The following is a 47,827-nucleotide window of genomic DNA, read 5'->3' as shown; positions in this document are numbered from 1 at the left end:
GCGCGTCCCGCATCGTCGTCACGCTAGGCTTCCGGCCATGACGACCATGTGGGGTGCACCGCTGCATCGCCGCTGGATTGGCTCTCGACTACGAGACCCACGCCAGGCAAAGTTCCTCACCCTGGCATCGCTGAAATGGGTGTTGGCCAATCGCGCCTACACCCCGTGGTACTTGGTGCGCTACTGGCGGCTGCTGAAATTCAAACTGGCCAATCCGCACATCATCACCCGCGGCATGGTGTTTTTGGGCAAGGGTGTGGAGATCCACGCGACACCTGAGCTGGCGCAGCTCGAGATCGGCCGCTGGGTGCATATTGGCGACAAGAACACCATCCGCGCCCATGAGGGCTCGCTGCGCTTCGGCGACAAGGTAGTGCTGGGACGCGACAACGTCATCAACACCTATCTCGACATCGAGATAGGTGACTCGGTGCTGATGGCGGATTGGTGCTATGTCTGCGACTTCGACCACCGGATGGATGACATCACGCTGCCGATCAAGGATCAAGGCATCGTCAAGTCGCCGGTGCGGATCGGGCCGGACACCTGGGTGGGCGTGAAGGTGACGGTGCTGCGGGGCACCTCTATCGGGCGAGGCTGCGTGCTGGGATCACACGCCGTGGTTAGGGGCGACATTCCGGACTATTCGATTGCCGTCGGTGCTCCGGCCAGGGTGGTCAAGAACCGGCAAGCGGCCTGGGATGCGTCGGCCGCCCAACGCGCGGAGCTGGCTGCCGCCCTGGCCGACATCGAGCGTAAGAAGGCAGCTCATTGACGACGCGACCCGGCGAGTCGTCCATGCTGAGCCCTTGCGCAGGGCCGTCCAGGCACCGATGGTCTTGAGCGCCCGGCACGGGTCTAACCCGACGCCGTCTGTTTCATCGCCGGACCGCCGCGGCACCGTGTTCACACCTGCTCCAAGAGTTCACGCACGGCGGTGTTGAACGTTTCGGGCTGGTCCATGTTGGCGGCATGCCCGGCGTCGTCGACGACGAGCTTGCGCGCGTTCGGGATGCGGCGGTGCAAGTAGTTCGCCGCGGCCAGGAAGTCGATGTCCTGGGCGCCGACAACCACCAGCGTGGGCACCGCGATGGTCGGAAGTGAATTGATCACCCGGGCATCGCTTTGGACCATTGAGCCGCGGGCGGCGCGGGGCAGCCCCTCGGGATGCAGATGCGCCGCCCGGGCGACTTCCGGCGACGGCTCGCGCGACGCGCCGGCTTCCAGCCGCGTCGCCGTGCGCTCCACCCACTGGTTCCACTTGGCACGAGCTTCGTCGTTGCGGTAGCCGGGCCCGGTGTCCACCAGCACCAGCGCGGCCACCCGCTCCGGATGAGCGAGGTGAAAGGCCAGCGATAGGTAGCCGCCCAGCGACATTCCGCACAGCACCGCCCGCCCGGCGCCTGCGGTGTCGAGGAGAGCCGCCATGTCCGCGACACTGATGTCTTGCCCGTAGCGGGATATATCGCCGGGCGCGTCACTGCTGCCGTGCCCGCGCTGGTCCCAGACGATGACCGGCCGGTCGACTGACAGGGCGCCGATGTTGGCGCCCCACATGTCCGCGCTGGCCGCAAAACCGTGAGTAAGCAACACCGGGACCCCAGCGGCCTGCGAATTGTGTACCCGAAACGCGAGTTCGACTCCATCGGGCCGTGGTAGCCGATTCACAGCACCCCCGATCCGGACTGGAATCTCAGGTCTCGCCCGGTCCACGTCCGGCAGATCAGATCATGCACTGGACACTCCTTTTCCGGGTAGTCAGTGTGGTGTTCGGTCAAGCGCCGCGCGAGCCTACACCCGAGAGGATCGCGCGCACGCTGCGCGTCAGTCGAGCAGTGAACTCGGTTGTCGGGATAGCGGCGGGGTTCTCGCCTTTGGCGCCGGAGGCGCAGTCGGTTAGCACGCCAGCGAGCTGGCTGATCGTGAGTCCCGAACGCGTCAGATCGATATCCCCAGCGGCCACAGCACGCCGCAGCGCAGCGGCGAAGATCTTGTCGGCGCGGCGGGTAGCTTCTTCGGTGATGTCGCCGCACGTTTTGTTGTGCACGTCGTACAGCTCGGCGGCGTTGTTCGAGCTGGCCATGAGTTCGACGAAACGTTGGAAACGCGCCTGCAGCAACCGAATCAGGCGGGTATGAATGTCGATGTCAGGGTCCTCAGCCGCGGCCCGCATGGCGGCCAGATGCTCGTCGTGCAAGGTGCTGACGACCGCGCAGAAGATGTCCTCTTTGCCTCGATAATGCAGGTAGACGGTGGCTCGGGAGACGTCGGCGCGGCGGGCGATGCTTTCGATGGAGGTGCGTCGATAGCCGAACGTGGCGAAGTCGGCCAGCGCGGCCGCCAGGATTGCCTCGCGGGTCGTCCTGCCGTTGGTCACCGTGACAGTATTACGGATATTGACGCTTTCAGCAAAATTCGTCTAACATGTACACCATGCCAGATGTGTCTAAGGCCATTATCGTGACCGGCTGCTCGACAGGTATCGGGCGCGCCACCGCGCAGCGGCTGGCGAAGGCGGGCCACGTGGTTTATGCGACCGCACGGCGCGAGGAGGCGGTCGCCGATCTACGTGACGTCGGTGCCCGCACGTTGGCGCTCGACGTCACCGACGAGGGGTCGATGCAGGCCGCGGTCGACCGCGTCGTCGCCGAGCATGGTGCGGTGGGCGCGCTGGTCAACAACGCCGGCTATTCGCAGTCGGGCGCGCTGGAGACGCTGCCGATGGCCGAGCTGCGCCGCCAATTCGAGACCAATGTCTTCGGCTTGGTGCGGATGTGTCAGCTGGTGCTGCCCGGGATGCGGCAGCAAGGGTGGGGCCGCATCGTCAACATCAGCTCCATGGGCGCCAATTTCACATTTCCCGGCGCCGGCGCTTACCACGCCACGAAGTATGCGGTCGAGGCGCTCAGCGATGCACTGCGTTTTGAGGTCAAGGGCTTCGGCGTGGACGTGGTGATTGTCCAGCCCGGGCTGATCCGAACCGAATTCGCCGCCACCGCAACACATGAACTCGGCGCGCCCAGCTCCGCGGATGGCCCCTACACGACATTCAACGCCGCCGTCGGCACGGCGACCGAAGAGGTGTACGAGAAGGGACCGCTGGCCAAGCTCGGCGGTGGACCTGACTCTGTCGCCAAAGCGGTCCAGAAAGCTATCACGACCAAGCACCCACCATTGCGCATTCGGGTCACCCCGTCAGCGCACCTGCTCGTCGGCACCCGGGGAATAATGACCGACCGGATGTGGGACCGCTTCTTGGCCACGCAGTTCCCGCGGCCCGGCGCCAAGTTCGGCGGGTGAGCCGTCCAACCCGGACATTGGCTAGCGACGGGTACGCCCGCAACATCTCCGCCAGCACGGCGCCGGCGGGGCCGGTCGGCCTCCCGTGAGAAAGGCCCCGTCACGCCGTCTGCGGCCGACCGCTGGACCCTGGGCGACGGCACCGAGCATCCCACCGGATTCTGGGCAGAGGAGCTGGTGGAGTAGCACCGCATCATCGCCGCCGCCGGGTGATGACATTACGGCCGCCACTCCCGGCGGTGTGGCCCCAGCTGTGGATCGCCTCAGCCTTGGGCTTGCCGGTGGGCTGTCGTTGCCACGGCCCGGCCGCCGCGCTGCTGGTGGCTTTGATCATCCCCGAACCGAGAGTCGAACTCTGACCATGACGCGCATGGCCGCCGCTGTGCTCTCCACGGCTGGGTATGCGGTGAGCCACCGCGTTCCTAGCTACGTTTCACCCGTGCCCATGCCGAAAACCGTTGCCTACGGCGGGTCCGACCGTGACGATGAACTGGTGTTCCTTAGCTGCGTACTCCATGGTATCGGACTGAGCGAGCAGGGAAGCAGCAACGCTTCGAGGTGGGCGGCGCCGACACCTCGGTAGCCTTCTTGAGGACCCGCGTCCCAGTCGAATCGCGTCGGCAAATCCTCTGGGACGCAATCGCATTGCACACCTCGCCGGGAAATCGCTGACCGCAGGGGGCCCGAAGTGGCGTTGACGTTCGCAGGGATCGCTGCTGACATTCTCGGGGCGCAGCGAGAGGTGTTGCCGCCGGGTTGCACGCACTGTACCCCGAAACAACCTCGGATACGCGTTGAGCGCGGATATCCCCGCCCTGGCGATAGCAAAGCCGCACAAGGCGATTCCAGTGACATTCGGCGGCGAGCTGTTGCGTCGGCAGCTGCCGGCTGGTGCGCTGCCGGACTGGTACGACCTGATCGCCTCGGCCGGCTGGGGAGATGCGCCGCTGACGATCCAGTTGCCGCCGGGCTGCCGGACCCGCCAGCTCTTCGCGGCCGCGCTGTTTGTCACGATTGTTGGACCATTCATGTGCCAATCGAACGCAGCGGCCAGGTCGGCTATGACTGCCTTCGAGAGTCTCAACAGTGAAAGTCCTAGGTGGTGCGTAGCATCCCAGTATGAGAAGGGGTTTCGTCGTGACATTCGCGGCCGGGTTGATCCTCGCGCTGTTCGGTCTGATCTGGGCGCTGCAGGGATTCGGCGTGCTTGACGGAAGCCCGATGAGCAACACCGTTACCTGGTCCGTCATTGGTCCTATTACTGCGCTGATCGGCATCGTGATCGCGGTATTCAGTTGGCGGAAACTCAAACAGCACTGAAATAGCGCCTCACGTCTTCGCCACGGTGAACTGCACAGTGTGCCAGCCGGTGGCGCCGTCTGGGACGGCGCCAACCCGATCTGCAGTTTGAACGGTTCCGGTGTTGTCGGTGGCGCGCACGGAGATCGTGTGCTTCCCGGGGCTCTTCGCCTCCCAGGGGAAACTCCACAACCGCCACGTCTGGTTGGAATAGCTCGCGCCCTGTTGCGCGGGCTGCCACCCGCCTTCGTCGATGCGGACCTCCACGGCCCGCACGCCACGATTCTGGGCCCACGCGACACCGCCGAACACGACGGGCCCTACCGGCACCTGCTGACCATTTCGTGGCACGTCGATCCGCGACTGGGTTTTGATGGGTGCACGCGCTGCCCAGCCTTGCCGCGTCCAGTACGCCTGGGCTCTATCGAAGCGGGTCAGCTCCATCTCGACGATCCACTTGGTGGCCGACACGTACCCGTAGAGCCCGGGGACTACCAGCCGGGCCGGGTACCCATGCTCGATCGGCAGCGGCTGACTGTTCAGGCCGACTGCCAGGAGCGCATCGCGGCCATCGGTGAGCGCCTCCACTGGCGTGCCGGTGGTGAACCCGTCGATCGAGGTCGAGAGCATCATATCGGCGTCGGCGTGTACGCCGGCCGCCGCCAGCAGATCTGCCACTCGGTAGCCCGTCCAGAGCCCCGTCGAAATCAATTTTCCGCCAACGGGATTCGATACGCATGTTAACGTCGTCACCGTTTCGACGGCGTCGAACTGGGTGAGGTCGTCGAAACTGTAGGTAGTCTCGCGGTCCACCATGCCGTGGATGCGCAGCCGCCAGTCGCCGTGGCTGAGTTGGGGAACAACCAGTGCGGTGTCCACCCGGTAGAAGTCGGTACTGGCGGTGATAAAGCTTGGCAGCACGACGCCGTTCGGTTGCACATCAGCAGGTATTGGTGGCGCCGGCATGCGAGGCCGGGGAACCGCGAAGCTGTTGCGCTCCCCGGCCACCGAATGCACCAACCGCGTAATGACCGCACCCGCAACGCCACTCACGACTCCGAATCCGAGCAATGCGAACATTACCAATCCGCGCCTGCCGGTGTCCGGCTCGTCGTGGTGAGCTCTGTTTTCGGGGTCTTCACCAAGCCGGAACCGACAGGTGAGCAAGCTTAGCGCCGTCACACCGCAAGCGGTGCCCGCGACGGTGGGGATCGTGTCGAGTGCTGTCGCCCCCTGCTGCGACAGCACTGCGATGCATCCGAGCCCGCCCGCCGCGGCAATTACGGCACTGCCGAGCGGGCGGCGTTGAGTCTCGAGGGTCCCGGCGATTGCCGCGATCGTCGCGATCACCACGAGCACGACGACGGCCAGGAAGAGTTTGTCCAAAGAGCCCAGGGTCTGAATTGCCGACTCTTTGATGGGCCCCGGTGTCAGGTCGATGACCACCGAGCCGATCGCGGTGCGCGGATCGGCACGCGCACCGAACGGGATAGCCACCAGCTGGGCCACCCCGAGCGAGACGGACGCGGCGGCGAGCCCGGCGATCATCCGCGGATTCGACGGGGCGGCAAACACCGCACCACTCTACTCCCACAATGAGCGCAAACTCTTTGCCGTGCAAAAAAACTGGAAGATCGGCTGACGGCCTGCACGGTATGCCAGGTGGGTGGCAACTGTGCCAGACGTGATTGAGGCTATTGATTCGACGCACATTGCCGCGGATGCAGTGTGCACCATCGGCAGCGCCCCCTGCGTAAGCAACCCGCCGTCTGCAGGTTTGACGTGCGAGCAGCCTTGTCGCGGAAGCCCGTGGGCTTGTCGCAAGTGGCTACTGCGGTAACGTGCGTAGCATGCCCGCGGACACCACAGACGATGCGGCGGCAGTGATCGACATGTGGGCACCCATCGTCCCCTCCGATGAGATCATCGCCGATCTTCAGTCCGGCTTCCCGAGCGAGCAGTTGCAGTATCTGGAGGTGTTTACCAAAACCCACGTCAGCGCGGCGCAATTCAGCAGCTACGCAGCAGCGCTGCGCCGAAGCGACGACCAGATAGTCGCCGAGCTCGCCGAGGCCGGCATCACCCACAGCCTCGTGACCGGATTCGACGAGCGCTCCACCTGCGGGGTGACGTTCGTGCACAACGAGTCGATCGCCGCCCTCGCCGAGCGCCACCCGGACAGGTTCATCCCATTCGCCGGAGCCGACATCATGCGCGGCAACGTGGCCATAGCTGAGTTGGAACACTGGGTGCGTGAACGCGGCTTCCGCGGGCTGAGTCTGCGCCCCTTCATGATTGGCAAACCGGCGACCGACCGCAGCTATTACCCCTTCTACGCCAAGTGCGTCGAACTGGGTATCCCGCTGAGCATCCATACCTCGGCCAACTGGACTCGGACCCGCCCCAGCGATCTCGGCGATCCTCGCCATATCGACCAAGTCGCCTGTGATTTCCCGGATCTGACCATCTTGATGAGCCACGCCGGCTATCCCTGGGTGCTGGAAGCGTGTTTGATCGTCTGGAAGCATCCCAACGTCTACCTGGAGCTGGGTGCGCACCGACCCAAGTACTTTGTCGCTCCCGGCGCCGGCTGGGACGCGCTGATCCGGTTCGGGCAGACGACCATCCGTGACAAGATTGTCTACGGCACTGGTGCCTTCCTGCTCAACCGGCCGTATCGCCAGCTCTGCGACGAGATGCGGGCATTGCCGCTGGCGCCCGGCGTTCTGCACGACTGGCTGTGGGGGAATGCCGCCAGGCTGCTGAAGCTTGCCGGCGCGGACCGCGCGTAGCGGGGACGCGGTTGGCGTTGTCAGGTCAGGTGACTCGTACCGAGAACGCGTCCAGCAACTCGTTGAAGTCCAACCGCGGCATAACCACGCACGGGAATCGCCGCCATTCATGGCGGGGAACACGTCAAACGCTCGGTGTGTCGATGTCCCCATCGCTAGACCGAGATGATGCTCGCACCCGATGGTGAGCGGAGAGCTTTCCCCGCTGCGCCGGCACCGATTCATCAGCGCCGAGGCGGCCGTGGCCGCGTTCAGGGGCGCTCCGCGGGTGAGGCTCGATCGGTTCCGAGCGGATCTCGATCGAGCCGCCCGCCAGGACACCGCGCCTCGTGGCTGAGACTCCGCGGCCGTCACAGCGGCTCGTTGACACCTCGGTCGTGATCGATCTGGATCACATCGACGCCCCTTTTCACCATCCGGCATTTTCGAGGTGCGGTTGGCACAGTCCGTCGCCAGCCGTCAACACTAGCGTGGGGTGCCGACTGAAGGCGCAGTGCTGCCATATTGATTGAGCGGTTGGTTAATTCACCGGCCACATATGAGTGCGTGGCGGTGTGGAAAGTCAGGGTCGGTGAGCCGGGTCGGTAGGACCACCGGTCGCGAGCGGCTGCTTGCGGCCGCCGAAGCCGTATTTCGGAAGCGTGGATACGCACCTGTCTCGAAGCCGACGTAATCTTCTGGCACGCAATAGAACAACGAATAGCCGGTCGTGGACTGCCCGCCGCAGGTGGGTTGCCGCGCGGGATCAAACGGGCGCACCGGTTGCAGCGGCTGCCACGGCTGGTCGGTCAGCTGCGGGTGCACCAAGGACCAGTATTCCTCGAGATCCTGCGGGACATAGGTGACCATGTCGTCGTAGGGCGCATTGCCACCACTGGCCAGGTCGGCCTCGTTGTTGAATGGGATCTCGGTGACCACCGGGTCGCCTTCCCGGTAGTCCGTGCAGGCGCCGGTGCCGCTGTCGAATCCGGTGCGAAACGAATTAACGCGGTCGAAGCCGCTGCCATGGGCACGGGGATCGGCTTTCGCGGTGCCGGGCTCATCACGCAGGAACAGAAATCCGGCCAGCGCGCGGTCCAGGTCGTTGGCGGTGGGTTTGAAGGCGTCCCCTTGGCGGCGCGCGCCGCCCACGCTCCGGCAAAACAATCGGCCTGGATCTCCTTGGTGACCGTCTGGTTGAAGTTGGCCCGGGCCTGGAACGCGTGTGCCCGTTCGTGCGCTAGTACGACGGGAATGACGAAGTCTCCGAAGCTCTTGCGCAGATCCGGCAGCAGCCGTTCGACATCCCAGGCGATGTCGTCGGCTTTGGCGCAGGAGAACGCGTTGCCCGCGATGTCGGCTTTCGACTCTGCGCACGGCGCCAACTTCCCCGATGACGGCGTGACCGCGCAGAACCTGCCTTTGACCGGCGTGTAGTCGCGACCATAGAGTTTAGGAAAACTCGCTGCTCCGAAATCCCTGAATGCCCGTGATCGCCTTGATGACAATCTGATTCACCGGATTCGAGGCGTCGCCATTGATCTGGACGCTCGGCGTTGGCGTAGAGCTGGGCGCCGATGCCTTCTTCGACGACTTGCCGATGCTGCCTCCGGAGCAGGCCAGCGTCACGACAACACCCACCGCGGCGAAGCGCGCAACCAATCGCATCAACGGCTCCTCAGGATCATCGCCAGCGCCTGGAAGGCGCTGGCGATAGGAAAACGAGCGGCAGGTTCACCGACGTCGCCTATTGTGGGTGATCGTCGACCTTGAAGTCGAAGTTGACATCTCCGGCGTCGACGCTGGTGACGGTCACGCTGATGCCGTACTTACTGCTGCCGTCGGTGAGCTGGCAGCGCAGGGTCGCGCCCTCCACACCCTTCAAATTGTCCGGGCAGGTCACTGAATCGGGCCGCTGTCCCACCTGCTGATACAGCTTGTTGCTAATAATGGAGGCAACCTGGTTCTTGTCGACGGTCTCCACCATGTCGAACTTGACGTCCTTACCCTCGACGCTGGTCACGGTGACGTTGACGTTGTACGTCGAGTCCTTGACTTTCATCTCGCAGTTGAGTTGAGCCCCGACTTTGGCCGGCAGGTCGCCTGGGCACGTGACCGATTCGGGCTTGTTACCGGCGGTGTCGGTCATCTTGGCTCTGATCTGGTCAGCGACATCGCTCTTGCTCACCGAGTGCGACGACGATCCGACCGAGCACGAGCAGGCTCCTGCGCTGGCCATCAGCCCCACGGCGGCACCGCCGACCAGCAACATCCGAACGATCGAGTGACCCATTTCGCCTCCCTGGCTTCCGACAACTGTCAACTGCGAATCGGCTGATAATGACACGCCAAACAGCTTCAGAAAAGCAAATCCGGGAAACACCCGCCGCGCGACGACGGTGACCTGGCAGGTTTGCCGCCTACACGGCTGGCTCAGCTGATGCTCTGATAGCGGCGCAGCGCTTCGGCGCGTTCGGTGCCGTGGTCGACGATCGGCTCCGGGTAGGCCGGCGGCCGCTGACCCGTGCGCAAGTGAATGTCTGCGGCGTCGCTCAGCTCGGGAACCCAGTGGCGGATGTAATCGCCTGAGGGATCAAACTTTTCGCCCTGGGTGGTGGGGTTGAACACCCGGAAGTAGGGCGCCGCGTCAGTACCGCAACCCGCGCACCACTGCCAGCCGTGCTGATTGTTGGCCATGTCGCCGTCGGTGAGTTGTTCCAGGAACCAGGCCGCTCCCCACTGCCAGGGCAGGTGCAAGTCTTTGACGAGAAACGATGCGGCGATCATCCGTACTCGGTTGTGCATGAACCCGGTCTCGCGCAGTTGTCGCATTCCCGCATCGACGATGGGGAACCCAGTTTCACCAACCTTCCACGATTCGAAGACTCGTTGGGCGTGGGCGTCGTCGTCGGTCTGCATGGAATCGAAGTCGCTGTTCCAATTGCGCCAGACGCTGGCCGGCCAGTAATACAGCACTGCGGCATAGAAGTCGCGAAAGGCTAACTCTCGCAGGTAACTCTGGGAGCCGGTGTCGCTCAGATCCAGGCCCGCGACCATGGATCGGGGATGAATGGTGCCGAACTTCAGGTGAGCCGACATGCGGCTGGTGCCCTTTCGGTCAGGTCGGTTGCGGTCCTCCCCGTAGCCGTCCAGCCTGTCCGCGACGAAGGCTTGCCACTGCAGTAGTGCTGCGGTCTCGCCGGCGGTGTGGTCAAGTGTCACACCGGGATCCGGACTTGCGCATTGGTCGACGGCCACCTGAGCCGGACCCAGCCAGCGCGCCGAATCGGCGCCCGAGCGCGCCGGCTCTCGCCAGCCCACTTGGCGCCACTTACGCAGGAACGGTGTAAACACTTGATAGGGCGTGCCATCGTCTTTGGTGACTCGCCCGGGTGAGACCAGATACGGAGAACCGGTCGACACCAACGGCACCGAATCCAAGGCGGCGCGAACCCGCTCGTCACGGCGCCGGCCGAACGGCGCGAAATCCTCGCTGATGTGCACGGAAGATGCGGCTATCTCTCTGGCAAGCAACGGTATTCGCTGCTCGGGCCGACCCCGCGTGACCAGTAGCCGACCACCTAGGTTGTCGTCCAGTTGCCGTAGCGAGTCACCCAGAAACTGCAGGCGACGACGTCCCGACGAAGCCTCCAGGCGCGGATCGATCACGAAGCAGGCGAGTACCTCCTCGCCGGTGGCGGCTGCGGCCGCTAGGGCCGGATGATCGCCCAACCGCAGATCGCGGCGAAACCACAGCAGTACCGCCATCATCGGCGCCTAGCGATTGAGTCGCCAGATGTGGGTGGCCAGCACCGTGGCGAAGGAGCACCACAATGCGTAGGGCAGCATCGCCCAGCCGGCGCGTCGATCAGCTTCGGCGGTGCGCCGCACCAGGTCGGCGCTGCTGGTAGCCAGGACCGCGGCGCCCAACGCGGAGGCGCCGAGTTTGTGGAATCGGAAGAACAGCCAACTCCATCCGGCGTTGAGCACCAGATTGACGCTCAGCGCGGCGATGTAGCGGCGGGCCTTGTCGTCTTGCCCGGTGGCGCGGAACCGGTCGATGGCCACCGCCGAGCTGGCGGCGATGTCGCCGTAGAGTGTGGTCCACACCACCGGGAAGGCGATGCTTGGTGGCTGGTACGGCGGCTTGCGCAGCCGCAGGTACCAGGGGGACGTGTTGGGCGGGCTGGCGATGCTGCCGGAAGCGGCTGCCGCTGTGACAGCGAGTCCGGTGGCGGCCAGTGTCGATTTGCTCATCCGATGCTCCGTTCGGCGGGTAATGGGCTATCAGGGAAAATGTCAACGGGTTTCGGATCGTTAGGCCACCAGATGCGGTCGCCGATCAGGGCGAATAAAGCGGGAATAACCAACGTGCGCACTATGAAAGTGTCCAGCAGAATGCCCAGGCCCACGATAATGCCGATCTGGGTGAGCGCGATCAGCGGCAAGACACCCAGTACGCAAAACACTGCGGCCAAAACGATTCCGGCGCTGGTGATGACGCCGCCGGTGGCCGACACCGCGCGGATCATGCCGGTACGGGCGCCGTAGTGCGCGGCCTCTTCGCGAGCGCGGGTGACCAAGAAGATGGTGTAGTCCACTCCTAGCGCCGCCAAGAACAGGAAGGCGAACAACGGAGTGCTGTTGTCCAGCGCGGGGAAGTCGAACAGATGCATGCTGGCCCAGCCACCCAGTCCGAGCGCTGCGAGCGCACCCAGTATGGTCGCCGCCAGCAGGGTCGGTGGGGCCAACAGGGCTCGCAAGAGGGCATACAGCACCAGCAGGATGACGGTCAGGATCGCCGGAATCAGCACCATGCGGTCGTGCGCCGCTGCGTTGCGGACGTCTAGCGCTTGCGCGTCAGGGCCGCCCACCAGCCCGGCGGAAGACGCTGTTCTTGTCGAATCACGCAGTGCGGTAACAATATCGAATGACCGCTTCGATGACGGTGGTGCGTCGATAACGACCAACCATTTCGTCAGCCCGCTGGTGGAGGTACCCGACTGGGTCGCCGAGACCACCCCTGGTGTGGTGCTGATGGCTTGCTGCACTTGCACCGCCTGCTGGCTGGGCGCGATGACCACCGTGGGGTTGGCCAGCCCGGCGGGGAAGTGTTGGGCCGCAACATTGAATCCCGTTACCGAGTCCGCCCGGACTCGGAATTGCTCGGTCTGCGACAGGCCGATTCGGGTGCTGAGCAGTCCGGTGGCCAGCAGTGCCAGTAGTGCGGTGGTAACCGTAGCGACCAGGGCGGGTCGCCGGGCTACCCGTTCGGCGACGCGGTGCCACAGGCCGGATTCCAGGGTTGTCCGGACGTCCGGCTCGGGAATAAAGGGCCAGAACAGGCGTCGGCCGCACAGCGCTAGCAGCGGCGGCAACGCCACTAATACCGATAGCGCCGCGACCACCAATCCACCTGCCGCCAGCCCGCCCAGGCTGCGCGTGCTTGGGGTCCGCGCGAAAATCAACGTGAGTAGCGCCAACACCACGGTGGCGTTGCTGGCGGCGATTGCCGGGCCGGCCGTGCGCACCGCGCGGCGCAGGGCAGCGCGGTGGTCGGTGTCTCGCCCAAGTTCTTGCCGGTAGCGCGAAATCAGCAGTAGCGCATAGTTGGTGCCGGCGCCGAAGACCAGCACACTGGTGATCCCCGAGGTCGCACCGTCAAAGCTCAGCCCGGTCACCGACGCGACTGCGGTGCCGGCCGAGGCCGCTAGTCGATCGGCGAACCCAATCACGAGCAGTGGTAGCAGCCACAACACCGGTGACCGGTAGGTGGCGATCAGCAGCAGCGCGACTACAGATCCCGTCACCGCCAAAAGCGTGATGTTGGCGCCGGAAAATGCGTTGGCGATGTCAGCGCCGAACGCGGGTCCGCCGGTAATATGGGCATCGAGGTTTGCCGGCAGGCCCTGGCGCGTGGCGGTGCGCAGTGCGGTGACGGCATCACTGAGTTCTAAACCGGATAGCTGGGCACTGATCGGCACCACCCCAATGGCCGCTTTGCTGTCGGTCGATACCGTCATCGGTAGCGGTGGTGGGCCCGGCTGCACGATGGCCTGCATTCGGTCACGAGCTTGCTCGGCGGCTCGGATGTCGGGTAGGTCCAGCGCCGCGCCGTCGCCGCGGGAGACCACCACCAGCACCGGAGCGCGATCGCCACCGGGGAACTGGCCGGACATCGCCTCCACCTTTGCCGAATCAGACTGCGTCGGCACCGATTGCGGTGCTTGACCCGCTGCGGTATTTCCACCAACCAACAGCATGAAACCGGTGGCCAGCAAAATGATGCCGAACGTGATTAGCCACGACCACCGGCCTGCCACCGCAGCCGCGAGACCTTTCCAGACCACCCCGACAGCATTTCAATTGTTTAAGTATTAATCAACGAATGGGCATGCTCGCTCTGGCCGAGCCGGGAGAAAGCCGACTGCGGAGTTGGCTCACGAGCTGGCGGGATCATGACCCCAATTCATCAACGAGTAACGCCAGGCGGTGTCGGTGATGTCGCCGCTGGGGCGCTGGGCCAGGTGTCGCCTCGCGTAGCCGACGACTTTGCGCATGTGCGCGTAGTCGTCGGCGTCAAGGTCCGCGGTCTTCGTCTGGAGAATCCCGACGATGCGACGACCGCTGGCGTGACCCGTTGACTCGTGGCCGTCCTGCTGCTGCCCCACGCTTTGCGATTCGTCTGTTTGAAGCCACTTTTCGAGTTCACGCGCGGTCATATTGACTGTCTCACGAAACCGGGCCCGTATTTCGATGTCTTCGGCCATGGGTGCTCCTCAACTGCGAAAGCCCTAAAGCGAGTTAGTCTGCGTGCCGCAGCGCGCTCGGCTTGTGTACCGCCTCTGCACCAGTTTTGCTGCTGCGTACCGTGTATTGCGGTTCTTCTGCAGAAGCGCGTACCATTCGCCCTGCCGCCTTGGTGTCGGAAGTGAGCACGTCCTCGACCGTTCCCGCTACGATGCTGCCGTGGCTCTTCCACTAGACGCGGTCGCCCTCGCGAAACGTGTTATCTGCCATTGCGGTGCGCCTTCCGGAAATCGTGGAGACGCGATGCGGCCGCCCCCAGCCAGTAATGGGCTCAGCCGGCTTGTCGACTGAGCCCATTCGTTGGCACGTTACTGGTTAGCCTTCTGCCGCTCTTTAGCCGCCTTAGCGCTGGCGCGAGCCGACTCGGCCGCCGCTTCCTTCTTGGCGGCATGGCGCTGGGCTTCGGCCTTGTCTTGCTGCGCCTTCGCCTCTTCGGTTAGCCGATTGTTGCCGGTCACCAATCCGATCACCTGCTTGATCGCACCCTTGACGCCTTCGACGACGCCGCTGACTGCTTCCAGTGGTCCACTTCGTGCCATGTCTGCCTCCCGCTAATGTTTCGATACGGCTGTTGCTCCGCCACTACAGGTGATTCCCGCTAGGCGCGCGCCAAAAACCCCTGAGCACGGACTAATTGGCACGCGCCCAGGTGATCGTCATCTCAGTTGGCGGGCACGACGAGGCTCCTCCTGCGGCGCCAGTTTGGCCCGCTGGGATCACGGGTATCCAATTCGCTGTGAATCTCACGGGAACGCCGCGACACGTGTGGCGCGCAAAGCAGAAGGCGCTGCGCTGGCAAAGGCGACTGTGGTTTGCGCAATTGGCTTTCTGGCCATCGGTGGTGGTGATGGCGTTTGCGATACCCGTTGCCGCATGGGCGGTGCGGCGACTGAGGTCTGCTAAATCTGCTCAGCGTCATTATCAACACGACGTCGCGCAGCCCACGAAGGGTGCTAGCAGTGGATCGCTTCAACCGATTGACTGAGCCGGCCCACGGGCGCCGGTCGGCGGCCGCTGCTATGCGATGCGCTTGAGGGCGGCGACTAGGCCTTCGACGTCCGCAACGGTGACGGTCAGGGCGGAGTGGTCGCGCAGGCCGAGCACGCGGTGAATACGCGGTTCGAAGTGAATGCACACTCCGGCTTGCGCGTTGGTTCCGAAGGTAAGCCCGTCATCGACCATCGATAACCGGGGGCCGACCGCGGTCCACCATCGGTACGGCCCGGTGATATGGGCGTCGCGCACCGTCGACAACGGCACATCGACACGAAAGGGCCCGTAGCGGGCTTGAAAACGGTCGTCGGCGGTCAGCATCACGCCCTGCCGCCCCGGCCACCGAAACGCTAGCCACATCGGCGCCAGCCGAGGGTCATAACGATAGGGGAAGTGCCGGTCGTGGTCCTTCGGTTGCATTCCACGGCTCCGATCAGTGCTGCCTACCTGCCTAGCGAGTCATACCGAGGCTACTGCCGAAGCGCCAAGCGCGGCGGCGAGGCCGGATACTCTTTGCCGGCAAAGGCATCGGCGATCTGGTGTGCGTTGCCGTTCGTGCGACCAGACGGTGCGGCTAGGTGCGCTCGGAGATAACGTGCGTCGGCGCGTAACGCTGCCGTGATCTGCGCTTGCTGGTCAAGTCAAGCTGACGGCGCGACCCGATGATGTCTTCGAGCAATTGAAGCGCCTCGGGAACCGAGTCGACCACGGTCAAACCATGGTTGACGACGATGCGCAGCAGGGGGCGCAGCGCGGCGCCGGCGACCACGCTGCAGTGCAGCCGCGCCTGCAGGTATTCGTGGTTAAGGACAAGCAGTGCCCGAAAACCATCGATAGCCAGGAAATCGAGATGGCTGAGGTCGAGTATCAACGGCGCCTTCAGCACGGTTAGACGGCGGATCGCGTCGACAACGCGGTCGGCGTTCGCGGCGTCAATCTCGCCGTCGACCCGCAGCACGGTGGCTAGGTTGCGGGCGTACACCTGTAGTCGCGCGCCAGCGCAGTCGGCGATGTGGAGGCCCTGGAAATATTCTGGTGAGCCGATGGCTCGTGCAGCAGTCATGTGAATCATCCATCTCATGTGATGGTGAGCGGAGATCGACGGTCATCCGACTCTCGGTCCCGCGACGTCTCGGCTGTGAATTCAACCCCTAGGCTAGAGCCTAGCGCCCACCGCCGCGGCGCGGCGGCCGGGCAGGACGCGGCAGCGCGCTGGCAAACGCAACCGCGACGATGAAGTTCAAGTCAAGCAGGCGATTTTGCTACCCGGTGACGCTGCGAGAAATGTGATGTTTTCGCTTTTTGGCTGCGGCGGTGGCCGACGCCTTCGCTTGTCGGCCGGCCAATGACCGACCCGGCCCGCAATCTCGGCACGCAATTTTTGGCGTTTGGCAGGGCAGTTGAACGGGTAGCACTTTGGGCAGTGTGGAGTCGCCATTATCGATAGGCGAGGGATGGTTGCGGCGAAATGGAACCGTGGGCGCGTAGCTCGTCGCTTAGCGGCCGCGATCGCGGAGCCACAACAAATAGGAAAGGGAACGCACGACCATGACAACCAACCATCGAGCCGGCCCGGCAGCTCACAACGCGACTGCTATCGGCCGTACTCCAGTGCAGCTGGCCGCATTAGCGATCGGGGCGGTGTTCTTAATTGTGGGCGTATGCGGCTTCATTCCCGGGATCACTACCCACTACGACATGCTGGAATGGGCCGGTCATGGCTCCGGAGCCCAACTGCTGGGACTGTTTAACGTCTCGGTCCTGCACAACATCGTGCACCTAGCCTTCGGCGTAGCGGGAGTAGCGCTGGCCCGGACGGTGAGCGGGGCCCGCTGGTTCCTCATCGGCGGCGGCATCATTTACATCGTCTTGTGGATCTACGGGTTGGCGCTGGGCGACTATCACACCGCAGCCAATTTCATTCCGGTGAACACCGCCGACAACTGGCTGCACTTTGGACTTGGCGTAGCGATGCTGGGGCTTGGTCTGGCGCTGGGACGTAGCCGCCGCGGTGAGCTAGGCCGGGCGTGAGGCCGGCCGCAGATCTCTACGCACATCCTGGTTTCCGCCCGCTGAGAACGGGAATCCGCCGCCGGTGAGTGTTTCTGACATCGCCGCTCGACCCTTTCAGTGGGGATCCGCCCTCCGAAACAGCCGGATATTCCATCCGGCTGGGGTGGTCGCAGCAGGCCGCATCGAACGCGTCGCGCCGGCAAGCAAGGGACTGCCGCTCCCGTCGTCGGAAGCCGTCGCCCGGCTCTCCAAAGCCGCGGGAACTCCGGGCGCAGTGCCTGACTTCATTGGAGTGGCCATCCGGGTCATGCTGCCGCAGGCGGAGGCGACACCGTGGGACATCCTGCTTGTCTCCGCGGGTTCTGGCGTCCTCGGGAGGGCGCTGGCGCTGCGGCCGGTCACCTCGTGGACAGGGCACAGCATGAGCACGCTGATGCCACTGCACTATCGAGGCGAGTACTGGTGGCTTCGGGCCCGAATCGTCACGGATATCACTGGATCTGGTCTGTCGCTCGAGCATGTGAGGGCGCAGCTCGACGACGGTGGCATCGAGGTCGACCTCGACCAGGCCCACGGCAGATCCAACTTTCAGCATTTGGCGCGGCTGACCCTCACCAACATCTTCGACGCGGGGTCCGGTGACGACATATCGTTCGATCCGGTCGTCAACACCGCACCTGGTGTACGGCTGGCTCCGCGATGGCTCGCCGATCTGCGAGGCCGTGCCTACGCTCGCAGCCGTCACGGCCGCGAGGCCGACCGGTGAGCAAGCGGATCGTCTTCGCCGGAGCGAGCACCTTTGCAAGAGCCGTCCGACGAGTTCGGCTCCGTGCTCAGCGGCTGCGCCCGAGCAGGTGCCGCAACGCCGAATCGAGGTCAGGTTGGCGAAATCGGTGCTGGGCTTGGTTGAGTCGGTGCGGCAGCACTCGCTGACTGGCGCATACTAGTTCGCGAGCACCCTGCTTGCCGAGCAGTAGTCGTGGAGCCAACGACGGAACCGGTAAGACTGCGGGCCGGCGTAACACCTGGGCTAGCACGCGGGTGTAGTCCGTATTGCGAACTGGTTGCGGTGCAACGGCATTGACTGCGCCAGACAGCGCACTGTCCCACAGTGCGCGATGGTAGACGTCGACCAGGTCGTCGATGCCGATCCAAGACAGCCACTGTCGGCCGTCGCCAAGCCGGCCACCCAGCCCGGCGCTGAACAGCGGACGCATCAACTGCAGGGTGCCGCCGCGCGGGGATTGCACGATGCCGGTGCGCACCTGCACGACTCGTGCCCCGGCCCGGCTGGCCGGGCCGGTCGCCTGCTCCCAGTCGGCCACCACGTCGGCGAGAAATCCGTCGCCACGATCGCTGTCTTCGGTGAGGGTCTGGTCGCCGCGGTCGTACCCGTAAAACCCGATCGCTGACGCCGAGATCAGTACCCGAGGTCCGTTGGCGGTGCGCGCGAAGAGTTCGGCCAGTCGGCGCGTCGGCCCTATGCGACTGTCGCGGATTGCCTCTCGATGGCGTGCGGTGAACCGGCCGGCGATCGATGCCCCGGCCAGGTGGATGACGGCCTCGACTCCGTCGAGCAGGCCCGGATTGGGGTCTACCGGGTCCCATTGTCGCTCGGCTGAGTTGCGGGGGGTGCCGCGGACCAGGCGAACGACGCGATGCCCGCCGGTGCTCAGAAATGCGGTCAGCGCTGAACCGACCAGTCCCGACGATCCCGTCACGGCCACCGTCGTCGGCTTGAGACGGTGTTCAGCTGCCACCTGGTGGGCGGCTAAGTCATCGGCGAGCTGGCGGTGGCGGTAGACGAACATCGGGCGCAACAGCGGGCCCGGCACCGGCGTGTCCACCCGGTCGGTCACCCGGGTCCGGCCCGCGCCGCAGTCGTCGAACTCGTGGGTGTGCCGCCACCGCACCACGACCTGTGCCGGCAGCGAGGCTAGCCCGTCGCTGCCGAGGACATCGACGAAACGCCTTGGGGGATCGTAGGAGTCCGGCTGGTGGGCGGCAACCCAGCGCAGGCCGCCGGGCAGGGCCAGGGTGGCGCGCCCATCCTTGAGCGAGGCCGCCGCGGTCACCAGCCGCATGGGCTGCCAGGGCGGCGACAATCGGGTAAACGCACCCGGCCTGGCATGCCACTCGAACACCTCGTCGCGTGGCGCGGTGACCACGCTCGAATACACCAACCCCATCACTCGACGTTACCGTCCCACGAGTGGGTGCACCGCCGTAAGTGCCCGGGATAAGGAATTATGGGCGGGTATGAGCGTTTTCGGCGGTATCCGCCCACTACTTGACACGGCCCTCGATCGTGCGGTTGTTCCGGGCTATACCCGCATCGGTTATCAGCTGCGTCGACCCGGCTGGGCGGACGATCCGCCGCCGGGTGCCTTGCGCGGCCGGACCGCGTTAGTCACCGGCGCCAATCGTGGGCTGGGCAAGGCCATTGCCGCCGGCCTGGCCGGGCTGGGCGCGACCGTCCTGCTGACCGTGCGCGACCGGGAAAGCGGCGAGCAAGCCCGCGACAAGATCGCTGCCGAATCAGGTACCGAGGTGCGGGTAGAAGTCTGCGACATGTCTAACTTGGGCGCCGTGCGTACCTTCGCCGCCGACCTGCGCACCCGGGTGTCGCGGCTGGACGTGCTGATCCACAATGCCGGGTTGCTGCCCACCAGCCGATACGAGAGTGACGAGGGCCATGAAATCACCTTGGCCACCCACGTTCTGGGGCCGATCCTGCTGACCGAACGGCTAGTTCCGATCCTGGCCGAATCGGACGACCCGCGGGTGATCCTGATGTCCTCGGGCGGGATGTACACCCAATCGCTGCCCATCGAAGATCCGGAGTATCGCACCGGTCGATACCGGGGTGCCGTCGCCTATGCCCGCACCAAACGGATGCAGGTGGCGTTCACCCCGATTCTGGCCCGCCGCTGGGCAACCCAGAGCATCGCGGTGTATTCCATGCACCCAGGCTGGGCCGACACACCCGGGGTGGCTTCGTCGCTTCCCGGTTTTCGCGCCGTCACGGGCCCGATCCTGCGCACACCCGGGGAGGGAGCCGACACCGCAGTGTGGCTTGCCGCGACCAGACCCACACCGCCGACCGGCACCTTCTGGCATGACCGGCGGATGCGTCCCGAGCACTACCTGCCGTGGACCCGATCCAGCGAAACTGATCGTGAGCTGCTGTGGCGATATTGCACTGAAGCAATCGGCATAGATTAGCGATCCGGCAACGCGTGCTCCGCGATCGGCAGCCGGGGCAGTGGCTGCCGTTCGCGGCGTTTGGCCGCTAAGTACACCTGTGCGGTCTCCTTGGCCACTGTGCGCCAATCGAAGTCAGATGTGAGCCGTTCCCGGGCGGCCCGGGCCCGCCCTTGCGCGGCGGTTGGATCGTCGAGCGCCGTGCACACCGCGGCGGCCAGCGCCGGCACGTCGCGGGGCGGGCACGATACTCCGGTCACCCCGTTGATCACCGCTTCGCCCAGGCCGCCGATGTTCGACGTCACCAACGGCGCGCCGGCTGCGGCGGCTTCGAGTGCAACCAGCCCGAAAGGCTCATAGTGGCTGGGAAATATCGCGACGTCCGCCCGATGCAACACCGCCAGCAGTTCGGCATGCTCGAGGTGTCCGACGAACGTGGTTGCCTTGAGCACCCGGTGTTTACGTGCTTGCTCGACGAGCCAATCGTGTTGGGTGCCGTCGCCGGCGACGGTCAGGGTGGTCCCTGGGTGACTGCGTCTGATCCGGGGCAGCGCGGCGATGGCGTCGTGCACGCCCTTCTCATACTCCAGCCGCCCGACGTAAAGCACCTCAGGCGGGCCGGTCCGCGCGCGGCGCAGCGCGAACGGCCAGCGCGCCGCGTCAATACCGTTGCATATCACCGTAATCTCGGCCAGCCCAGGACCGAAAAGCTCGGTGATCTCGTCCCTCATCGACGCCGAACACGTGATGAGCGAATCGGATTCGCGCACCAGCCACGACTCCACCGCGTGCACCTGGCGGCTCAGCGCACCGGTGACCCAGCCCGAATGGCGTCCGGCCTCAGTCGCGTGAATGGTGGAAACCATTGGCACGTCGTAATACTGGGCGAGCGCGATAGCCGGATGGGCAACCAGCCAGTCGTGGGCGTGCACGACGTCAGGACGCCAGGTTTGGTCGGTAGTGTGGGTGTTGATCGACAGGCCGGCACGGATCATGGCGTGTCCCATCGCCAAAGTCCAGGCCATCATGTCACCGGCGAAGCTGAATTCGTGCGGGTCATGTGCGGCCGCGATTACCCGCACCCCTTCGCGGACCTCATCGGCGGACGGGTGGGTGCTGGGATCAGTGCCCGAGGGCCGGCGGGACAGCACGACGACGTCGTGACCGGCCGCGGCCAAAGCGGTTGACAGGTGGTGCACGTGGCGACCGAGCCCGCCGATCACCACCGGCGGGTATTCCCACGACACCATCAGGATTTTCACCCTCTCGGCGCCCTTCGCGAGCGTTCCCATAACGCCGCGTGAAGCGGCGTGTCGTTGTACAGACACGCGCGCCCGCGGGGCAATGAGACGTTCACCGCGGCAGCCTACGGGCATCCAGGGCGCCGAACAGGCCGTCGGCGCGATTCCATCCGTCGGCCAGCCGCTGCGCCTGATCGCGCCGCCCTGACGCCAACGCCCCAGCGATTTCCCTGGTGGCATGAGCGTGCAGATGGGCGCGATACCGGGCGTAGTCGGCGGCGGAGTCCTTACTGACCATGAATGGCCAATCGCTGGACACGGTGAGCAGCGTCTCGCGCAGGATTTGGTCGGCGACCTGATCGCGTGGGGTGGGTCCGTCCAGGGAAGCCGTCTGGGCCAGCGCCTTATCGACCGTGCTCAAAGCGGCGTCGACCACCTCAGCGTTGAGCTGGACCAGGTCGGCCACCTTCGGGCCGTTCCACACCTGCCAGTCCTTGCCCGAACCCCAAGAGCTGGGCGGCAATTCGACCGGAGCGCCGACGAAACCGGCTGTCAGCGCCTCGCGCAAGGTGCCCACCCGAACCCCGGCGGCCGGCAAGGCTCGCAGCACCCGGGCCAGCCACGTCGGCCCTTCGTACCACCAGTGGCCAAACAACTCGGTGTCGAAGGCGGCGATCACATGGGCTGGTCGCGCGATGCGCTCGGACTCGGCGATCAGCCGAGTGCGTACCACGTCGACGAAGTCGGCGACGTGGACGTCGACCGCGCGGTCAGCGCGCTCGGGTTCGTAGGGCGCCTTGGCCTCCGACGACACATTGCGGCCGGTGACCCTCGCCGGCTTGAGGCCGGTGAGGTGGTCATAGGTGTGAAAATCGCGATACGCGGCGTTGCCGGGATAGCCCGATTTCGGCGACCACACTCGGTAGCTGACCTGCAGGTCACGCCCAAACGCGACCACGTCGGTGTCGCCGACCGGCCGGCCCAGCGCGGTGTCGCCGTGCAGCGACGGGCCGTCGACCATGAAGTGGCTGACCCCCGCGGCGGCATAGTCGTGCTCCAGGCCCGGGGCGTAGGCGCATTCGGGCGCCCAGATACCGGTCGGGAGCTGCGCCATCCGCAGCCAGGCGTCGGCCAGGCCCTCGCGCAGCGCGAACTCGCGCAGCCGCGGATTCAGCAGTGGTTGGAACGGGTGGGCTAAGGGGCCGCCGAGTAGCTCCACCGTGCCGGCGTCGATCAGGTCGCGCAGCAGTGGACTGCCGCCATGGCGCCATAGGGTGGCGAAGTCGTCGAGCGCCTGATCGGCTTCGGCGCACTCACGAATCCCGTATGCCCGCAATGCCTCCGGCGTGCAGGATTGGTAATGCGCGGATTTCGACCGGCCAGCGGACCGCACGCTGGCGGCCTCCGCGGCGCGCAGGCGCCAGTTGGCCAGCCAGTGATGCATTCCGTCCAGGCAATATGGGTCGTCGAGCTGGGCGTTGACGACCGGGGTCATGCCCAACGTGATGAGTCCCCGGCGATCTTCCTTGGCCAGGGTTCGCAGCACCCGGAACAACGGCAGGTAGGCCGCCGACCAGGATTGATACAGCCACTCCTCGCCGACCGGCCACCGGCCGTGGTGGGCCAGCCAGGGCAGGTGGGTGTGCAGCACCAAAGTGAACAAGCCGGGCACGCGACGTGCGGAAGCGGTGTTGTCCCAATTGCTCACGGCCGCACCGCGATTGCGATCAGATCAAGGCTTTCGTCGATGTCGCGCGCCGGGTCGAGGCCCGCCTCGACGATGTCGAAGTCGGCGGTAGTCACGGCCGCGACGTCGGCCGCCAGCTCTGGTGGCCACGGTGCGTCGGCTACCGCCCGCGCGATCTGGGCGTCGATGATCGAGCCGCCATGGCGCTGGTCCATCTCATGTAGCCGCTGCCCATGGAACAACCCGTAGCTGGCCACCTCAGCGAACCCCGCGTCGACTAGCAGTTGGGTGAGCTCGTCGGCGTTGAGCTCGCGAGTGTGAAACGGGTTGATCGGGGTGTCGCGGCCGGGGGAGAAGGTGATGCGGTTCGGGGTGGACACCATGATCAAGCCCGACGGGCGCAACACCCGAGCACACTCGCGAAGGAACTGAGCCTGGTCCCACAGATGTTCGATGACCTGGAAGTTGACCACGACGTCCATCGACGCGTCGGGCAGCGGCAGCTCAGCCAGGTTTGCCCGCAGCACGTCAACCCGGGGGTAGCGGCTGCGTACATGTGCCACCGCGGTCTGGTCGTAGTCGACCGCGACCACCCGGCGGGCCACGCCGGCGATCAGGTCGGCGCCGTAACCTTCACCGCAGCCGGCTTCCAGCACGTCGCGGCCCGCGCAGCGCGCTGCCAGTCGCTGGTAGACGACTTCGTGGCGGCGAAACCAGTAATTCTCGATGTCCAGATCGGGAATGGTGCGCTCACCGGTCAGGGTCAACACCGCTGGGACCGCGGCATTACCCGTCCCCGGGTGGTCGGCGTGGACGGGGTGGAGACCGTCGGGTACGAATGCGCTCATTGCTAAGGCAGGCTAACCCGAACCGTCGGATTCGCGAACCGGGTACCGGGCACAGGCGAATGAACCTGCACTACGACCCGCTATGGTGTGAGGGCAGATCGCACCAAGTTACCTGCTAGTAACATGCCAGTGTGGTCGCATAACGCGTGGCCAAGGTCTTGCAGTCGACCGCTGCGAGACGCCTTCGAGGAGGACGAACCAGACTCATGACGAACATCGTGGTCCTGATCAAGCAGGTCCCAGACACCTGGTCGGAGCGCAAACTGACCGACGGCGATTTCACGCTGGACCGCGAGGCCGCCGACGCGGTGCTGGACGAGATCAACGAGCGTGCCGTGGAAGAGGCGCTGCAGATCCGCGAGCGTGAGGCCACAGCGGGCACCGAGGGATCGGTCACCGTGTTGACCGCCGGCCCCGAGCGGGCCACCGAGGCGATTCGCAAGGCCCTGTCGATGGGTGCTGACAAGGCGGTTCATCTCAAGGACGACGCGATGCACGGCTCGTGCATCGTGCAGACGGCCTGGGCGCTGGCGCGTGCGCTGGGCACCATTGAGGGCACTGAGCTGGTGATCGCCGGCAACGAATCCACCGACGGGGCCGGTGGGGCGGTGCCGGCCATCATCGCCGAGTACCTGGGGCTACCGCAGCTCACCCACGTGCGCAAACTGTCGGTCGAGGCCGGCAAAGTTACCGGCGAGCGGGAGACCGACGAGGGCCTGTTCACCCTGGAGGCCACCTTGCCGGCGGTGGTCAGCGTCAACGAAAAGATCAACGAGCCGCGGTTTCCGTCTTTCAAGGGCATCATGGCTGCCAAGAAGAAAGAGGTCACCGTGCTGACCCTGGCCGAGATCGGCGTGGAGACTGACGAAGTGGGGCTGGCCAATGCCGGGTCGACGGTGGTGGCCTCAACACCCAAGCCGGCTAAGACCGCCGGTGAAAAGGTCACCGACGAGGGCGACGGCGGTAACCAGATCGTGCAGTACCTGGTTGCCCAAAAGATCATTTAAACGAGCGCGAATCAGAGACGAGAGCGACAAAACCCCATGGCTGAAGTACTGGTGCTCGTCGAGCACGCTGAAGGTGCGCTGAAGAAGGTCAGCGCGGAATTGATCACCGCCGCCCGGGCGCTGGGCGAGCCGGCGGCTGTCGTGGTCGGTGGCCCGGGCACCGCCGCGCCCTTGATCGACGGACTGAAGGGGGCCGGTGCCGCCAAGATTTACGTCGCCGAGTCCGACGTGGTCGACAAGTACCTGATCACTCCGTATGTCGACGTGCTGGCGGGGCTGGCCGAGTCCTCCACCCCGGCCGCCGTGCTGGTGGCCGCCACCGCCGACGGCAAGGAGATCGCCGGCCGGCTGGCCGCCCGGATCGGATCTGGCCTGCTCGTTGACGTGGTCGAGGTCAGAGCAGGTGCGGTGGGCGTGCATTCCATCTTTGGTGGCGCGTTCACGGTCGAGGCCAAGGTCAACGGCGATGCCCCGGTGATCTCGGTACGCGCTGGGGCTATCGAGGCCCAGCCGGCCGAGGGCGCGGGTGAGCAGGTCAGTGTCGAGGTGTCCGCCCCCGCCGAAAACGCCACCAAGATCACCGCGCGTGAGCCCGCGGCGGCCGGCGACCGCCCGGAGCTGACCGAGGCCACCGTGGTGGTATCCGGTGGTCGCGGAGTCGGCAGTGCTGAGAATTTCAGCGTGGTCGAGGCACTGGCCGACTCGCTGGGCGCCGCCGTCGGCGCTTCGCGTGCCGCCGTGGATTCCGGCTACTACCCGGGCCAGTTCCAGGTGGGGCAGACCGGCAAGACGGTGTCACCCCAGCTCTACATCGCGCTGGGGATCTCCGGCGCAATCCAGCACCGCGCCGGTATGCAGACGTCGAAAACGATTGTCGCGGTCAACAAGGACGAAGAGGCGCCGATCTTCGAGATCGCCGATTATGGCGTTGTCGGCGACTTGTTCAAGGTCGCTCCGCAGCTGACCGACGGCATCAAGGCTCGCAAGGGCTGATTTTCTGCTGATCAGTGTGCACGGCCCCGCAGGTCAACCTGCGCGGCCGTCGCTTAGCGCGCGCCACATCTTGTCACCTGACGTGCACCGACGCGACACAGCAGCGATGCCAAGTGGCCGACCGATTACGTCACCTTGTTGGCATGAGCATCGCTTCTGTTCTGATTACCAGCGAAAAACCGGTTAGCCCAACGACCGGGGCAGCTTCTGCTCCGCGCTATTCCTTGCTGTTGTCCACCGATGCCACGCTGATCGAGGCCGCTCAGCGCCTTCGCTACGACGTCTTCAGCACCACGACCGGCTTCACGTTGCCCCTAGCACGTGACGGCCGCGATGTCGATCGGTTCGACGAGTACTGCGACCACCTGCTGGTCCGCGACGACGACACCGGTGAACTGGTGGGGTGCTACCGGATGTTGCCCCCCGCCGGCGCCATCGCCGCAGGGGGTTTATACACCGCCACGGAATTCGACCTGCGCGAATTCGACTCGCTGCGGGCGTCGTTGGTGGAGATGGGCCGCGCCGTGGTGCGCGATGGTCACCGTAATGGTGGCGTAGTGCTGCTGATGTGGGCAGGGATCCTTGCCTACCTGGACCGCTGCGACTACGACTACGTGACCGGCTGTGTGTCGGTACCGATCGATGGTGACGGACAGCCTCCGGGCAGCCAGGTCCGCGGTGTGCGCGACTTCGTGCTGAAACGTCACGCGGCGCAGCACCGGGTTCACCCCTACCGGCCGGTGCGCATCAACGGCAAGGGCCTAGACGAGATCGCCCCGCCGCGGCGGTCGGCTATCCCGCCGCTGATGCGGGGCTACCTGCGGCTGGGCGCCCAGGCCTGCGGCGAGCCCGCTCACGACCCGGACTTCGGGGCGGGTGATTTCTGTGTGCTGCTGGATAAGCGCCGCGCCGATGGTCGCTACCTGAAGCGGTTGCGGTCAGTAGCGGCGGCCGCCGAGCTGAGCGCAGCGATGGCCGTCGGAGCGCCGTGATGAACGGTTCCGTCGGGCACCCGTGGCTGCCCCGCGCATCGTGTGATGTCAGTTGTGTGGATGTGGGCAACAGGGCTGCTACTCGGCCGCTGCTGGTGGCGTTGCGGGTGGGTCTGCGACTCACACTGGCACTGTTGCTGGCGCCGGGCCTACCGCTACTCGGCGTGCCGCTGCCAGGGCGGACACGCCTGCAACGCGCTTATTGCCGGTTGGTGCTGCATTGTATCGGTGTCCGAATTGTCCTGTCCGGCAATCCGATTCGTAATCTGCGTGGTGTTCTTGTGGTCAGCAACCACATGTCGTGGCTGGACGTTTTCGCCGTCGGCGCGGTGTTACCGGGATCGTTCGTTGCCCGTGCGGATATGTTCACCGGACCGGTAATCGGGATGGTGGCTCGCCTATTGAAAATCATCCCGATTGAGCGGGCCAGCCTGCGCCGGCTGCCCGTCGTGGTAGACGCCGTCGCCCGGCGGCTGAGCGCCGGCCAGACGGTGGTGGCTTTCCCGGAGGGCACCACCTGGTGTGGGCTGGCGGCTGGGAGTTTCTACCCGGCGATGTTTCAGGCGGCGATTGATGCCGGCCGGCCGGTGCAGCCACTGCGGTTGACGTATCGTCACGCCGACGGCCGCGTATCGACCACTCCGGCTTACGTCGGCGAGGACACTCTGGTGCGGTCGTTTCTTCGGGTGCTCGCCACGCGCCGGACGGTGACATGGGTACAGGTCGGATCCCTGCAACTGCCGGGCACCGATCGCCGGGCCTTGGCCAGACGCTGCCAATCCGCAGTCCGCGCCCAGCACGCGGGCCACCAGTCTCAGCGGCATGTACTGGTGGCTTAGCCGAGCTTCGCGGCGGGCCGGCACCGAGCCGGCGCTGCTGCGCCACGACCCCGTTGAAATCAGTCAGGCGGCGCATCCCAGCCAACGGAGGCGCTCATCGAACGACGAAACCGTTGCTCATGTCAGCTAGACAAACCGCTACTGCGCTCACTTGCCCGCGGTTCGGTGGTCACCCCGGCAGCGGTTCGCCGGCATAGTCGCCGAATGACCACAAGTTGCCTTCGGGATCGCGGACGGCGAATTCGTCGGCGCCGTAGTCGGTCTTGGCTAGCGGACGCACGATGTCGGCCTGATGTGAGCGGACCCGCTGGTACAGGCCGGCCGGGTCGCTCGTGACGACGTAACCACCGGCGGTTCCCGGTTCACGCGACCAGTCCGCGTCGGGTCGGTGGCTGCCCAGCATGATGCCGCCGCTGCCTTCGGGCCAATTCAGTTGGGCGTGATCGACCTTGTCGCCCTCGCCGTATCGGGCCGCGACGAGGAAGCCAAACGTGTTGACGTAGAAGTCGATGAGTTTGGGAGCGTCATGAGCCTGCAGTGTCAACCAGACGGTCGGATTCGAAGTTGTCATGGTCCCACTGTGCGCCGAAGGAGTGCCCGCCGTCTTGTATGTTTCGGAACTCTGCGGCCAGCCAGGCCCGCGGTGGCACACCGGCGAACCGACCGAACTCGCGCGTCAGGTGCGCCTGGTCGCAATAGCCGGTGTTGGCCGCGATCGCGGCCAGGTCGACCCGCCCGTGCTGGCGTGCCGCTGCAGCGATTCTCGTCGTCGCGTGCTGGAAGCGCATCAGCATTGACACTGTCTTGGGCGATCTGCCGAACTCCCGGTGAAACAGTGTGGTCAGTTGCCTTGCGCTGATGCCGACACGAGTTGCCAACGTGCTCATCGGGATTCGACCCTGGGTGCGCTCCAGGAGGTGCCAGGCGTGGGCGATCTCGGGCCGCACTGTCGCATCGTCGCGCCGCCGCTGGGCATCCACCAGGTGACCGGCGACCGTCGCGAACGCCTCGGGCCACCGGCGTGCTGCTGCCACCCGCTCGGGGAGGTCGCGTGCGTGCCGACCGAGCACGTCGAGGGCGTCGAAGTCCGTGACGGGCAACTCGGCGCTGGGCACGCCGAACAGCGCACGTGAGGCCAACGGGTGTACCGCCAGCTGCACTCCCGCCTGGCCCCGCCGTTGCCGCACGTGGCTTGCCCGCATGTGCAGGCCGGCGAGGACCAAGGGGTTGGGTTGTGCCTGTGCCAGCGCGTCGGCGGTGTCTGCGGCTTCCACTCCGTCGTCGAGGCTGACGATGAACGTCAACATCGCCGAGGGCATGCCGCGATGCGCCGCTTCAGGCACATCCAGCGCGCGGTAGCCCACCATCGATGTGACACCGGGCGCGCTGCGCGGCGGTGCCACCACGAATTCCCAGCCGCCTTGCATGTCCGCAGCCATCAAAAGCAACGCTAGCGCGGCGTGGCCGGGATGGCAGGCCAACCGCTGATCAGCCGGTTACCGATAGCGGTCGGCTTGCGAGACGGGTAGCCGCTAGGCTGGCCCAGAGTTTCCCCGCTCGTCGTCAGGTCGTTCCGACCGGAATTGTCGCTGGCCGGGCCGGTATCGTGGGGCGGGTCATGGTCTACCTGGATCACGCTGCCACCACCCCGATGCATCCCGCCGCCATCGAGGCGATGACGGCTGTACTGGGCACCGTCGGCAACGCCTCCTCGCTACACGCCACCGGGCGTATCGCACGCCGTCGGATCGAGGAGTCCCGAGAGCGGATCGCAGACAAACTGGGCGCACGCCCCTCAGAGGTGATCTTCACCGCGGGCGGCACCGAGAGCGACAACCTTGCCGTCAAGGGAATCTTCTGGGCGCGCCGGGATGCTGAGCCGAGCCGTCGGCGCATCGTCACCTCCCAGGTGGAACACCACGCCGTGCTCGACGCGGTGGCCTGGCTCGTCGAGCACGAAGGCGCCGAAGTGACGTGGCTGCCTACTGCGCCCGATGGCTCGGTGTCGGCAACTGCGCTGCGCGAGGTGTTGCAGAGCCACGACGATGTCGCGCTGGTGTCGGTGATGTGGGCCAACAACGAGGTCGGCACCATCATGCCCACTGCGGAGTTAGCCGCTGTCTCCGCCGAGTGCGGCGTCCCGATGCACAGTGACGCAATCCAGGCAGTGGGACAGTTGCCGGTCGACTTCGCCGCCAGCAAGTTGGCGGCAATGAGTGTGACGGCGCACAAGTTCGGCGGCCCGCCCGGGGTGGGCGCATTGCTGCTGCGACGCGATGTTAGTTGTGTGCCGCTGTTGCACGGCGGTGGCCAGGAGCGCGATATTCGCTCGGGGACGCCCGACGTCGCCGGTGTGGGGGGAATGGCGACGGCGGCGCAGATCGCGGTAGACGGACTGGAGGCCAACAGCGCGCGGCTGCGGTTGCTGCGGGACCGCCTCGTTGCGGGTGTGCTCGCCGGCATCGACGACGTGCGGCTCAACGGTGCGCGTGATCCGCAGCGACTTCCGGGCAACGCACACTTCACCTTCCGCGGCTGTGAAGGTGATGCGCTGTTGATGCTCTTAGATGCCAACGGAATTGAGTGTTCGACCGGGTCGGCTTGCACCGCGGGTGTGGCGCAGCCGTCGCACGTGTTGATCGCGATGGGCGCTGACCCCGCCAGCGCTCGGGGCTCGCTGCGTCTTTCCTTGGGGCACAACAGTGTCGACGCGGACGTCGACGCGGCGTTGCGGGTACTGCCCGGCGCGGTGGCCCGAGCCCGGGGGGCCGCCCTGGCGGCCGCGGGAGCCTCCTGGTGAGAGTGCTCGCTGCGATGAGCGGCGGCGTCGACTCTTCGGTTGCGGCCGCCCGGATGGTCGATGCCGGACATGAGGTGGTCGGTGTGCATTTGGCGCTGTCGTCGGTACCCGCAACGCTGCGCACGGGTTCCCGGGGTTGTTGCTCCAAGGAAGATGCCTCGGATGCGCGCCGGGTCGCCGATGTGCTCGGAATCCCATTCTATGTGTGGGATTTCGCCGAGAAGTTCAAGCAAGACGTGATCGACGACTTCGTGTCGTCCTATGCTCGCGGAGAAACGCCCAACCCATGTGTGCGGTGCAATCAGCGGATTAAGTTCTCGGCGCTGTCGGCCAGAGCGCTGGCGTTAGGCTTCGACGTGGTGGCCACCGGCCACTATGCGCGGCTGGCCAACGGGCGGCTGCGCCGTGCCGTGGACCGGGACAAGGACCAGTCCTATGTGCTGGCAGTGCTCACCGCCGAGCAGCTGCGGCATGCGATGTTCCCGATCGGCGACACTGCCAAGCCGCAGATCAGGGCGGAGGCCGCGCGTCGCGGCTTGGCAGTTGCCGACAAACCCGACAGCCACGACATCTGCTTCATTCCGTCGGGAAACACTCAGGCGTTTCTCGGTGCGCGCATTGGCGTTCGGCGGGGAACCGTCGTCGATGCCAACGGCGCCGTGCTGGCCACCCATGACGGTGTGCATGAGTTCACCATCGGTCAGCGCAAAGGTCTCGGCATTCCCGGGCCCGGCCCCGATGGCCGCCCGCGGTATGTCACCGCGATCGATGCCAAGACGGCGACGGTTCGTGTCGGTGGCGCAGCCGATCTCGCCGTATTCGCATTGACAGGGCGAGCGCCTGTGTTCACCACCGGGACCGCCCCGTCAGGTCGCATCGAATGCGCGGTGCAGGTGCGCGCGCACGGCGAAATAACCAGCGCGACAGTTGAATTGGTCGGCGACGAACTGTTGGTGCGGTTGCACGCCCCGTTGCGGGGGGTGGCGTGCGGCCAGACGATTGTCTTGTACCGCCCGGATCCCGTCGGTGACGAGGTGCTCGGCAGTGCCACCATCGCCGGCACCGGGACATCCTAAACGCGCCGCCAGCCCGAGGGTTGGCTTAGGGTTACATTGTGCTAAACAGCGGCCGTGGCCGGGATGATCGGTCGGTGGACGTCCAAGGCCGCCAATAGGCTCGCCGACAACTCCTGGGTAGCTGCCCCAGTGCGGCGGAGCCCGAAATATTGCTGCTTACAGTGATTTTCACCGGAAGCCAGGTTGCGCTGCTGCCGCGACGCGCCGGGCAGACAAACGCCTAGATAATGCTGGAAACCTACGAAACCGAAACCTTAACCTACGTAACCGTAGCTATTTGCAATAGTTGCCAATAATTAAGATCTGTGCGATTTTATTCCGGACTGTATGCGGTCGGTTATTCCTGGCTCGGACGCGATCAAAAAGGAGTATTGGTAGTGACGCTGCGAGTGGTTTCGGAAGGTTCGGCAGCGGCAAGTGTGGCTGCGGAGGCGCTGCCTACTCGGTTCGCGGCCGCGCATGGTGTTGCAGCGCAGCTGATTTCAGCGGTGGTCCCACCGGAGGTGGTCGGGTTCAGCGCACGAGGCGACCAGCACACCGCGGTAACGGCCCAAGGTGCTGAAGGGCTTTGCCGTCTGGGAGTCGGTGTCGTTGAGTCCGGTGAAAGTTATGCCGCCGGTGACGCTGCGGCCGCGTCAGCGTTTGTGAATCCGGGCGGTTTGGCATGACTGCACCAGTCTGGCTTGCCTCGCCACCGGAGCTCCATTCGGCGATGCTCAGCGCCGGCCCCGGCCCTGGTCCCGCGCTGGCGGCAGCTGCGGCCTGGACATCGATCAGTAGCGAATACGCCTCGGCAGCAGAGGAACTCACTTCGACACTCGCAGCTGTACACGGCGAAGCCTGGCAAGGCCCCAGCGCCGAATCCTATATTGCGGCGCACATACCGTATGTCGCTTGGTTGGCCCAAGCCGGCGCCGACAGCGCGGCAACGGCCACCGAGCATGAGACCGTGGCGGCGGCGTATCTCAGTGCGCTGGCAGCGATGCCGACGTTGCCGGAGTTGGCCGCTAACCACCTCATGCACGGAGCCTTGCTGGCGACGAATTTCTTTGGGATCAACGCGATCCCGATCGCGATAAATGAGGCCGACTATGCGCGGATGTGGGTCCAGGCTGCTAGCACGATGAGTGCCTATGAGGCGATAGCAGGTGCGGCGTTGGTCTCGACACCACGCACCCTCCCGGCGCCGGTACTGATTAAACCCGGAGTTGGTGAGGCCGGCAGCCTAACTACCACCACAGCGCAGGGCGGTGCGGTGCTCGGCGGCATCTGGGGATGGATCTGGGAACTTCTCAAATTGCTGTGGGACGTGGTCTATGTAGCTGCCATTCTGCTAGCCGAGGCTCTGGCCGCCCTGGTCATGGTGGTGCTGGAGGTGCTGTACATGTTAGGGATGCTGCTGGCCGAGGCGTTGGTGGCCTTGGGCGCGATGGTGTTGGAGGTGGTATTAGACGCGCTTGTGTTTTTCGCCGAGGTGCTTGCAGCTTTGGCCGAGATAGTAGGCGAATTGATTTACGTAGTAGGCGAATTGCTTTACGCTATTTGGACTCTGCTGACGTCGAACATTGATTCGATCGTGGAGTCCATCGCCGCAGTGAGCGTGATCGGCGCTGCGATCGCGTTGCCGATTGCATTACCGCTTAGTATCGCGCTGCCCCTGGCTAACGGCGCGGACGTTAGCGACCAGTCGAGTAGCGATGAGTTGGATGTAGACCAAGAGCTTGGTGCAGCGGCCGTGCCGTCGGATGCAACGCCTTCTGGGCCAAGTACTGTGGCAGCTGGATTGGGTGAGCCTACGGGGGTTTTGCCCGCCCAGTCGATATCGCCGATGGCACCCGGCTCGCCAGCTGTGGCGCCGAGTCCGTTTGATTCGTCCGGTTCGATGGTGGCATCCGATCGAGGTGGCGGCCCGTCGGGATTTGCCGGGACTAGCGGTAGCGCGTCGGTCGCGCAACCTTGCGGGTTGACGGCGTTGCGCGGTCGTGAATTCGTTGGGAGTGCGCGGGTGCCGATGCTACCTGCTACCTGGGCACTGCATATTGGTTGACGCGGTCGGTTAGCGAGCGAGCGTAACTGGAAACCCAAATGGACATCCGTTGTCAGGCGAAGGTCACCAATCATGTTCGCAGCGGCTCCATCTCGGTAGTTAACTCGTCGATATGGCCCAGCTCGCGCCCCGCCGACGGCTCGGCACTGGTGGCGGGCGCTCACGACCTGCCTGGGTCACCCGCACCTCGGCTGCGGCCAGCTCCTCGCTGAGATGCCGCCACTCGGTGCAGCCCTCCCGAGCGAACTCCGCATCTCCGCTTGGGAGATGCTCGGCTAGTCAGCCGCGCTCAGTGGGATCTCTCGATAGCTCGTCTTTCAGAATCAGTGGCCGACGAACTGGAACGTGGCGTAGCTCGACTCGACGCAGCGGCGGCATCAGCGGCCACGTAGGCGCCTGCGGCGTCGCTGAGACTTGGCGTGGGCAGTATCCAGCGGGTATTGATCTTTGAGGCCGCCGCTATGAACCGGGCGTGAGAGGCCCGAACGGCCGCGGCGGACCTAGCCCGGCACGTTGGCGGCCATGTTCGTCATCACAATGTCGGAGACTGACTCGGGAAAACCACAATAGGTGACTTCCAGCAGTGCCACCGAGATGACCCGGTAGTCGCGGCCGCAGTCGCCGGGTCGGATGTGCAGCGAGTCAGCCTCGGCGTTCCACGTGCCGACGAACAGCCAGCCGCTCGAACTGCCCGCGCAACTTGCTACGGTGGCCGTCAAAGCGTCAAAGGCACGCCGAGCAGCTTCGGAGTCCCGATACACCGCGGCGCCCTCGGAGATCAGGCCGCTGTCGGGTGGATCCTGAAAGGTGATCTTGTGAAACGCCGCGACGTCGGGCCCGAAGGTCATCGTCTCGGAATAGACGAACCGGCACACTCGGGGCACGGTGTCAGCGAGTGCGTCAACGTCCACCGGGTGTTTGCCGTCCATCGACGGCACAATCGTCAAGTCGTCACCGGCGCCGGTGATCGCCCGCATCCGCGATTGATCCAGCAGCAGCGCATCGACGTTGAGTACATCCAGCGGGTATGCGCCGTAGGCAGGCAGCGCTTCGCCGCCTACCACGCGGGTGCACGCCGCCGTCAGCACCATCGCGCACCACAACATCAGCGGGGGGATTAGTCTGCCCATCTGTCTTGCAACCTACCCGTGCGGCATGCCGGTAAACAGCCCTCGAATACGGTTGGCCGGTGACTATTTTCGGGACGGCCACCGGCATCGGGTCCTGGCCCGGCACCGAAGCGCGGCCGGCCGCCGAGGTGGTGGTCGGTGAGCTGGCGGATGCGGTGGCACACCTTGTCGAGCTGCCCGCCCGGGGAGTGGGCGCCGACATGCTGGGGCGGGCCGGGGCGCTGTTGATCGACTTGGCCGTCGACACCGTGCCGCGCGGCTACCGTATTGTCGCCCGCCCGGGAGCGGTGACCCGACGAGCCGTCAGCATGCTCAACGAGGATATGGACGCCCTGGAAGAGGCGTGGGAGACGGCGGGTCTTCGGGGCTGCGGACGGGTGGTCAAGATTCAGGCTCCCGGACCGGTCACGTTGGCCGCCGGCTTGGAACTTGCCAATGGCCACCGGGCGGTCACCGACCCGGGCGCGGTGCGCGACCTCGCGGCGTCGCTGGCCGAAGGCGTAGCTGCGCACCGGGCCGCATTGGCCCGCCGCCTCGACACCCCGGTGGTGGTGCAGTTCGACGAGCCGTCATTGCCGGCGGCTCTAGGTGGACGGTTGAGCGGCGTCACTGCACTGAGCCCGGTTGCCCCGCTCGACGAAGCGGTGGCCGGCGCCTTGCTCGACACCTGCGTCGAGGCTGCCGGCGCTGAGGTCATGTTGCATAGCTGCGCGTCCGAGCTGCCATGGGGACTGTTGCAGCGCAGCGGTATTGCCGCGGTATCGGTAGATGCCGGCACGCTGCACGCTGCGGATCTGGACGGCATCGCGGCCTTCGTCGAGCCCGGACGCGCCGTCGTGCTGGGCGTTGTCCCCGTCACCGCGCCGCAGCGGTGGCCAGCCGCCGAAGAGGTGGCTGCCGCCGTGATCGCGGTGACCGATCGCCTCGGATTCGGTCGCTCGGTGCTGCGGGACCGGGTCGGGGTGTCCCCGGCGTGCGGTCTGGCGGGGGCGACCCCGCAATGGGCGCGCGCCGCGATCGGGCTTGCCCATAAGGTCGCCGAGGCGTTAGCGGAGGATCCGGACGCTAGCTGAGGGCGCAAGGGCCTCGCCGAGGCACTTGTTCGGAAATTCAGCTTCATCAGGCCTGGCGAAAGCGGTCGTTCGAAGTTGAGGCGGCGTGTCGGTGGGGTCGATCACGCTTAGCCACGGTAAGGCGCGATTCAACCGGCTCTTCCGAGGCATTATCGGCGGCCGATTGACGCAGATCGGAAGTGACGAGCATTGCCGATCCGTTGGGCACGCCGCTCAGCACGCTGTCGTGGCGCACGCGTGGCTATCCGGCCGGAAGAAGTCGCAACTTGCCAACTTCGTCGTCGGGACGATCGATCAACTGCTTTTCGCCGGGCTCAAGTCACGTCATTTGATGCTTCGGCACTTGGCGTTAACCGGCAAGGTCGTCATAGTGGACGAAGTTCACGCCTACGACGTGTTCATGAATGCCTACTTGACCAAGGTTCTCACGTGGCTGGGCACCTACCGGGTCCCCGTTCTCGCATTGTCGGCGACCTTGCCACCCGAACGTCGACGCGATCTGTTGAACGCCTATCGACGTGGCGGTTCGGAAAGTGAGGGTTCTCGGATTTCTGCTGCTGGCGTAGACGTAGTCGAGGACAGCGGGTATCCGATAATTTCGTGGACCGAGTCCGGCCAAATCTGTGCTCGGGCGGTGCAGCCTTCGGGCCGGCGGATCACCGTCCATATTCACGCACTCCCACACCACGACAGACCACCGCCATCGCCGAACTCTGCTAAGCCCTCAACTCCACCAACACCGTCCACCCCGCCACCAGGCTCACCCTGCACTACAGCGTCAAATCCCACCCTCGACTGCACACCAATTACTGAGCTATGTCGGGAGTCCTGGTGCACGGGGCCCCTGCGACCTAATGAACAAGTGCTCACGCCGAAGCGGGCACCACATCCATCAGCAGTCCGGCCACCGGCGAACCGGAGAGCGCACGGTCTGTCAGTAGGCCTCCGAACGGGGGCCCGGTTCCGAGAGTGCTGACCCGCCGGCCGCTGCTACAGCAGCGCCTCTCAAACCCGCCCCGCTCGTCTCACTAGGTTCGGCCCCTACCCGCCGCGTCGCGGACGGACTCTTGCTGTGGGAGCTGCCTCCGAACGATCGCACGCTTAATCCCCCCTGGCCGGTTCGCGGGGAGGCTGGGAATTGCGAAGATAGCCGCAATCGGCGCGAGTGCTGCGGCCCCGAACAGGGTCGGATATCCCGCTGCTGCGATCACTGCGCCGAACAGGGGGCCAGCGAGCGAACCTACCAGGAGGTGCCCCATGCTTTGCACTCCAAGCGCTCGTCCGCTATAGCCCGTTCCTGCGTATTCCACAACCGCGGTTACCGTCAGCCCGTTGTCTGCAACACTCAGGATGGCCAGCGCCACGATGCAGGGGACGGCAAGCTTGAGACCTACTGTGTCAGCGGTGGCCAAGATGATCAAGCACACCGCGACCGACACCGCCATCTGCCGGATGGGGATTGTTCTAGATCCGGTCTTATCTGACCAATGTCCCACCACCATTCGACCCAGAGCGCTCAACAACTGAGCCGCTGCCACCAAAAGACCGGCGTTCACCGTTTTCCAGCCCTGATCCGAACGTAACCAGGCGAACATGAATGTCCAGACGATCGCTTGGGGGACTGTGAGCAGCATGCCCGACAGATGTATGCGCAGAAGGTACTTGGAACCGTCCCTGTACGGGTTCATTAGCGGTACGGTGCGTTGTTCGGGGAGCTGGTGCACCGGGTCTCGGAGTAACAGCAGACACAGACCGCCAACGCAGCCGCATATGAACGCGGGCGCGAGCAGTGCCCGCCCTGCCCCGACCGATTCGGCCAGCATGGGTAACAGCACCGCCGCTAGCGCGTTGCCCAGAGGTTGAGCTGTTTGACGGATGCCCATGGCCTTTCCGCGTTGGGAGGAAGGGAAATAGCCTGCGACCAGTCGCCCGGTCGCGGTGTTCACTGATGCTGCGCCAGCGCCCCCGAGGCACAAGAAAAGCCACAATTGGCGGTACTCGGCTACAGAAGAAGCGACGGCGTAGGCAGACGCTGCCACGATGAACCCGAAGACGCATGGGATCCGTTCTCCACACCTGTCGATGACCCAACCCCAGGGAACCAAGGCGAACACCATGCCCAGAGCAGGAGCGCTTGCTAGCCCTCCCGCCTGCGCAAGCCCCATCCCGTGGTTCGTCCAGGTCGGGATGAGAAACGTCGGAGCGATCGTCAGGGCATGAGCGGCCAACGCGGCAAACGTCGCCAGCGCGAGTGCCGTGCGCTTACCCGACCATGTCAGCAGCATTGGTTCACCTCAGCCGGCGGTGCCATGCAGGCGTCGCCAATTCATAGCCACCCCGGCCTGTTTGGGCTTGGCGAACCTCACGCCAGACATAACTTCCTCGTGCGTCCGGACGGGGTCGAACCGCCACGACTCGAGCCAGTCTCGGTCGATTTCCGACAAATGGCTGACGGTCAAACCGGGGTAATCGCCCGGGAGCGAGCAGGTAGTGGGCACTGGGAGCGCGTCACCATATAAACGGCCCGCCCACAGGTCCCCGCTTTCGTCGAGCGGTCGGACGTGTCGTTTGTCCAACAGCCCGGCGACGGGCAGGTCTGCCGGAATGCGCAGGCTGTTCTCCGCCCCGGGTAGGTCGTGCCGCATGATCCAGTCCATGATCGAGTCTTGCCGGTCGTTTAGCTCGTGGTCGGCGAAGGCTGTGGTCATGACGACCGGTATGGCGATTCCCCCAGCGGCCCGATATGAGAGCAGCGCATCAAACCTCTGCCGCAGCTGGTTCGGCGTGTCGAACGAGCTGACGGAGACGCGCAGTTCGGCCCCTACGTCCACCAGGCCATGTGCTACTTCGCGTCGAATCGGCGTAAAGCACTTCGTCACGAACACCACGAACCGGCCTGTCTCTCGGATAATTTCTGCCAGCTGGAGGGCTTTCGGCCAATTCCACGAGGCGTCGCTATTCCAGCCATTTCGAAGGAATAGTTGTCTTGTGGACAAACTTCTGAGGTCCGCGAGCAATACCCCGCGGTCGATTATGTTCTCCACGCGGACCCCGAAGTCGAAACCATTTTGGTATGCGGCTCGGGCCGCAAAGCAGCTTCCGTAGCACGTTTGGGCCAGGTTGAGGCAACCTTGGTACAAATCTGTGGTAATGCTATCCAGTGGGAGGCCACCCACACGTCCCGCGCGGACGACGTCAGGGTCGGGCATACGCAAAGCGCCCACCCCGCGCATGACCTGCGCACTCTCTACCACCGTCCGTCGCACGTGAGCCAGCATTTGCTTAGACACGATCGGTGCATTCGGGCCGCTTTCAGCAGCAGCCGTGCCAGTCGGAGTCGAGATTGTGTCACCATTCATTGTGCAACCCTTCATATTTTTCTTCAGGTCGATCGGGGCGGCTCTGCCTCCGATTAGCGGATCCAGGATTGCTCACGAAGGAACAGCGAACTTGTCCTTGACGCAAAGATCTTTGCCGTTTTAGACAAGCGACCTATTCGAATGTTCGCGGCAATTCATAAGCTGAGCGCTATCGTAACGACCAATTCGCCGATGCGACACCACTCGTGCGAATAGACCGGCGTCGGTTGGAGGAAATAGTCGAGCACCAGCCGCGTGCGTACGGCGGAGCCCCTCTTCCCCATGCTGAGAACTCGGACGGTACTTTCGCCGACGCATGCGAAACGTCTTTGAGAATTGCGGCTTTGCAGAAGCGCTGGCTGGGAGACGTGCACCGCAGGAATGTTGTCGTGGTCGGATGCAAGCTCACCTCGCTTTTGCGTGCCCGTTATCGCCAGGTGGCGTCGATGCGTAGCCGAGTTGACGGACTGCACGGGTGTGTGCTGCGGGCGGCGGTGTGCCAGATCCGGTAGCGAAAGGTGTTCATCTCGGCGCGGGCCAGTTCCGGGATGCTGGTGAAGCCGATGAGTTTGGCCCAGGTCGGGCTGCCTGCTTGCACTGCAAGGGTGCCGCCCCGGCGCGTCCGAGGCCTGAACGTGACCACCGGGCTCTTATCGGTGTCGGCACGGGTTTAAGTTTGTGGGCCCCGGCCCCGGCCCCGGCCCCGGCCCCCGGCCCTCGGCCCATTGCTCCGGCGACCACAGCCGACCACCCGGTTCCAGCCCGGCCGCAAACGAGGGATCCAGATACTTGTTCACCGTCTTGCGATCCAGCCCCAAACTTGAGGCGATCTGGCTTTGCGAACGGCCCCATGCCAGTGGATCAAAGTCTCGGTCACATTGACCACGTCGGACTTTCTGCTCGCCAATTCCGGCTTTCATCAGCCCATCTGCTGGGAGCAGCCTTTGCCTTGCAAGGACCACACTAGCCAGCTCGGAATTCGTTGGCTCGGTAGCGAAATCGTGCTCTCCGCAAATGCGGGGATGATGCCGTCGAGTGGGAACGGCCAAGCCGGATTGTCGAAGTGCTCCCGCGAAGCGGGGATGATCCGTTACAACACTGCTGCAATCGAATTGATGCTTCGGGTGATGGCTTGGGGCAGCCCCATATCACCGTCACGGCAATCGCGGTCGCGTCAGCCTGCTCAGCTAGCCTGCCAGAGTGAGCTCACCCGACGCCGCCATCACACCGCCCGATGTGTTGCATCAGTGGCAGGAACTGGCCGAGCAAGTGCGCGAACACCAATTTCGCTACTACGTGCGCGACGCGCCCATCATCACCGACGAGGAATTCGATCAGCTGGTCCGCAGGCTGGAAGCGCTCGAAGCCCAGTATCCCGAGCTGCGCACGCCCGATTCGCCCACGCAGCTGGTCGGCGGTGCCGGTTTCGCCACCGAGTTCGAGCCGGTCGACCACCTGGAGCGGATGCTCAGCCTGGACAACGCGTTTAGCAGCGAAGAACTCGCCGCCTGGGCCGCCCGGGTGCACGCCGAGGTCGGTGACACCGCCAAGTACCTTTGTGAGCTCAAGATCGACGGGGTGGCACTGTCGCTGGTTTACCAGGCCGGCCGGCTGACTCGTGCCGCCACCCGGGGGGACGGCCGCACCGGCGAAGATGTCACACTCAATGCCCGCACCATCGACGACGTTCCGGAACGGCTGACTGTCGGCGACAGCTACCCGCTGCCCGAGGTGCTCGAAGTCCGCGGCGAGGTGTTCTTCCGGCTCGCTGATTTTCAGGCACTCAACGCCAGCCTGGTCGAGGAGGGCAAAGCGCCGTTCGCCAACCCCCGCAACAGCGCGGCGGGCTCGCTGCGCCAAAAAGATCCAGCGGTCACGGCCCGGCGCAAGCTTCGGATGATCTGCCATGGGCTGGGCCACACTGAGGGTTTCCGCCCGGCCACCCTGCACCAGGCGTACCTGGCGCTGCAAGCGTGGGGATTGCCGGTTTCCGAGCACACCACGCTGGTCAGCGATATGGCCGGCGTGCAAGAGCGCATTGACTACTGGGGCCAGCATCGCCATGAGGTGGACCACGAAATCGACGGCGTGGTGGTCAAAGTCGACGAGGTGGCACTGCAGCGCAGACTCGGTTCCACGTCGCGGGCCCCGCGCTGGGCGATCGCCTACAAGTACCCGCCCGAGGAGGCGCAGACCAAGCTGCTCGAGATTCGAGTGAACGTGGGCCGCACCGGGCGGGTTACGCCGTTCGCGTTCATGACGCCGGTGAAGGTGGCCGGGTCGACGGTAAGCCAGGCCACGTTGCACAACGCTGCGGAGGTCCAACGCAAAGGGGTGCTGATCGGCGACACGGTGGTGATCCGCAAAGCCGGCGACGTGATCCCCGAGGTACTGGGGCCGGTGGTCGATTTGCGTGACGGGACCGAACGCGAATTCGTCATGCCTACAACGTGTCCCGAGTGCGGCACCCCGCTGGCGCCGGAGAAGGAAGGCGACGCCGACATCCGCTGTCCCAACGCGCAGCGCTGCCCGGCGCAACAGCGGGAGCGGGTTTTTCACGTCGCCAGCCGAGGCGCCCTCGATATCGAGGCGCTGGGATACGAGGCGGGCGTCGCGCTGCTGCAGGCCGGCGTGATCACCAGCGAGGGTGACCTGTTCACCCTCACCGAAGACGACCTGTTGCGTACCGAGCTGTTTCGCACCAAGGCCGGCCAGGTGTCAGCCAACGGCAAACGGCTGCTGGCCAATCTTGGCAAGGCCAAGAACGCGCCGCTGTGGCGAGTGCTGGTGGCGTTGTCCATCCGGCACGTCGGGCCTACAGCGGCCCGGGCACTGGCCACCGAATTCGGCAGCCTCGACGCCATCGCCGCCGCGTCCACCGAGGAGCTGGCAGCGGTCGAGGGCGTGGGACCAACCATTGCCGCCGCAGTAGCGGAATGGTTTGCCGTCGACTGGCATCGCGAGATCGTCGACCAGTGGCGCGCCGCCGGGGTGCGGATGGCTGACGAGCGCGACCAGAGCGTGCCGCGCACACTGGCCGGGCTGACCGTCGTGGTCACCGGCTCGCTGACTGGTTTCTCGCGTGACGAGGCCAAGGAGGCCATTGTCGCGCGCGGCGGCAAGGCTGCCGGTTCGGTGTCGAAGAAGACGTCCTATGTTGTCGCCGGCGACGCACCAGGATCGAAATACGACAAGGCCGTCGAACTCGGCGTGCCCATTCTCGACGAGGACGGATTTCGCACGCTGTTAGCGCACGGCCCTCCCGACTCTGAAGCCGCACTGGAGTGACATGCCGCGGCAGTGTCGGTGCTGCGAGATTGCGCTATGACCGCCGAGGATGTCTCGCTGGCCGCAAGGGGTAGCTGCATTAGGCTCGCGGTGATCATCGGCACGAGCGTTCCTAACGGCACACGCCGGTGTCCCTTGACCATCACCAGCGGTGACCCGAGTCGAGAAGGATCATGAGAAACTCGGCAATTTCGGTGGGCCTGCAGATCGGGACGCAGCCGCCAGTAAGCGCTGCCCGGGCGTTACTACTTGCAGCGCGGGTGACGCGGCTGGAGTCGGTGATGGTCATTGACCACTTTCAGACCGGTTTGCCCAGCGCCATCTGGGACAAAGACCTCACCTGGCTGGCGGCGCAAAGCCCAAGCCCACACGAGATCTTTGACTATCAGGTTCTGCTGGGCTACCTCGCTTCGCGGGCCGGGCGATTGCGCTTGGGTGTCGGGGTGACCGAGCCGATCCGGCGTCACCCCGTGCTCATCGCCCAAGCGATGCTGACGCTGTCTCATCTCGCCAGGCGAGCCCCCATCTTGGGCATCGGCGCGGGCGAGCGCATGAATATCGACCCGTACGGACTCGACTTTTCCCAGCCGGTCACCCGACTGGAGGAGGCGCTGCAGGTGATCCGGTTGTGCCTGTCGACACGTGGTCCTATCACGTTCTCCGGCAAGCATTTTCGGCTCGATCGGGCGACAATGGACCTCGCGGCCCCGCGCGGCCGGGTACCGGAGATCTGGGTCGCCGCGCACGGTCCGCGGATGCTACGGCTCACGGGACGCTACGGCGACGGGTGGTACCCGGTCTCGGTGGTCTCGCCCGAGGAGTATGCGGCCAAGCTGGCGGCGGTGCGGGCGGCGGCCGCCGAGGCTGGGCGACACGCAGACTCGATCACCCCGGCGCTGCATCGCTTCGCGGTGATCGGCGCGTCCGAGCGCGAGGCGCGGGCGATGCTCGACACAAAGGCCATCCGGTTGCTTGGGCTCGCGGCGCCCGCCGACTTGTGGCGGCAGGCCGGGGCCGTGCACCCGCTCGGTGCCCACTTTGACACCTTCGTTGACTTCGTGCCCGACCGCCACAGTCGCCAGGCGATCGAGGCCGCTATCGCCGCGGTGCCGGATGCCGTGATGACCGAGGGGCCATTGCTGTGGGGAACTCCGCAGCAGGTGGTGGCCAAGCTACGGGCCTTCGGCGACGCAGGGATGCGCCACGTAGTCCTCGCGCCCGTGTCCGGTCTGGTGTCCCGGCGTGCGGCTCTCTACGAGCAGTGGGCCACCGTGCGAATCGCCCGGTTGCTTGCCAGTCGGCGAGCACCCTGAGCCTCGCGTGGCGTAGACGTCGCACAGCCCTCGTATTGCTGTGTGCGTCGTCGGGTGCACGGCCGCAGCGGCGTGCTCAGCGCAGCATGGTCGCCACGATCCCGGCCAGATAGCCCAGTCGGGCCACCTCCGAGGGCCGGAATTCCGGGCCGGGCCGCCCCAGCACCACCGCCGTGTGTGGGTCGCCTAACGGCGCGGCCACCATAGTGGTGTCCATGTCGCGCCAAGCCTGCGGCACCCAGTCGGCGCCACCATCCAGAGGTGTCGCCCGCTCAATAGGCAGCCAGGGCGCTGAATCGGCTCGGGTTTCCGGTGCGCCGGGGCTGCCCGCAAGCCGCCGTAACGTCCCCTGTGAGCTGCGCAACACCGTGCACCAACTTACCCGCAGCACCTTGGGCGCCTCGGCGACCAACACCTGCAGCTTGGACGTGTCGTCGCGAGCCGCCGCGACACGGTCAAGAAGCTCTAACTCGCGGTGAGCTTCCAGTAGTCCGCTATGTGGGCGCACACTATCCACCCGCACACCAGTAAGTGTCTCAGCGGCGGTAATCAATGTGTCCGGCATCGCCCCCGGGGGCAGCTCGACCACCAGATCGTCGATGGCATGGCCACCACTGCGCTCGACGACATCCAACGACAAGATGTCGGCACCCACCGAGCCGAGCGCAACCGCCAGCGCCCCCAGGCTGCCTGGGCGGTCGAGCAGCTCGATGCGCAACAGATACGACGGCACGGCCAACACTGTTGCACAGCGCTGCGCGCATAGCATTTCGGCAGGGCCCGCACTACTAGCCCACGGAGGTGAAGCCAGTTACCCGCTCGCGGCTAAGCTTTTCGCTCGTGTCCCAGATCTCCCGCGATGAGGTGGCTCACCTGTCCCGGCTGGCCCGGCTGGCGTTGACCGAGGATGAACTCGATCACTTCGCCGGTCAACTCGACGCCATCCTCGCGCATGTCAGCCAGATCCAGGCCGTCGACGTCACCGGCGTCAAAGCCACCGACAACCCCCTCAAGGACGTCAACGTCATGCGCGCAGACGAGACCGCGTCGTGCCTTACCCAGGAGCAGGCGCTAGCCGCTGCACCCGAGGCCGTCGACGGCCGCTTCGCCGTGCCGCAAATCCTGGGGGACAGCGAGTGACCGAACTCATCCGCTCTGACGCGGCCACCCTGGCCGCCAGCATCGCCGCCAAGGAACTGTCCTCCACCGAACTCACTCAGGCCTGCTTGGACCAAATCGAGGCAACCGACGACCGGTACCACGCTTTCCTGCATGTGGCCCGGGACCAGGCTTTGAGCGCCGCAGCCGCCGTCGACAAGACGCTGGCCGCCGGCGAACAGTTGCCGTCGCCGCTGGCCGGAGTGCCGCTGGCGCTCAAAGACGTCTTCACCACGATCGACATGCCCACCACCTGCGGCTCCAAGATCCTCGAGGGCTGGCGCTCTCCTTATGACGCCACCCTGACCGTGCGGCTGCGCGCAGCGGGGATCCCGATCCTGGGCAAGACCAACATGGACGAGTTCGCGATGGGCTCCTCGACGGAGAACTCGGCCTACGGCCCGACCCGCAACCCGTGGAACCTCGATCGAGTGCCCGGCGGCTCTGGTGGCGGCAGCGCGGCGGCACTGGCCGCCTTCCAGGCGCCGCTGGCCGTTGGCTCCGACACCGGAGGCTCGATCCGCCAGCCGGCTGCGCTGACCGCAACCGTCGGCGTCAAACCCACCTACGGCACCGTGTCCCGCTACGGGCTAGTGGCCTGCGCGTCGTCGCTGGACCAGGGCGGCCCGTGTGCGCGGACGGTGCTGGACACCGCGCTGCTGCACCACGTGATCGCTGGGCACGACCCGCGCGACTCCACCTCCGTTGATGCCGCAGTGCCCGATGTGGTCGGGGCCGCCAAGGCCGGGGCGACGGGTGACTTAAGCGGGGTGCGGATCGGGGTGGTCAAGCAGTTACGGGGTGAGGGCTATCAGCCTGGTGTGCTGGCGTCCTTTCAGGCTGCGGTCGAGCAGCTGACCGCTCTCGGTGCCGAAGTCAACGAGGTCGACTGCCCGCACTTCAACCACGCGCTAGCGGCCTACTACCTCATCCTGCCGTCGGAGGTGTCGAGCAACCTGGCTCGCTTCGACGCGATGCGCTACGGGCTGCGGGTCGGCGACGACGGCACCCACAGCGCCGAGGAAGTAATGGCTATGACCCGGGCCGCCGGCTTTGGCCCAGAAGTCAAGCGGCGCATCATGATCGGCACCTACGCCTTGTCGGCCGGTTACTATGACGCCTACTACAACCAGGCCCAGAAGGTGCGCACGCTGATCGCTCGCGACCTCGACGAGGCCTACCGATCGGTCGACGTGCTGGTCTCGCCAGCGACTCCGACCACCGCATTTCCGCTAGGGGAGAAGGTCGACGATCCGCTGGCGATGTACCTGTTCGACCTGTGCACGCTGCCGCTGAACCTGGCCGGCCATTGCGGTATGTCGGTGCCATCAGGGCTGTCGCCGGACGACGGGCTGCCGGTGGGCCTGCAGATCATGGCGCCCGCTCTGGCCGATGACCGGCTCTACCGGGTGGGCGCCGCCTACGAGGCCGCCCGCGGCCCGCTGCCCTCGCCGATCTAGGGGCTCGCGCTACCGGGCGGGCCCACGGTGCAAGATGAAAGCATGCGGATTGGACTTCTCACCGGGGGCGGCGACTGTCCGGGCCTCAACGCCGTCATCCGGGCGGTAGTACGTACCTGCGATGCCCGGTACGGCTCTTCGGTGGTCGGATTCCAGGACGGATGGCGCGGGTTGCTGGAGAACCGGCGCATGCAGCTGCGCAACGACGACCGCAATGACCGGTTGCTGGCCAAGGGCGGAACCATGTTGGGCACCGCCCGCGTGCACCCTGACAAGCTGCGGGCCGGGCTAGAGCAGATCAAGCAAACCCTGGATGACAACGGCATCGACGTGCTCATCCCGATCGGCGGCGAAGGTACCCTGACGGCCGCGCATTGGCTGTCGGAGGAGAACGTGCCTGTGGTCGGTGTGCCCAAAACCATCGACAACGACATCGACTGCACCGATGTGACATTCGGCCACGACACGGCGCTGATGGTAGCTACCGATGCAATCGACCGGTTACACAGCACCGCGGAATCACACCAGCGGGTGATGCTGGTGGAGGTGATGGGCCGGCACGCCGGCTGGATCGCGCTGAATGCCGGGCTGGCCTCCGGTGCGCACATGACGCTGATCCCCGAACAGCCCTTCGACATCGAGGAAGTGTGCCGGCTGGTCAAACAGCGCTTCCAGCGTGGCGATGCACACTTCATCTGCGTAGTGGCCGAGGGGGCCAAGCCCATCGCGGGCTCAATGCAGTTGCGGGAGGGCGGGATTGACGAGTTCGGCCATGAACGCTTCACCGGAGTGGCGGCCCAGCTTGGCTTCGAGGTGGAAAAGCGGATCAACAAAGACGTCCGGGTGACGGTGCTGGGCCATGTCCAGCGGGGCGGGACTCCGACGGCTTACGACCGGGTGCTGGCCACCCGGTTCGGTGTCAACGCCGCCGACGCCGCCCATGCTGGTGAGTACGGCCAGATGGTGTCGCTGCGCGGGCAGGACATCGGCCGCGTCGCCTTGGCGGACGCGGTCCGACAGCTCAAGCTGGTACCGCAGAGTCGCTACGACGACGCCGCGGCGTTCTTCGGCTAGCTGTGGTCTGCACTGGCGGCTCGATTCGCCCAGCGCAGCTATTAGGATCGAG

44 protein-coding genes and 3 pseudogenes are annotated in these 47,827 nt (G+C 65.4%); 22 read left to right on the top strand and 25 right to left on the bottom strand.

Annotation, left to right across the window (positions count from 1 at the left end; genetic code table 11):
• The first annotated feature begins 37 nt into the window (after positions 1–37).
• Positions 38–775 (top strand): acyltransferase, encoded by a 738-nt coding sequence (locus F0Q45_RS05035; RefSeq protein WP_149652887.1) that lies wholly within the window; start codon positions 38–40, stop codon positions 773–775.
• Positions 776–906: 131 nt separating this feature from the next.
• Here F0Q45_RS05035 and F0Q45_RS05030 read toward each other — a convergent pair whose 3' ends face one another.
• Both F0Q45_RS05030 and F0Q45_RS05025 read right to left on the bottom strand, forming a co-directional pair.
• Positions 907–1,668, bottom strand: a complete 762-nt coding sequence (locus tag F0Q45_RS05030; protein WP_149652886.1) for an alpha/beta fold hydrolase — start codon at positions 1,666–1,668, stop codon at positions 907–909.
• Between the two features lie 106 nt (positions 1,669–1,774).
• A complete protein-coding gene (locus tag F0Q45_RS05025) occupies positions 1,775–2,377 on the bottom strand; it encodes a TetR/AcrR family transcriptional regulator (RefSeq protein WP_188112791.1) in 603 nt (200 codons plus the stop codon).
• Positions 2,378–2,433: 56 nt separating this feature from the next.
• Here F0Q45_RS05025 and F0Q45_RS05020 point away from each other — a divergent pair, with 56 nt between their 5' ends.
• Positions 2,434–3,300, top strand: a complete 867-nt coding sequence (locus F0Q45_RS05020) for an SDR family NAD(P)-dependent oxidoreductase (RefSeq protein ID WP_149652884.1) — start codon at positions 2,434–2,436, stop codon at positions 3,298–3,300.
• Positions 3,301–4,419: 1,119 nt separating this feature from the next.
• Positions 4,420–4,620 (top strand): hypothetical protein, encoded by a 201-nt coding sequence (locus F0Q45_RS05010; RefSeq protein WP_149652883.1) that lies wholly within the window; start codon positions 4,420–4,422, stop codon positions 4,618–4,620.
• 9 nt (positions 4,621–4,629) lie between these two features.
• Here the strand turns inward: F0Q45_RS05010 and F0Q45_RS05005 are convergent, their stop codons facing one another.
• Positions 4,630–6,147 carry a molybdopterin-dependent oxidoreductase gene (locus tag F0Q45_RS05005; protein ID WP_149652892.1) on the bottom strand — a complete coding sequence of 506 codons (1,518 nt, stop codon included), beginning with the start codon at positions 6,145–6,147 and terminating at the stop codon, positions 4,630–4,632.
• A 302-nt stretch (positions 6,148–6,449) separates the two neighbouring features.
• On the opposite strand from F0Q45_RS05005, the gene F0Q45_RS05000 reads away from it, so the two are divergent.
• On the top strand, positions 6,450–7,391 hold the full coding sequence (locus tag F0Q45_RS05000) for an amidohydrolase family protein (RefSeq protein ID WP_149652882.1): 942 nt from the start codon (positions 6,450–6,452) through the stop codon (positions 7,389–7,391).
• Positions 7,392–7,916: 525 nt separating this feature from the next.
• Here the strand turns inward: F0Q45_RS05000 and F0Q45_RS04995 are convergent.
• Entirely contained in the window at positions 7,917–8,522 is a 606-nt protein-coding gene (locus tag F0Q45_RS04995) for a hypothetical protein (protein ID WP_223163877.1), read from the bottom strand.
• Positions 8,523–8,624: 102 nt separating this feature from the next.
• Between F0Q45_RS04995 and F0Q45_RS04990 the strand changes: the two genes are divergently transcribed.
• A complete protein-coding gene (locus F0Q45_RS04990; RefSeq protein WP_149652880.1) occupies positions 8,625–8,807 on the top strand; it encodes a hypothetical protein in 183 nt (60 codons plus the stop codon).
• Between the two features lie 15 nt (positions 8,808–8,822).
• Here F0Q45_RS04990 and F0Q45_RS04985 read toward each other — a convergent pair whose 3' ends face one another.
• The 10 genes and pseudogenes from F0Q45_RS04985 to F0Q45_RS04940 form a co-directional block, all read right to left on the bottom strand.
• Positions 8,823–9,038, bottom strand: coding sequence for a hypothetical protein (locus tag F0Q45_RS04985; protein WP_149652879.1), 216 nt, complete (start codon positions 9,036–9,038; stop codon positions 8,823–8,825).
• A 79-nt stretch (positions 9,039–9,117) separates the two neighbouring features.
• Positions 9,118–9,663 (bottom strand): DUF4333 domain-containing protein, encoded by a 546-nt coding sequence (locus F0Q45_RS04980; RefSeq protein ID WP_149652878.1) that lies wholly within the window; start codon positions 9,661–9,663, stop codon positions 9,118–9,120.
• 140 nt (positions 9,664–9,803) lie between these two features.
• On the bottom strand, positions 9,804–11,138 hold the full coding sequence (locus F0Q45_RS04975; RefSeq protein ID WP_149652877.1) for a cryptochrome/photolyase family protein: 1,335 nt from the start codon (positions 11,136–11,138) through the stop codon (positions 9,804–9,806).
• 9 nt (positions 11,139–11,147) lie between these two features.
• A complete protein-coding gene (locus F0Q45_RS04970; RefSeq protein ID WP_149652876.1) occupies positions 11,148–11,627 on the bottom strand; it encodes a TspO/MBR family protein in 480 nt (159 codons plus the stop codon).
• Complete coding sequence (locus tag F0Q45_RS04965) at positions 11,624–13,720, bottom strand: MMPL family transporter (protein WP_149652875.1); 2,097 nt, start codon at positions 13,718–13,720, stop codon at positions 11,624–11,626. Before F0Q45_RS04965 ends, F0Q45_RS04970 begins: the two co-directional genes overlap by 4 nt.
• 90 nt (positions 13,721–13,810) lie before the next feature.
• Complete coding sequence (locus F0Q45_RS04960) at positions 13,811–14,140, bottom strand: DUF3140 domain-containing protein (protein ID WP_149652874.1); 330 nt, start codon at positions 14,138–14,140, stop codon at positions 13,811–13,813.
• Between the two features lie 34 nt (positions 14,141–14,174).
• Positions 14,175–14,339 (bottom strand): annotated as a pseudogene (locus F0Q45_RS04955) (DUF2945 domain-containing protein); the annotation flags it as partial.
• A gap of 149 nt (positions 14,340–14,488) precedes the next feature.
• Positions 14,489–14,719 carry a microaggregate-binding protein 1 gene (gene mbp1, locus F0Q45_RS04950; RefSeq protein ID WP_149652873.1) on the bottom strand — a complete coding sequence of 77 codons (231 nt, stop codon included), beginning with the start codon at positions 14,717–14,719 and terminating at the stop codon, positions 14,489–14,491.
• Positions 14,720–15,197: 478 nt separating this feature from the next.
• Complete coding sequence (locus F0Q45_RS04945; protein ID WP_149652872.1) at positions 15,198–15,593, bottom strand: hypothetical protein; 396 nt, start codon at positions 15,591–15,593, stop codon at positions 15,198–15,200.
• A 154-nt stretch (positions 15,594–15,747) separates the two neighbouring features.
• Positions 15,748–16,236: an STAS domain-containing protein gene (locus F0Q45_RS04940; RefSeq protein WP_262490873.1), complete on the bottom strand. Its 489-nt coding sequence runs from the start codon at positions 16,234–16,236 to the stop codon at positions 15,748–15,750.
• A 485-nt stretch (positions 16,237–16,721) separates the two neighbouring features.
• On the opposite strand from F0Q45_RS04940, the gene F0Q45_RS04935 reads away from it, so the two are divergent.
• Both F0Q45_RS04935 and F0Q45_RS04930 read left to right on the top strand, forming a co-directional pair.
• Complete coding sequence (locus F0Q45_RS04935; RefSeq protein ID WP_149652871.1) at positions 16,722–17,204, top strand: DUF4383 domain-containing protein; 483 nt, start codon at positions 16,722–16,724, stop codon at positions 17,202–17,204.
• Between the two features lie 64 nt (positions 17,205–17,268).
• The gene (locus F0Q45_RS04930) at positions 17,269–17,952 is read left to right on the top strand and encodes a phosphodiesterase (RefSeq protein ID WP_149652870.1); all 684 of its coding nucleotides are present in this window, start codon (positions 17,269–17,271) and stop codon (positions 17,950–17,952) included.
• Between the two features lie 67 nt (positions 17,953–18,019).
• Here F0Q45_RS04930 and F0Q45_RS04925 read toward each other — a convergent pair whose 3' ends face one another.
• Positions 18,020–19,375, bottom strand: a complete 1,356-nt coding sequence (locus F0Q45_RS04925; RefSeq protein WP_149652869.1) for a TIGR01777 family oxidoreductase — start codon at positions 19,373–19,375, stop codon at positions 18,020–18,022.
• Between the two features lie 70 nt (positions 19,376–19,445).
• On the opposite strand from F0Q45_RS04925, the gene F0Q45_RS04920 reads away from it, so the two are divergent.
• A complete protein-coding gene (locus tag F0Q45_RS04920) occupies positions 19,446–20,411 on the top strand; it encodes an SDR family NAD(P)-dependent oxidoreductase (RefSeq protein WP_149652868.1) in 966 nt (321 codons plus the stop codon).
• Here F0Q45_RS04920 and F0Q45_RS04915 read toward each other — a convergent pair.
• The 3 genes from F0Q45_RS04915 to F0Q45_RS04905 all read right to left on the bottom strand — a co-directional run bounded on the left by F0Q45_RS04915 (position 20,408) and on the right by F0Q45_RS04905 (position 24,166).
• Complete coding sequence (locus F0Q45_RS04915; protein ID WP_149652890.1) at positions 20,408–21,652, bottom strand: glycosyltransferase family 4 protein; 1,245 nt, start codon at positions 21,650–21,652, stop codon at positions 20,408–20,410. The two genes, F0Q45_RS04920 and F0Q45_RS04915, sit on opposite strands and share 4 nt — an antisense overlap.
• A 91-nt stretch (positions 21,653–21,743) precedes the next feature.
• A complete protein-coding gene (locus F0Q45_RS04910) occupies positions 21,744–23,339 on the bottom strand; it encodes a 1,4-alpha-glucan branching protein domain-containing protein (protein ID WP_149652867.1) in 1,596 nt (531 codons plus the stop codon).
• The gene (locus F0Q45_RS04905; protein ID WP_149652866.1) at positions 23,336–24,166 is read right to left on the bottom strand and encodes a class I SAM-dependent methyltransferase; all 831 of its coding nucleotides are present in this window, start codon (positions 24,164–24,166) and stop codon (positions 23,336–23,338) included. Before F0Q45_RS04905 ends, F0Q45_RS04910 begins: the two co-directional genes overlap by 4 nt.
• Before the next feature lie 206 nt (positions 24,167–24,372).
• On the opposite strand from F0Q45_RS04905, the gene F0Q45_RS04900 reads away from it, so the two are divergent.
• The 4 genes from F0Q45_RS04900 (at position 24,373) to F0Q45_RS04885 (ending at position 27,997) form a co-directional block, all read left to right on the top strand.
• Positions 24,373–25,173 (top strand): electron transfer flavoprotein subunit beta/FixA family protein, encoded by an 801-nt coding sequence (locus F0Q45_RS04900; protein WP_149652865.1) that lies wholly within the window; start codon positions 24,373–24,375, stop codon positions 25,171–25,173.
• Between the two features lie 36 nt (positions 25,174–25,209).
• The gene (locus F0Q45_RS04895) at positions 25,210–26,166 is read left to right on the top strand and encodes an electron transfer flavoprotein subunit alpha/FixB family protein (RefSeq protein WP_149652864.1); all 957 of its coding nucleotides are present in this window, start codon (positions 25,210–25,212) and stop codon (positions 26,164–26,166) included.
• Positions 26,167–26,309: 143 nt separating this feature from the next.
• A complete protein-coding gene (locus F0Q45_RS04890; protein WP_149652863.1) occupies positions 26,310–27,158 on the top strand; it encodes a GNAT family N-acetyltransferase in 849 nt (282 codons plus the stop codon).
• Positions 27,158–27,997 carry a lysophospholipid acyltransferase family protein gene (locus F0Q45_RS04885; RefSeq protein ID WP_149652862.1) on the top strand — a complete coding sequence of 280 codons (840 nt, stop codon included), beginning with the start codon at positions 27,158–27,160 and terminating at the stop codon, positions 27,995–27,997. Before F0Q45_RS04890 ends, F0Q45_RS04885 begins: the two co-directional genes overlap by 1 nt.
• A 169-nt stretch (positions 27,998–28,166) precedes the next feature.
• On the opposite strand, the gene F0Q45_RS04880 is transcribed toward F0Q45_RS04885, so the two are convergent.
• Both F0Q45_RS04880 and F0Q45_RS04875 read right to left on the bottom strand, forming a co-directional pair.
• Positions 28,167–28,568 carry a VOC family protein gene (locus F0Q45_RS04880; protein WP_149652861.1) on the bottom strand — a complete coding sequence of 134 codons (402 nt, stop codon included), beginning with the start codon at positions 28,566–28,568 and terminating at the stop codon, positions 28,167–28,169.
• Positions 28,522–29,364 (bottom strand): AraC family transcriptional regulator, encoded by an 843-nt coding sequence (locus F0Q45_RS04875; RefSeq protein ID WP_149652889.1) that lies wholly within the window; start codon positions 29,362–29,364, stop codon positions 28,522–28,524. Before F0Q45_RS04875 ends, F0Q45_RS04880 begins: the two co-directional genes overlap by 47 nt.
• Before the next feature lie 251 nt (positions 29,365–29,615).
• Between F0Q45_RS04875 and F0Q45_RS04870 the strand changes: the two genes are divergently transcribed.
• The 4 genes and pseudogenes from F0Q45_RS04870 to F0Q45_RS04855 all read left to right on the top strand — a co-directional run.
• A complete protein-coding gene (locus F0Q45_RS04870; protein ID WP_149652860.1) occupies positions 29,616–30,797 on the top strand; it encodes a cysteine desulfurase family protein in 1,182 nt (393 codons plus the stop codon).
• Entirely contained in the window at positions 30,794–31,873 is a 1,080-nt protein-coding gene (gene mnmA, locus F0Q45_RS04865; RefSeq protein WP_149652859.1) for a tRNA 2-thiouridine(34) synthase MnmA, read from the top strand. The genes F0Q45_RS04870 and mnmA overlap by 4 nt, the downstream gene beginning before the upstream one ends.
• 377 nt (positions 31,874–32,250) lie before the next feature.
• Positions 32,251–32,541 carry a PE family protein gene (locus F0Q45_RS04860; RefSeq protein ID WP_149652858.1) on the top strand — a complete coding sequence of 97 codons (291 nt, stop codon included), beginning with the start codon at positions 32,251–32,253 and terminating at the stop codon, positions 32,539–32,541.
• Positions 32,538–33,890 (top strand): annotated as a pseudogene (locus F0Q45_RS04855) (PPE family protein); the annotation flags it as partial. The gene F0Q45_RS04860 and the pseudogene F0Q45_RS04855, both read left to right, overlap by 4 nt.
• Positions 33,891–34,420: 530 nt before the next feature.
• On the opposite strand, the gene F0Q45_RS04850 reads toward F0Q45_RS04855, so the two are convergent.
• Positions 34,421–35,050 carry a sensor domain-containing protein gene (locus F0Q45_RS04850; RefSeq protein ID WP_149652856.1) on the bottom strand — a complete coding sequence of 210 codons (630 nt, stop codon included), beginning with the start codon at positions 35,048–35,050 and terminating at the stop codon, positions 34,421–34,423.
• A 59-nt stretch (positions 35,051–35,109) separates the two neighbouring features.
• On the opposite strand from F0Q45_RS04850, the gene F0Q45_RS04845 reads away from it, so the two are divergent.
• On the top strand, positions 35,110–36,123 hold the full coding sequence (locus tag F0Q45_RS04845) for a methionine synthase (protein ID WP_149652855.1): 1,014 nt from the start codon (positions 35,110–35,112) through the stop codon (positions 36,121–36,123).
• 1,028 nt (positions 36,124–37,151) lie between these two features.
• Here the strand turns inward: F0Q45_RS04845 and F0Q45_RS04835 are convergent.
• From F0Q45_RS04835 to F0Q45_RS27520, 3 genes and pseudogenes are all read right to left on the bottom strand, one after another.
• Entirely contained in the window at positions 37,152–38,408 is a 1,257-nt protein-coding gene (locus tag F0Q45_RS04835) for an MFS transporter (protein WP_149652854.1), read from the bottom strand.
• A gap of 9 nt (positions 38,409–38,417) precedes the next feature.
• Complete coding sequence (locus F0Q45_RS28590) at positions 38,418–39,011, bottom strand: hypothetical protein (RefSeq protein ID WP_223163876.1); 594 nt, start codon at positions 39,009–39,011, stop codon at positions 38,418–38,420.
• An 898-nt stretch (positions 39,012–39,909) separates the two neighbouring features.
• Positions 39,910–40,062, bottom strand: a pseudogene (locus F0Q45_RS27520) (IS1380 family transposase); the annotation flags it as partial.
• Between the two features lie 620 nt (positions 40,063–40,682).
• Between F0Q45_RS27520 and ligA the strand changes: the two are divergent.
• Positions 40,683–42,770: an NAD-dependent DNA ligase LigA gene (gene ligA, locus F0Q45_RS04820; protein ID WP_149652853.1), complete on the top strand. Its 2,088-nt coding sequence runs from the start codon at positions 40,683–40,685 to the stop codon at positions 42,768–42,770.
• A gap of 173 nt (positions 42,771–42,943) precedes the next feature.
• Entirely contained in the window at positions 42,944–44,083 is a 1,140-nt protein-coding gene (locus tag F0Q45_RS04815; RefSeq protein WP_262490872.1) for an LLM class flavin-dependent oxidoreductase, read from the top strand.
• A 76-nt stretch (positions 44,084–44,159) separates the two neighbouring features.
• Here the strand turns inward: F0Q45_RS04815 and F0Q45_RS04810 are convergent, their stop codons facing one another.
• On the bottom strand, positions 44,160–44,816 hold the full coding sequence (locus F0Q45_RS04810) for an amino acid-binding protein (protein WP_149652851.1): 657 nt from the start codon (positions 44,814–44,816) through the stop codon (positions 44,160–44,162).
• A 107-nt stretch (positions 44,817–44,923) separates the two neighbouring features.
• On the opposite strand from F0Q45_RS04810, the gene gatC reads away from it, so the two are divergent.
• The 3 genes from gatC to F0Q45_RS04795 are packed head-to-tail and all read left to right on the top strand — an operon-like array spanning position 44,924 to position 47,775.
• Positions 44,924–45,223: an Asp-tRNA(Asn)/Glu-tRNA(Gln) amidotransferase subunit GatC gene (gatC, locus tag F0Q45_RS04805; protein ID WP_149652850.1), complete on the top strand. Its 300-nt coding sequence runs from the start codon at positions 44,924–44,926 to the stop codon at positions 45,221–45,223.
• On the top strand, positions 45,220–46,701 hold the full coding sequence (gene gatA / locus F0Q45_RS04800) for an Asp-tRNA(Asn)/Glu-tRNA(Gln) amidotransferase subunit GatA (protein WP_149652849.1): 1,482 nt from the start codon (positions 45,220–45,222) through the stop codon (positions 46,699–46,701). Before gatC ends, gatA begins: the two co-directional genes overlap by 4 nt.
• Before the next feature lie 42 nt (positions 46,702–46,743).
• Positions 46,744–47,775: an ATP-dependent 6-phosphofructokinase gene (locus F0Q45_RS04795; protein WP_149652848.1), complete on the top strand. Its 1,032-nt coding sequence runs from the start codon at positions 46,744–46,746 to the stop codon at positions 47,773–47,775.
• The last annotated feature ends 52 nt before the right edge of the window (positions 47,776–47,827 follow it).

This window comes from Mycobacterium simiae, from assembly GCF_008370645.1.
Lineage (GTDB): Bacteria > Actinomycetota > Actinomycetes > Mycobacteriales > Mycobacteriaceae > Mycobacterium > Mycobacterium simiae_A.
Note: the sequence above shows the minus strand (reverse complement) of the source record. Positions and strands in the feature narration are given on the sequence as shown.

What these genes read in the sequence shown, in the direction of transcription:
- F0Q45_RS04875 (WP_149652889.1), bottom strand. Translation starts at nt 29,364, where the DNA reads ATGGTGGGCTACCGCGCGCTGGATGTGCCTGAAGCGGCGCATCGCGGC.
- F0Q45_RS04975 (WP_149652877.1), bottom strand. Translation starts at nt 11,138, where the DNA reads ATGGCGGTACTGCTGTGGTTTCGCCGCGATCTGCGGTTGGGCGATCAT.
- F0Q45_RS04850 (WP_149652856.1), bottom strand. Translation starts at nt 35,050, where the DNA reads ATGGGCAGACTAATCCCCCCGCTGATGTTGTGGTGCGCGATGGTGCTG.
- F0Q45_RS04795 (WP_149652848.1), top strand. Translation starts at nt 46,744, where the DNA reads ATGCGGATTGGACTTCTCACCGGGGGCGGCGACTGTCCGGGCCTCAAC.
- F0Q45_RS04980 (WP_149652878.1), bottom strand. Translation starts at nt 9,663, where the DNA reads ATGGGTCACTCGATCGTTCGGATGTTGCTGGTCGGCGGTGCCGCCGTG.
- F0Q45_RS04905 (WP_149652866.1), bottom strand. Translation starts at nt 24,166, where the DNA reads ATGAGCGCATTCGTACCCGACGGTCTCCACCCCGTCCACGCCGACCAC.
- F0Q45_RS04960 (WP_149652874.1), bottom strand. Translation starts at nt 14,140, where the DNA reads ATGGCCGAAGACATCGAAATACGGGCCCGGTTTCGTGAGACAGTCAAT.
- F0Q45_RS04970 (WP_149652876.1), bottom strand. Translation starts at nt 11,627, where the DNA reads ATGAGCAAATCGACACTGGCCGCCACCGGACTCGCTGTCACAGCGGCA.
- F0Q45_RS04935 (WP_149652871.1), top strand. Translation starts at nt 16,722, where the DNA reads ATGACAACCAACCATCGAGCCGGCCCGGCAGCTCACAACGCGACTGCT.
- F0Q45_RS04945 (WP_149652872.1), bottom strand. Translation starts at nt 15,593, where the DNA reads ATGCAACCGAAGGACCACGACCGGCACTTCCCCTATCGTTATGACCCT.
- F0Q45_RS05000 (WP_149652882.1), top strand. Translation starts at nt 6,450, where the DNA reads ATGCCCGCGGACACCACAGACGATGCGGCGGCAGTGATCGACATGTGG.
- F0Q45_RS04815 (WP_262490872.1), top strand. Translation starts at nt 42,944, where the DNA reads ATGAGAAACTCGGCAATTTCGGTGGGCCTGCAGATCGGGACGCAGCCG.
- F0Q45_RS04900 (WP_149652865.1), top strand. Translation starts at nt 24,373, where the DNA reads ATGACGAACATCGTGGTCCTGATCAAGCAGGTCCCAGACACCTGGTCG.
- F0Q45_RS04990 (WP_149652880.1), top strand. Translation starts at nt 8,625, where the DNA reads ATGACGAAGTCTCCGAAGCTCTTGCGCAGATCCGGCAGCAGCCGTTCG.
- F0Q45_RS04880 (WP_149652861.1), bottom strand. Translation starts at nt 28,568, where the DNA reads ATGACAACTTCGAATCCGACCGTCTGGTTGACACTGCAGGCTCATGAC.
- F0Q45_RS05035 (WP_149652887.1), top strand. Translation starts at nt 38, where the DNA reads ATGACGACCATGTGGGGTGCACCGCTGCATCGCCGCTGGATTGGCTCT.
- F0Q45_RS04870 (WP_149652860.1), top strand. Translation starts at nt 29,616, where the DNA reads ATGGTCTACCTGGATCACGCTGCCACCACCCCGATGCATCCCGCCGCC.
- F0Q45_RS04835 (WP_149652854.1), bottom strand. Translation starts at nt 38,408, where the DNA reads ATGCTGCTGACATGGTCGGGTAAGCGCACGGCACTCGCGCTGGCGACG.
- F0Q45_RS04940 (WP_262490873.1), bottom strand. Translation starts at nt 16,236, where the DNA reads ATGACTGCTGCACGAGCCATCGGCTCACCAGAATATTTCCAGGGCCTC.
- F0Q45_RS04890 (WP_149652863.1), top strand. Translation starts at nt 26,310, where the DNA reads ATGAGCATCGCTTCTGTTCTGATTACCAGCGAAAAACCGGTTAGCCCA.
- F0Q45_RS04985 (WP_149652879.1), bottom strand. Translation starts at nt 9,038, where the DNA reads ATGCGATTGGTTGCGCGCTTCGCCGCGGTGGGTGTTGTCGTGACGCTG.
- F0Q45_RS05010 (WP_149652883.1), top strand. Translation starts at nt 4,420, where the DNA reads ATGAGAAGGGGTTTCGTCGTGACATTCGCGGCCGGGTTGATCCTCGCG.
- mbp1 (WP_149652873.1), bottom strand. Translation starts at nt 14,719, where the DNA reads ATGGCACGAAGTGGACCACTGGAAGCAGTCAGCGGCGTCGTCGAAGGC.
- F0Q45_RS04885 (WP_149652862.1), top strand. Translation starts at nt 27,158, where the DNA reads ATGAACGGTTCCGTCGGGCACCCGTGGCTGCCCCGCGCATCGTGTGAT.
- F0Q45_RS04895 (WP_149652864.1), top strand. Translation starts at nt 25,210, where the DNA reads ATGGCTGAAGTACTGGTGCTCGTCGAGCACGCTGAAGGTGCGCTGAAG.
- F0Q45_RS05005 (WP_149652892.1), bottom strand. Translation starts at nt 6,147, where the DNA reads ATGATCGCCGGGCTCGCCGCCGCGTCCGTCTCGCTCGGGGTGGCCCAG.
- F0Q45_RS04920 (WP_149652868.1), top strand. Translation starts at nt 19,446, where the DNA reads ATGAGCGTTTTCGGCGGTATCCGCCCACTACTTGACACGGCCCTCGAT.
- F0Q45_RS04925 (WP_149652869.1), bottom strand. Translation starts at nt 19,375, where the DNA reads ATGGGGTTGGTGTATTCGAGCGTGGTCACCGCGCCACGCGACGAGGTG.
- F0Q45_RS05020 (WP_149652884.1), top strand. Translation starts at nt 2,434, where the DNA reads ATGCCAGATGTGTCTAAGGCCATTATCGTGACCGGCTGCTCGACAGGT.